This is a genomic window from Pseudomonas sp. Yb2C2 (genome assembly GCF_052112325.1).
GTDB lineage: Bacteria > Pseudomonadota > Gammaproteobacteria > Pseudomonadales > Pseudomonadaceae > Aquipseudomonas > Aquipseudomonas marginalis.
The window spans coordinates 57207-114354 of record NZ_JAVAJK010000021.1 but is presented as its reverse complement, the minus strand read 5'-3'; the positions used below and the strand labels follow the sequence as shown (position 1 = coordinate 114354).

Annotated in this window: 50 protein-coding genes and 6 pseudogenes (2 of these 56 only partly in view); 24 read left to right on the top strand and 32 right to left on the bottom strand. The window is 60.1% G+C overall.

Translation table 11 applies throughout. The features are described 5' to 3' along the window. Window positions 1-494 carry the final stretch of a hypothetical protein gene (locus Q8X51_RS25265; RefSeq protein WP_407694226.1) on the top strand. The gene continues 2077 nt to the left of window position 1, outside the view, so 494 of the gene's 2571 nt are visible here — the last part of the coding sequence; its start codon lies off the left edge, out of view; it ends in the stop codon at window positions 492-494. 231 nt (window positions 495-725) lie between these two features. Here Q8X51_RS25265 and Q8X51_RS25260 read toward each other — a convergent pair whose 3' ends face one another. Then, on the bottom strand, window positions 726-1676 hold the full coding sequence (locus Q8X51_RS25260; RefSeq protein WP_074846775.1) for an alpha-E domain-containing protein: 951 nt from the start codon (window positions 1674-1676) through the stop codon (window positions 726-728). Window positions 1677-1679: 3 nt separating this feature from the next. After that, window positions 1680-3089 carry a circularly permuted type 2 ATP-grasp protein gene (locus tag Q8X51_RS25255; protein WP_053130088.1) on the bottom strand — a complete coding sequence of 470 codons (1410 nt, stop codon included), beginning with the start codon at window positions 3087-3089 and terminating at the stop codon, window positions 1680-1682. Between the two features lie 611 nt (window positions 3090-3700). Here Q8X51_RS25255 and Q8X51_RS25250 point away from each other — a divergent pair. The 3 genes from Q8X51_RS25250 (at window position 3701) to Q8X51_RS25240 (ending at window position 4678) form a co-directional block, all read left to right on the top strand. After that, window positions 3701-4246 (top strand): hypothetical protein, encoded by a 546-nt coding sequence (locus tag Q8X51_RS25250; protein ID WP_027605795.1) that lies wholly within the window; start codon window positions 3701-3703, stop codon window positions 4244-4246. A 73-nt stretch (window positions 4247-4319) separates the two neighbouring features. Further along, window positions 4320-4532: a hypothetical protein gene (locus Q8X51_RS25245; protein ID WP_065927576.1), complete on the top strand. Its 213-nt coding sequence runs from the start codon at window positions 4320-4322 to the stop codon at window positions 4530-4532. A gap of 11 nt (window positions 4533-4543) precedes the next feature. After that, complete coding sequence (locus Q8X51_RS25240) at window positions 4544-4678, top strand: hypothetical protein (RefSeq protein ID WP_256097785.1); 135 nt, start codon at window positions 4544-4546, stop codon at window positions 4676-4678. On the opposite strand, the gene Q8X51_RS25235 is transcribed toward Q8X51_RS25240, so the two are convergent. The 5 genes and pseudogenes from Q8X51_RS25235 to Q8X51_RS25215 all read right to left on the bottom strand — a co-directional run bounded on the left by Q8X51_RS25235 (window position 4669) and on the right by Q8X51_RS25215 (window position 9844). Continuing rightward, complete coding sequence (locus tag Q8X51_RS25235) at window positions 4669-6021, bottom strand: cation:proton antiporter (RefSeq protein ID WP_407694225.1); 1353 nt, start codon at window positions 6019-6021, stop codon at window positions 4669-4671. The two genes, Q8X51_RS25240 and Q8X51_RS25235, sit on opposite strands and share 10 nt — an antisense overlap. 84 nt (window positions 6022-6105) lie before the next feature. Continuing rightward, window positions 6106-7350 carry an EAL domain-containing response regulator gene (locus tag Q8X51_RS25230; RefSeq protein WP_065927574.1) on the bottom strand — a complete coding sequence of 415 codons (1245 nt, stop codon included), beginning with the start codon at window positions 7348-7350 and terminating at the stop codon, window positions 6106-6108. A 9-nt stretch (window positions 7351-7359) separates the two neighbouring features. Further along, window positions 7360-7746, bottom strand: a complete 387-nt coding sequence (locus tag Q8X51_RS25225) for a response regulator (RefSeq protein WP_092358061.1) — start codon at window positions 7744-7746, stop codon at window positions 7360-7362. Next, a complete protein-coding gene (locus tag Q8X51_RS25220; RefSeq protein ID WP_407694326.1) occupies window positions 7731-9080 on the bottom strand; it encodes a sensor histidine kinase in 1350 nt (449 codons plus the stop codon). Before Q8X51_RS25220 ends, Q8X51_RS25225 begins: the two co-directional genes overlap by 16 nt. A 203-nt stretch (window positions 9081-9283) precedes the next feature. Beyond that, window positions 9284-9844 (bottom strand): annotated as a pseudogene (locus Q8X51_RS25215) (GNAT family N-acetyltransferase). Between the two features lie 238 nt (window positions 9845-10082). Here Q8X51_RS25215 and Q8X51_RS25210 point away from each other — a divergent pair. The 6 genes and pseudogenes from Q8X51_RS25210 to xylB form a co-directional block, all read left to right on the top strand. Further along, window positions 10083-10535: pseudogene (locus tag Q8X51_RS25210) on the top strand (zinc-binding dehydrogenase); the annotation flags it as partial. Window positions 10536-10746: 211 nt separating this feature from the next. Next, entirely contained in the window at window positions 10747-12279 is a 1533-nt protein-coding gene (locus Q8X51_RS25205; protein WP_137211932.1) for a sugar ABC transporter ATP-binding protein, read from the top strand. After that, on the top strand, window positions 12272-13249 hold the full coding sequence (locus Q8X51_RS25200) for an ABC transporter permease subunit (protein WP_027605811.1): 978 nt from the start codon (window positions 12272-12274) through the stop codon (window positions 13247-13249). Before Q8X51_RS25205 ends, Q8X51_RS25200 begins: the two co-directional genes overlap by 8 nt. A gap of 34 nt (window positions 13250-13283) precedes the next feature. Then, window positions 13284-14216, top strand: coding sequence for an ABC transporter substrate-binding protein (locus tag Q8X51_RS25195; protein WP_065947020.1), 933 nt, complete (start codon window positions 13284-13286; stop codon window positions 14214-14216). Window positions 14217-14237: 21 nt separating this feature from the next. Further along, window positions 14238-15230: a LacI family DNA-binding transcriptional regulator gene (locus tag Q8X51_RS25190; protein ID WP_065947019.1), complete on the top strand. Its 993-nt coding sequence runs from the start codon at window positions 14238-14240 to the stop codon at window positions 15228-15230. Between the two features lie 16 nt (window positions 15231-15246). Continuing rightward, complete coding sequence (gene xylB, locus Q8X51_RS25185) at window positions 15247-16707, top strand: xylulokinase (RefSeq protein WP_407694224.1); 1461 nt, start codon at window positions 15247-15249, stop codon at window positions 16705-16707. A gap of 330 nt (window positions 16708-17037) precedes the next feature. Here the strand turns inward: xylB and Q8X51_RS25180 are convergent, their stop codons facing one another. Continuing rightward, window positions 17038-17481 (bottom strand): Lrp/AsnC family transcriptional regulator, encoded by a 444-nt coding sequence (locus tag Q8X51_RS25180; RefSeq protein ID WP_407694223.1) that lies wholly within the window; start codon window positions 17479-17481, stop codon window positions 17038-17040. Between the two features lie 109 nt (window positions 17482-17590). On the opposite strand from Q8X51_RS25180, the gene Q8X51_RS25175 reads away from it, so the two are divergent. Next, window positions 17591-18493, top strand: a complete 903-nt coding sequence (locus Q8X51_RS25175; protein WP_407694222.1) for a DMT family transporter — start codon at window positions 17591-17593, stop codon at window positions 18491-18493. Here the strand turns inward: Q8X51_RS25175 and Q8X51_RS25170 are convergent. From Q8X51_RS25170 to fabF, 3 genes are all read right to left on the bottom strand, one after another. Further along, window positions 18471-20450: a peptidase U32 family protein gene (locus tag Q8X51_RS25170; RefSeq protein ID WP_065927565.1), complete on the bottom strand. Its 1980-nt coding sequence runs from the start codon at window positions 20448-20450 to the stop codon at window positions 18471-18473. The genes Q8X51_RS25175 and Q8X51_RS25170 overlap by 23 nt on opposite strands. 70 nt (window positions 20451-20520) lie before the next feature. Beyond that, entirely contained in the window at window positions 20521-20901 is a 381-nt protein-coding gene (locus Q8X51_RS25165; protein ID WP_027605818.1) for a RidA family protein, read from the bottom strand. Window positions 20902-20973: 72 nt separating this feature from the next. Beyond that, on the bottom strand, window positions 20974-22242 hold the full coding sequence (gene fabF, locus Q8X51_RS25160) for a beta-ketoacyl-ACP synthase II (protein WP_065927564.1): 1269 nt from the start codon (window positions 22240-22242) through the stop codon (window positions 20974-20976). Between the two features lie 107 nt (window positions 22243-22349). Between fabF and Q8X51_RS25155 the strand changes: the two genes are divergently transcribed. The 3 genes and pseudogenes from Q8X51_RS25155 to Q8X51_RS25145 all read left to right on the top strand — a co-directional run bounded on the left by Q8X51_RS25155 (window position 22350) and on the right by Q8X51_RS25145 (window position 24318). After that, window positions 22350-22838 carry a winged helix-turn-helix transcriptional regulator gene (locus tag Q8X51_RS25155; RefSeq protein WP_065927563.1) on the top strand — a complete coding sequence of 163 codons (489 nt, stop codon included), beginning with the start codon at window positions 22350-22352 and terminating at the stop codon, window positions 22836-22838. 124 nt (window positions 22839-22962) lie between these two features. Beyond that, window positions 22963-23730 (top strand): annotated as a pseudogene (locus Q8X51_RS25150) (PAS domain-containing protein); the annotation flags it as partial. Window positions 23731-23733: 3 nt separating this feature from the next. Further along, the gene (locus tag Q8X51_RS25145) at window positions 23734-24318 is read left to right on the top strand and encodes a methyl-accepting chemotaxis protein (protein WP_249226984.1); all 585 of its coding nucleotides are present in this window, start codon (window positions 23734-23736) and stop codon (window positions 24316-24318) included. Window positions 24319-24370: 52 nt separating this feature from the next. Here Q8X51_RS25145 and Q8X51_RS25140 read toward each other — a convergent pair whose 3' ends face one another. Beyond that, window positions 24371-25693 carry an OprD family porin gene (locus tag Q8X51_RS25140; RefSeq protein WP_315872418.1) on the bottom strand — a complete coding sequence of 441 codons (1323 nt, stop codon included), beginning with the start codon at window positions 25691-25693 and terminating at the stop codon, window positions 24371-24373. A 376-nt stretch (window positions 25694-26069) separates the two neighbouring features. After that, window positions 26070-26939 (bottom strand): isocitrate lyase/PEP mutase family protein, encoded by an 870-nt coding sequence (locus Q8X51_RS25135; RefSeq protein WP_065927560.1) that lies wholly within the window; start codon window positions 26937-26939, stop codon window positions 26070-26072. Between the two features lie 301 nt (window positions 26940-27240). On the opposite strand from Q8X51_RS25135, the gene Q8X51_RS25130 reads away from it, so the two are divergent. Both Q8X51_RS25130 and Q8X51_RS25125 read left to right on the top strand, forming a co-directional pair. Further along, window positions 27241-28197, top strand: coding sequence for an ABC transporter substrate-binding protein (locus tag Q8X51_RS25130; protein ID WP_065927559.1), 957 nt, complete (start codon window positions 27241-27243; stop codon window positions 28195-28197). 22 nt (window positions 28198-28219) lie between these two features. Continuing rightward, window positions 28220-29545 carry an LLM class flavin-dependent oxidoreductase gene (locus Q8X51_RS25125; RefSeq protein WP_065927558.1) on the top strand — a complete coding sequence of 442 codons (1326 nt, stop codon included), beginning with the start codon at window positions 28220-28222 and terminating at the stop codon, window positions 29543-29545. Window positions 29546-29579: 34 nt separating this feature from the next. Here Q8X51_RS25125 and Q8X51_RS25120 read toward each other — a convergent pair whose 3' ends face one another. From Q8X51_RS25120 to Q8X51_RS25095, 6 genes and pseudogenes are all read right to left on the bottom strand, one after another. Beyond that, the gene (locus Q8X51_RS25120) at window positions 29580-30335 is read right to left on the bottom strand and encodes a methyl-accepting chemotaxis protein (RefSeq protein WP_370671279.1); all 756 of its coding nucleotides are present in this window, start codon (window positions 30333-30335) and stop codon (window positions 29580-29582) included. A gap of 102 nt (window positions 30336-30437) precedes the next feature. Next, window positions 30438-31226: pseudogene (locus tag Q8X51_RS25115) on the bottom strand (cache domain-containing protein); the annotation flags it as partial. Between the two features lie 83 nt (window positions 31227-31309). Beyond that, window positions 31310-32554, bottom strand: coding sequence for an OprD family porin (locus Q8X51_RS25110; RefSeq protein WP_407694325.1), 1245 nt, complete (start codon window positions 32552-32554; stop codon window positions 31310-31312). 100 nt (window positions 32555-32654) lie between these two features. Further along, window positions 32655-33959: a CitMHS family transporter gene (locus Q8X51_RS25105; protein WP_065927555.1), complete on the bottom strand. Its 1305-nt coding sequence runs from the start codon at window positions 33957-33959 to the stop codon at window positions 32655-32657. Between the two features lie 135 nt (window positions 33960-34094). Further along, window positions 34095-35408 (bottom strand): dicarboxylate/amino acid:cation symporter, encoded by a 1314-nt coding sequence (locus Q8X51_RS25100; RefSeq protein WP_065927554.1) that lies wholly within the window; start codon window positions 35406-35408, stop codon window positions 34095-34097. Window positions 35409-35452: 44 nt separating this feature from the next. Beyond that, window positions 35453-36535 (bottom strand): 4-oxalomesaconate tautomerase, encoded by a 1083-nt coding sequence (locus tag Q8X51_RS25095; RefSeq protein WP_065927553.1) that lies wholly within the window; start codon window positions 36533-36535, stop codon window positions 35453-35455. A 165-nt stretch (window positions 36536-36700) separates the two neighbouring features. Between Q8X51_RS25095 and Q8X51_RS25090 the strand changes: the two genes are divergently transcribed. Next, a complete protein-coding gene (locus tag Q8X51_RS25090) occupies window positions 36701-37591 on the top strand; it encodes a LysR family transcriptional regulator (RefSeq protein ID WP_027605835.1) in 891 nt (296 codons plus the stop codon). A 21-nt stretch (window positions 37592-37612) separates the two neighbouring features. Here Q8X51_RS25090 and Q8X51_RS25085 read toward each other — a convergent pair whose 3' ends face one another. Next, the gene (locus Q8X51_RS25085) at window positions 37613-38518 is read right to left on the bottom strand and encodes a LysR family transcriptional regulator (protein ID WP_027605836.1); all 906 of its coding nucleotides are present in this window, start codon (window positions 38516-38518) and stop codon (window positions 37613-37615) included. Window positions 38519-38615: 97 nt separating this feature from the next. Between Q8X51_RS25085 and Q8X51_RS25080 the strand changes: the two genes are divergently transcribed. The 4 genes from Q8X51_RS25080 to Q8X51_RS25065 all read left to right on the top strand — a co-directional run bounded on the left by Q8X51_RS25080 (window position 38616) and on the right by Q8X51_RS25065 (window position 43296). Next, on the top strand, window positions 38616-39404 hold the full coding sequence (locus Q8X51_RS25080) for an SDR family NAD(P)-dependent oxidoreductase (RefSeq protein ID WP_407694221.1): 789 nt from the start codon (window positions 38616-38618) through the stop codon (window positions 39402-39404). 211 nt (window positions 39405-39615) lie between these two features. Continuing rightward, window positions 39616-41016 (top strand): aspartate aminotransferase family protein, encoded by a 1401-nt coding sequence (locus Q8X51_RS25075; protein ID WP_407694220.1) that lies wholly within the window; start codon window positions 39616-39618, stop codon window positions 41014-41016. 56 nt (window positions 41017-41072) lie between these two features. Further along, the gene (locus Q8X51_RS25070) at window positions 41073-42440 is read left to right on the top strand and encodes a glutamine synthetase family protein (protein WP_407694219.1); all 1368 of its coding nucleotides are present in this window, start codon (window positions 41073-41075) and stop codon (window positions 42438-42440) included. 178 nt (window positions 42441-42618) lie between these two features. Beyond that, on the top strand, window positions 42619-43296 hold the full coding sequence (locus Q8X51_RS25065) for a dTMP kinase (protein ID WP_315872422.1): 678 nt from the start codon (window positions 42619-42621) through the stop codon (window positions 43294-43296). Here the strand turns inward: Q8X51_RS25065 and Q8X51_RS25060 are convergent. Next, window positions 43249-45030, bottom strand: a complete 1782-nt coding sequence (locus Q8X51_RS25060) for a sensor domain-containing phosphodiesterase (RefSeq protein ID WP_315872423.1) — start codon at window positions 45028-45030, stop codon at window positions 43249-43251. The genes Q8X51_RS25065 and Q8X51_RS25060 overlap by 48 nt on opposite strands. A gap of 276 nt (window positions 45031-45306) precedes the next feature. Between Q8X51_RS25060 and solA the strand changes: the two genes are divergently transcribed. Then, on the top strand, window positions 45307-46491 hold the full coding sequence (solA, locus tag Q8X51_RS25055) for an N-methyl-L-tryptophan oxidase (protein WP_407694218.1): 1185 nt from the start codon (window positions 45307-45309) through the stop codon (window positions 46489-46491). A gap of 260 nt (window positions 46492-46751) precedes the next feature. Here the strand turns inward: solA and Q8X51_RS25050 are convergent, their stop codons facing one another. Continuing rightward, entirely contained in the window at window positions 46752-47501 is a 750-nt protein-coding gene (locus tag Q8X51_RS25050) for an SDR family NAD(P)-dependent oxidoreductase (RefSeq protein ID WP_065927547.1), read from the bottom strand. A gap of 99 nt (window positions 47502-47600) precedes the next feature. On the opposite strand from Q8X51_RS25050, the gene Q8X51_RS25045 reads away from it, so the two are divergent. After that, complete coding sequence (locus Q8X51_RS25045; RefSeq protein WP_027605843.1) at window positions 47601-47960, top strand: winged helix-turn-helix transcriptional regulator; 360 nt, start codon at window positions 47601-47603, stop codon at window positions 47958-47960. Window positions 47961-48057: 97 nt separating this feature from the next. Here Q8X51_RS25045 and Q8X51_RS25040 read toward each other — a convergent pair. From Q8X51_RS25040 to deoC, 5 genes and pseudogenes are all read right to left on the bottom strand, one after another. Further along, window positions 48058-48441: pseudogene (locus tag Q8X51_RS25040) on the bottom strand (response regulator); the annotation flags it as partial. A gap of 2 nt (window positions 48442-48443) precedes the next feature. Further along, entirely contained in the window at window positions 48444-49772 is a 1329-nt protein-coding gene (locus Q8X51_RS25035) for an ATP-binding protein (RefSeq protein WP_065927545.1), read from the bottom strand. 12 nt (window positions 49773-49784) lie between these two features. After that, complete coding sequence (locus Q8X51_RS25030; RefSeq protein WP_315872424.1) at window positions 49785-50396, bottom strand: chemotaxis protein CheC; 612 nt, start codon at window positions 50394-50396, stop codon at window positions 49785-49787. Continuing rightward, window positions 50396-50755 (bottom strand): response regulator, encoded by a 360-nt coding sequence (locus tag Q8X51_RS25025; RefSeq protein WP_065927544.1) that lies wholly within the window; start codon window positions 50753-50755, stop codon window positions 50396-50398. The genes Q8X51_RS25030 and Q8X51_RS25025 overlap by 1 nt, the downstream gene beginning before the upstream one ends. A 189-nt stretch (window positions 50756-50944) precedes the next feature. Further along, window positions 50945-51628 carry a deoxyribose-phosphate aldolase gene (deoC, locus tag Q8X51_RS25020; protein WP_407694217.1) on the bottom strand — a complete coding sequence of 228 codons (684 nt, stop codon included), beginning with the start codon at window positions 51626-51628 and terminating at the stop codon, window positions 50945-50947. A gap of 128 nt (window positions 51629-51756) precedes the next feature. On the opposite strand from deoC, the gene deoR reads away from it, so the two are divergent. Next, complete coding sequence (gene deoR, locus Q8X51_RS25015; protein ID WP_065927542.1) at window positions 51757-52515, top strand: DNA-binding transcriptional repressor DeoR; 759 nt, start codon at window positions 51757-51759, stop codon at window positions 52513-52515. On the opposite strand, the gene Q8X51_RS25010 is transcribed toward deoR, so the two are convergent. The 5 genes and pseudogenes from Q8X51_RS25010 to Q8X51_RS24990 form a co-directional block, all read right to left on the bottom strand. Continuing rightward, window positions 52512-53558 carry an aldose 1-epimerase family protein gene (locus tag Q8X51_RS25010; protein ID WP_407694216.1) on the bottom strand — a complete coding sequence of 349 codons (1047 nt, stop codon included), beginning with the start codon at window positions 53556-53558 and terminating at the stop codon, window positions 52512-52514. The two genes, deoR and Q8X51_RS25010, sit on opposite strands and share 4 nt — an antisense overlap. Then, a complete protein-coding gene (gene fucP, locus Q8X51_RS25005) occupies window positions 53555-54886 on the bottom strand; it encodes an L-fucose:H+ symporter permease (RefSeq protein WP_074846801.1) in 1332 nt (443 codons plus the stop codon). Before fucP ends, Q8X51_RS25010 begins: the two co-directional genes overlap by 4 nt. 26 nt (window positions 54887-54912) lie before the next feature. Further along, window positions 54913-55833, bottom strand: a complete 921-nt coding sequence (rbsK, locus tag Q8X51_RS25000) for a ribokinase (protein ID WP_065927539.1) — start codon at window positions 55831-55833, stop codon at window positions 54913-54915. Window positions 55834-56032: 199 nt separating this feature from the next. Next, window positions 56033-56758 carry a methyl-accepting chemotaxis protein gene (locus Q8X51_RS24995; RefSeq protein WP_407694324.1) on the bottom strand — a complete coding sequence of 242 codons (726 nt, stop codon included), beginning with the start codon at window positions 56756-56758 and terminating at the stop codon, window positions 56033-56035. Window positions 56759-56890: 132 nt separating this feature from the next. Next, window positions 56891-57148 (bottom strand): annotated as a pseudogene (locus tag Q8X51_RS24990) (MCP four helix bundle domain-containing protein) (its annotated part continues 498 nt past the right edge of the window); the annotation flags it as partial.

Here is a 57148-nt window from a genome sequence, read left to right as displayed (position 1 = left end):
AGTTGGGCGACAATACGAAACTGACATTGCATTTCAAAGCCGCTTTGGGCGCCGGCATAACTGAGGCTAATGCCATTACGTTCCCGGTAGTAGAGTATACCGTTAACGCAAAGCGAGTAGATACCGATGAGTTCGATGGTTACAGTGAGGACGGCTGGACGAACTGGAAGAACGGAACCAATTTAAGAGTGAAGCTTGAAAATGGCGAGTACTATTTAACGTCTTATGGCCCTGCTTTTCAGATAACCAAGTGGGTTACCCACTTAAAGTCTGGGGCTGTCAGGGTAACGATTAAATATCGGAGCCCAATTGATAATAACGGTACGAGTTTGCTTGCGGTAGGTGGTTATGTGCAGCATTTTTATCTTCAGAAGAATAGTGGCTGGGTTGAGTATAATTTGCCAGTAACATATGGAACCCACAATAATGAAGTTATATTGTCATTTAGCACCAATCTTGTTGAGATTGCCTTCATAAAAATTATTAACGTATAACCTATGGTTCGTGGGGACTGCATTTATTAAGAAAATAAGGCCATCCTGCCTTTTAAATATCGCGCCTAAAGAATGGGACTGATTGAGTCCCCCCCTCCCTGTGAGGCAGTGGCCTCACAGGGTTAATAGCAATATATTTCGAGGGTACGCACCGGAAAGCGATGCCCGACTTGCTACCTACGTAGAGTTACTTCGGACAATACTTGGGGCAACATCGTTTCAAGTGGTTTTTCACACCACCTCCAAATAAGAACTATGAACCGCCCCCGCCAACTCCCGCACGGTCTCAATAAACTCCGTCAACCGACTGTGCAACCCATCCTCCAATATCTCATCAATCCCCGTATACCTTAGCCGCGCCTCAAACTCCGCCGCCAGGCGCTGCGCCGTGCGCCCGTAACTGCCGGGCAGGTCCGCAAGGATATGACTCAACTCTTCAATACACGCATGCAACGAGCGCGGCACATCGCTGCGTAGCAACAGCAGCTCCGACACCGACCGTGCATTCAGCGCATTCGGGTACAGCTCCGTATACGCCTCGAACGACGACAGCGCGCGGAGCAGGGCGCTCCACTGGTAATACCCGCGTGCCGACAAGTCGCTGACTTCTTCCGACTCTTCGCCAAACATCTCGTAGCGCGCATCCAGCAGGCGCAAGGTGTTGTCGGCGCGCTCGACGAAGGTGCCCAGGCGGATAAACCGATAGGCGTCGTTACGCATGATGGTGCCGGATGTGGCCCCGCGAAACAGGTGCGAACGCTGCTTGACCCAGTCACAGAAGTGGCTGATGCCATGGCGTGCCAGGCCGCCGGCGGCGATGCTGCGCATTTCCAGCCAGGTGGCGTTGAGGTTTTCCCACATGTCGGCGGTGATGCGCCCGCGCACGGCGTGGGCGTTGCCACGGGCGGCGCGCAGGCAGTTGTAGATGCTGGCGGGGTTTTCTTCGTCGAGGGCGAAGAAGTGCAGCATGCGCTCGGCATCCAGGGTTTCATGGCGTTCCAGGTAGCTGTCCAGTGTGCCGCTGCTGAGCAGCGACATGGCCAGTTCGTCCAGGCCATCGCTGCGCCCGGCCTGGGGCATCAACGACAGCGAATAACTGACTTCCAGCATGCGCGCCAGGTTCTCGGCGCGCTCCAGGTAGCGGGACATCCAGTACAGATCTGCGGCGGTTCTACTCAACATGATTCAGCCCTCCACCACCCAGGTGTCCTTGGTTCCACCGCCTTGCGACGAGTTGACGATCAACGAGCCCTCACGCAATGCCACCCGCGTCAGGCCTCCCGGCACCAGGCGGGTTTCCTTGCCCGAGAGCACAAAGGGCCGCAGGTCGATATGCCGGGGCGCGATGCCGTTTTCGACAAAGGTCGGGCAGGTGGACAGGCTCAGGGTCGGTTGGGCGATATACGCATGGGGGCGGGCTTTGATGCGTTGGCGGAAATCTTCGATCTCGGCCGCCGTGGCCGCTGGGCCGACCAGCATGCCGTAGCCGCCGGAGCCCTGGGTTTCCTTGACCACCAGTTCGGCCAGGTTGGCCAGTACGTGGGACAGTTCATCGGGCTTGCGGCATTGGAAGGTCGGCACGTTTTGCAGGATCGGCTCTTCATCCAGGTAAAACTTGATCATCGCCGGCACATAGGGATAGATCGATTTATCGTCGGCCACGCCGGTGCCGATGGCATTGGCCAGCACCACATTGCCGGCGCAGTAGGCCGCGACCAGGCCTGGCACGCCGAGCATCGAGTCGGGGTTGAACGCCTGCGGGTCGAGGAATGCATCGTCGATGCGCCGGTAGATCACGTCCACGGCCTTGGGCCCGTCGGTGGTGCGCATGAACACCTTGAGGTCGTGCACGAACAGGTCGGCACCTTCCACCAGTTCCACGCCCATTTCCCGCGCCAAGAACGCATGTTCAAAGAACGCGCTGTTGAAGCGCCCAGGCGTCAGCACCACCACGTTGGGGTTGTCCAGGCGGCTGGAACTTTTGAGGGTCTTGAGCAGCAGGTTGGGGTAGTGGTCCACCGGGGCGATGCGCTGCTTGGCGAACACTTCCGGGAACAGGCGCATCATCATCTTGCGGTCTTCGAGCATGTAGCTCACGCCGCTGGGGGTGCGCAGGTTGTCTTCGAGGACGTAGTAGGTGCCATCGCCGTCGCGTACCAGGTCCACCCCCGAGATGTGGGAATAAATATCGCGGTGCAGGTCCAGGCCGACCATTGCCTTCTGGTAACCCTCATTGCCCAGCACCTGGTCGGCCGGAATGATCCCGGCCTTGATGATGCGCTGGTCGTGGTAGATGTCGGCGAGGAACATGTTCAGTGCATTGACCCGCTGGATACAGCCGCGTTCGATCACGCTCCATTCGCTGGCGGGGATGCTGCGGGGGATGATGTCGAAGGGGATCAGGCGCTCGGTGTCCTGCTCGTCGCCATAAAGGGTGAAGGTGATTCCCGCGCGATGGAACAGCAAATCGGCTTCGCGGCGACGCTGGGCCAGCAATTCCGGCGGCGTGTTGGCCAGCCAGCGGGAGAAGTCCTGATAGTGCGCACGGCACACGCCGTTTGCGTCATTCATTTCATCGAAGAAAGATCGAGCCATTCCAGTACCTTGTCAGTGCCGAGGGACGCATGGGGTGGCACTGCCGCTTTAAAAAACGCATTTTTTTATGAGCCCGTGGCTGATGGTGCCACCGGGCCTGGTCCTTACTTTCTTATGGGGTCGGCTCTGGGTCGGGGGGTAACGAATGTTCCTGTATTCGGGCAGATGAATGGATAAAGCAATGCGTGTGCCGGAATGGGCATCCCGCGCTGATTTCCCATTGTGGTGAGCGGGCCTTCTGTGGTTACCAGGCTTCTGGGGTGAGTGGGACTGTTGTGGTGAGCTGGACTGCTGGGGGGAGCCGGACCGCTGTGGTGAGCGGGCTTGCCCCGCGTTGGGCTGCGCAGCGGCCCCAAAAAACTTGGGAGCGCTTCGCACTCCAACGCGGGGCAAGCCCGCTCACCACAGTAAGCCCACTCACCACAGTAAGCCCACTCACCACAGTAAGCCCACTCACTACAACAAGCCCGCTCACCACAAAAAAAGCAGGCCATGACAAGGCTGCTCACCATAAGGGAGCGGTTTGCGCACCGCGATGGTGCAACAACAAACTTGAACTTCGCCATAGCCCGATTCTTCTAAGGGGTTTGAGCCCAGCAGGGAGCACGGATGTGCCCAGAATCATTTCACCCGACACCCCGGAAGCGAACCTGGCCGACCACAGCGAGCACAACGCCAAGATCTTTGGCTCGCCCAAGGACCGCCTGGACTTCTACCGTCGCGAAATCCAATACGAAACCACCATCCTCGCCAACCGCACCGATGCCTACCTGACGGCGCAGTCGTTTCTGGTGATTGCCTTTGTCTCCGGCATGGGCAACCTCAACCCCGAGTGGGGCAAGTTGTTCACCCTGGTGGTGCCGGTGTTCCTGACGCTGCTCGGCATACTCAGTTCCCTGAATGCCTGGCCGGGGATCCGCGCCGCGTACGAAATCATCGATCACTGGCACTACAAGCAGAGCGAACTGCTGCGCAGCGAGCCGGTGATGGGCATGGCCTACGATGAGTCGCCGCTGTTTTCCGAAATGGAGTCCTCCCATAAGGGCTATCGCAAGTCGCTGCTGTTCTCCATGCGTGCGCCGTGGCTGTTCATGGTGTTCTGGGTGTTGCTGGGGGCGTACGCGTTTTATATCCAGGTGGATAACCCGGGCTCTTAAGCAGTTGGAACTTCAGCGGCCGGCACGGGACCTTACCTTTACGCAGTCTGCGTTTTTTCCAAAGAGGTGACCCATGAGCACAGACAAAGACCCCCAGACCAGCAACCGTAACGACCCGGCAATCGACGGCGGCGAACCGGCCCCAGGCACGGCGGCCGATGCCCCGAAAGACCCGAAACCCGCCGCCGACCCCAAGGCCAGGGAAAACGACTACAGTCCAGACTTCAAGCCTGAGCGCGAGCCCAAGCCTGAAACCGATGCCGATATCGACACCCAAGGCGGTTAGAGGAGACGGTCATGTCCAAAGAACTGGAAGAAGAGCTCAACGATCCGGGCAATGAAGACCCGGGTTCCCTGATGGATGATGCAGAAGTACCGCTCAATGATCTGGATGACGCGGCGGATGTGGGCAATACCGAGCGTCAGGACTGAGCTTTCGCCTGGGCACGTCGTTCATACCACGCGAGCATCGGCTGGGTACTCAAGCCATGAACGACGATGCTCAAGGCGATCACTGACAACGTCAGGTTCACCGCCACCGCGCTGCTGGTGCCGACAAGGCCATGGTTGAGCGCGTAGAACAGGTAGTAGATGCTGCCGATTCCGCGAATCCCGAACCAGCCCATCAGCCCGCGCTGCTGGCGATCGACCAGGCGACCCCAGGGCATTGCAAACACACTGACCGGTCGAATCACGCAGAACAGCAACGCCGCCAACGGCAATGCCCGCCAATCCCAATGACTGGCCAGCACGATGCCGAGCACCGTGACCAGGAACACTTCCATCGAGCGCTCCACCAGGCTGCCGAACGAGAGCATGTCGCCCATCATTACGCCGGCGGCGATCTGGGTCTCGGCCAACTCGCTCACATCCCCTTGCAGAGCGTGCTCCGGTTCCACCTCAAGATGACCCACCACCGGCAGCGCCAAATGCTCCGAGGGCGTGTGGGAGTTGCCGGTTGACCTGAACTCTGCCTGACGCAGCCCGAGCCCGGCGGCGAATACGGACAGAAAGCCGTAACCCCCCACCGCTTCGGCCACCACGTAGGCCAGGGCGATCAGGGCGAGGGTCAGGTAGTCATTGGGGGAGAGCGTACTATCACTGTTGTTGACGCGTAGCCACAGGGTCGTGCGGCCAATGCCCCGGCCCATCCAGTAGCCGACCAACAGCCCTGCCGGCACCGCCCATAACAGGTTCTTCAACGCCCAACCGCCTAGCCAGTCACCGTCAAAGCCGCCGTGCTGCATGAAGACCAAGGCAAAAATCACAAAGGGAAAGGCCGTGCCATCGTTCAACCCGGCTTCTCCGGACAAACCGAAGCGCAGCGCATCGTAATCCTGTGCATTATTGACCTGCACCAGCCCCGCCAGCACCGGGTCGGTCGGCGCGAGAATGGCACCCACCAGCAGCGACACCCCCCACGACAGTTCAAACACGTAATGCAGCGCCAGGCAGCTGCCGAGGATGGTCAATAGCATGACCGGCCCGGCCATGCCGAACGCGATGCGCCAGGTGCGATGGCCCAGGGGCAGGCGCAGTTTGAGCCCGCTGACGAACAGTGAAAACAGCACCGCGACTTCCGTGAGGTGTTCCATCCAGCGCGCAGATTGCTTGATGTCCAGGTGCAGCAGGTCCACGCCGAGGGGGCCGATGCCCACGCCCAGCAACAGGCACACCGCCGAGGTGGTCACCGGCATCCAGCGCAGGTAAGAGGAGGTGAGGGCAAGGGTCAGCAGCACTGCACCGAGGACGGCCATCCATAGAATAAAAGTCATCGGGAGGGTGTCCAGGGCCGTGGTCTATTCACGTTCGAGGCGTGTCGCTGACTGCAGGTTCAATGTGATTGCGTCGCCTTGAATTCATTGGCGATTGATCAGCAGGCGCTCCAGGTCTTCAGTAGGCAGCGGCCGGCTGAACAGGTAGCCCTGGATCTGATCGCAGCCGGCCTCCTTGAGGAACGCCAATTGCGCCTGGGTTTCCACACCTTCGGCCACCACCCGCAGGTTCAGGCTATGGGCCAACTCGATAATGGTACGGGTGATCGCGGCATCCTGGGGGTTGCTGGTGACCTCGCGGATAAACGCAATGTCGATCTTCAGCGTGTCGATGGGGAAGCGTCGCAGGTAGGCCAGGCTCGAATAGCCGGTGCCGAAGTCGTCAATGGAGATCTTCACGCCCATGGCGTGCAGGCGTTGCAGGCTGGCGATGGTGTGCTGGGTATTCTCCATCAGCGAGCCTTCGGTCAGTTCCACTTCCAGCCAATGGGGTTCGACGCCGGTCTCAGTGAGAATACGCGCGATATCGGCAATCAGGTCGCCCTCGATCAACTGATGGCCGGAGACGTTCACCGACACCTCGACGGCGCCAATCGCGCTGCGCTGCCACGTCGCAATCTGCTGGCACACGCTGCGGATCACCCAGCGCCCTACCTCCACGATCAAACCCAGGCTTTCCAGGACGGGCACGAACACCGCCGGCGATACCGCACCGTAGCCTGGGCGCTCCCAACGCAGCAGTGCCTCCAGGGCGCAGATCTGCCCGTCGGCCAAAGCGACTTTTGGCTGGTAGTGCAGGGTGAACTCATCGTGCTCCACGGCCTGGCGCAGGGCGTTTTCCAGGTCCTGGCGGGCCAGGTCGTGCACGTTCATGCGCGTGCTGTCACCGGCATGTTGGCGCAGTTGCTGCTCAAGCAACTGACTATGGCGCTTGAGTTGATCGCCATGGCTCTTGAGCCGCAGCAGGTTGCGCACCCGCAGCCACAGTTCGACCCGTTCCACCGGCTTGCTGATGAACTCTTCGGCACCGGTTTCCAGGCCACTGACCCGTGCACTTGACTCGCTGAGGGCCGACAGCATGATGATCGGAATACTCGCCGTGGCTGCGTCGCCCTTGAGCTGGCTGGCCACTTCGTAGCCGTCCATGCCTGGCATCATGATGTCCAGCAGGATCAGGTCAGGCGGCTGTTTGGCCACCAGTTGCAAGGCTTCTTCGCCGCTGGCCGCCGTGAGGGTCTGGTAGCCCTCGTGTTGCAACAGGGTTTCCAGCAGCTTGCGAACCTGGGGTTCGTCATCAACGATCAACAGCGTTGCGGGTTGGCTGGCCATGGAGAGGACTCATCTGAGGGGGGCGAGGGTGGTGTGTTGCAACAGCGTGTCGATCACCTGGTACAGCTCTTTGTAGCGCAGCGGCTTGCTGATGTAGGCATCGCAACCGGCCAACCGGGTCTTTTCACGGTCTTCCTTCATGGCCATGGCGGTGAGGGCAATCACCGGGATATGGGCGGTGTGCGGGTCCTGCTTGAGCAGCGCGGTAGCGGCCAGGCCATCCATGCCCGGCAGCTGGATGTCCATCAGGATCAACGCCGGTTGGGCTTCGCGGGCCAGGGTCAGGCCGCTCTCGGCGTCGGCGGCCCACACCACCGTGTGGCCGGCGTTGACCAGCAGCAGCCGGGCCAGGCGCATATTGGCCTCGTTGTCTTCGACGATCAGGATATGGGCCATTCAGCCTCCGTGCCCCGGTGGAGTGGCAGCCACACCACAAACCGAGCGCCCTGGCCTTCACGGCTGGCCACCGCGACACTGCCACCGTGCAGGTCGACCAGTTGCTTGACCATCGCCAAGCCCAGGCCAGTGCCTTCGAATTTGCGCGCCAGGCTGCTGTCGATCTGGCTGAAGGCCTTGAACAGCTTGCCCATGTCGTCCTCGGCAATACCGATGCCGGTGTCGCTGACGCTCAATTCGAGGAACTGCTGGTGGGCGCTGGGTTGCAGGGCAAACCCGTGCATCGGCCAATCGCCGGGCACTCGCCCGACCTGTGCGCGGGCCACTTGGCGCACCGCCAGGGTCACGGTACTGCCGTGGGCGCTGAATTTCACCGCATTGGCCAGCAGGTTGTAGATGATCTGCTTGGTCTTGCGCAGGTCCAGGGCCAGTGTGCCGAAGTCGCCCTGGCTTTCGAGCTTCAACTGGATGCGTTGCAGGGCGGCTTTTTCGCGCACGATCAACAGGCTGTTGGACAGCAGGCCCTCCAGCTCCACGGCTTCCAGCTCCAGGTCCATCATCCCGGCTTCGACCTTGGACAGGTCGAGAATGTCGTTGATCAGCGACAACAGGTGCTGGCCGCTGGTGAAGATGTCGCCGATGTATTCGCGCTGGGTCTCACTCATGTCGCCCACCAGCCCGTCCTTCAACGCCTCGGAAAAACCGATCACCGCATTCAATGGTGTGCGCAATTCGTGGGACATGGTGGCGAGGAACTCGGACTTCATATGGCTGGCATGTTCCAGCTCCAGGTTCTTTTCCTCCAGCGCGCGCTCAAAGCCTTTACGCTCGGCTTCTTCCTGTTTGCGTGCGGTGTTGTCGGTGCCGATCAGCAGATAGCCGATGATGGTGTCATGCCGGTTGCGCAGCGCCGTCACCGAGACCATGGCCGACAGGCGGCTGCCGTCCTTGCGAATATAGGTCAGCTCGTAAATATCCTCGATGCCGCGGGACGCCTTGAACACCAGCGCTTCGAAGCCCGGCGTGATCGGCGTGTCCAGCTCCAGGCTGAGGGCGGCGGCGCGGGTGATCAGTTCGGCGGGGTCGGAGATGTCGGCGGGGGTAATGCGGTTGAGGACATCGTCGGCGGCATAGCCGAGCATGCGTTCGGCGCCGACATTGAAGATCTGGATCACGCCCTTTTCATCGGTGGCGATGCTGGAGAAGTAGGCGCTGTTGAAGATTGCGTCTTGCAGGGCACCGGTTTTCAGCAGGTTTTTCTGGCGTTTGAATTCGACGATTTTTTCAGCCCGTGATTGGGCTTCAAGCGGTGGTCCAGTGACGGGTTTGTCCATGGCGGTGTTTTCCAGGCAGATCGGCCCGGCCGTGTCGATGACAGGGCCGCAGAGCATGCTCACAGAAAATCGCGTGGACGCGATGAGGAGGAGATGAGGTCCCCGGACAATAGCAGATACCGCCCGCACTACGGTATGGATGCACTCAAACGAGTGTACGCCGACACAGGGCGGCGGGCCGCCCTGTTACCGGGCGGCGCGGCTTAGAGCATCACGCTGCTGATGACCTGGGTGCTGTCATCCGGGTCGATGACGCTGTGGAATCCCAAGGCCTGGTTCAACTCGCGCTACGGCGCATTGGTTGCCGCGTCGACCGTGTACATGCGTTTGAAGCCATTGGCGCGGGCCGCCGTCATCAGGTGCTGCATCAAAAGGCGCCCCAGGCCCAGGTGCTGCCAGGCATCGGCCACGGTGACCGCGCATTCGCATTCATCCGTCCTGGCCTCTGCATAGCGGGCCACGCCGATTTCGATCAACTGGCCGTTGTCGTGCACCAGGGCGATAAAGGCCAGGCGTTGCTGGTTATCGACATCCATCAATTGGTCCATCAGGGTCTTGCCGGGCTCGTTGATTTCGCCCAGGAAGCGCGCGTGCCGCGATTCACGGGACAGGCCCTTGATGAAGTTGTATTCCCGTTCACGGTCGTCGGCGCCGAGGGGGCGCACCAGTACATGGCGGCCATCGTCGAGCTGATCGATCCAGTACGGTTTCGGCAGTGCTGCGTAGGCGAGGGCGGCCTGCTGGTTACGTGCTTCGATAGGCATGGTGTGGGCTCCTGGCGGTCAGCATCGGGCAGCGGTGCCTTGTTCGATCATGCCCCTGGGAGCAGGGGCGCCATTGATCTGCATCAAGATGCCTGGCTGCCGGGCAGGGCAGGCGACGTTCGGTCATGCGCAGCGGCAAAGGGTTGACCATGATCAACGTTCGGCCCGCCGTCGCGGCGCAGTCTGGTCCCACCCCACATGCCCAGCAGGAGGTCACATCATGGCAACCATGAGAGCCGGCGTCAGCGAACGGATGGGCGTCGCCCGTGGACTGGGCGCGACCCATATCGTCGACTTCAAGCAAGGCAACGTGGTCGAGCAGATCATGGCCCTGACCGACGGGCGTGGCGTGGATGTGGCGATCGAGGCGTTGGGCACCCAAGGCACCTTCGAATCGGCCTTGCGCGTGCTGCGTCCCGGTGGCCGCTTGTCCAGCCTTGGGGTGTACTCCAGCGACCTGCGCATCCCCTATGACGCGTTTGGCGCAGGCCTGGGGGATTACAGCATCGTCTCGACCCTGTGCCCCGGCGGCAAGGAACGCATGCGTCGCTTGATGGCGGTGGTCGCCAGCGGCGGGGTGGACCTGTCGCCGCTGGTGACCCACCGCTTCAAGCTCGACGACATCGAGGCGGCCTACGAACTGTTTGCCCATCAGCGCGATGGGGTGATGAAAGTCGCGATTACGCCTTGAAAGCCTGCGCGCAGAACACCCTGGTGCGCAGGCTGCCAAAACGTTAGAAATGCCAAAATTGCACTTTATGCGCTTGGTGAAACGTTTCTTCTAGCGACAAACGGGCTGCGCAAGCGCTTGCGTAAGTAAATGTATCTGATTAGAGTCGGTGGCAATCGGCTCTGATCAAAGAGGGCTGAACGACAAAAATAATAAAACCAGGAGCTCATTGATGAGCCTTGAACCCTTGCTCGAGATGCAGGGCATCAGCAAAACCTTCAACGGTTTGCGCGTGCTCAAGAATGTCGGCCTGAAGGTCTACCCCGGCGAAATCCACGCCTTGATGGGGGAGAACGGCGCCGGCAAATCGACCCTGATGAAAATCCTCTCCGGCGCTTACCAGGCCGATCCCGGCGGTGAAATCCGCATGGCCGGCCAGGCCGTCGCCACCTTTACCCCCGCCACCGCCAAAGCCCTCGGCATCGCCGTGATCTACCAGGAATTGAGCCTGTGCCCGAACCTGAGCGTGGCCGAGAACATCTACCTGGGCCGCGAACTGCGCCGTGGCTGGACCATCGACCGCAAGGGCATGCAAGCCGGTTGCGTCGAAGTGCTGCAGCGTCTGGGCGCCGAATTCACCCCGGCCACTAAGGTCAGCAGCCTGTCGATTGCCGAGCGTCAGCTGGTGGAAATCGCCCGGGCCTTGCACGCCCATGCCAGGATCCTGGTGATGGACGAACCGACCACGCCGCTGTCGTCGCGCGAGACCGACCGCCTGTTTGCGCTGATCAAGCAATTGCGCAGCCAGGGCCTGGCGATCATCTACATCAGTCATCGCATGGCCGAGATCTATGAACTGTCGGACCGTGTCTCGGTGCTGCGCGACGGCCAATACATCGGCGAACTGAGCCGCGACGCGCTGTCGGCCGAAGTCCTCGTGAAGATGATGGTGGGCCGCGATCTGTCCGGTTTCTACAAGAAGGAACACGCCGCCTACGACCCCGGTGCGGTGGTGATGCGCGTGCGTGACATGGCCGATGGCAAGCGCGTGCGTAATTGCAGTTTCGACCTGCATGCCGGTGAAGTGCTGGGTATCGCGGGGCTGGTCGGGGCAGGGCGCACCGAGTTGGCGCGGCTGATCTTCGCCGCCGATCCGCGCACCAGCGGCACCCTGGAAGTGGTGGGCAAGACCGTGACCCAACTGCGCAACCCGGCGGATGCGATTCGTGCCGGCGTGGTGTACCTCACCGAAGACCGCAAGGCCCAGGGCCTGTTCCTGGACATGAGCGTGGCCGACAACATCAACGTCTGCGCCTGTGTGCCGGATGCCCGTGCCGGTGGCGTGCTTGACCGGGCTCACGCCGCGCAACGCTCGAATGACGCGATCAAGTCGCTGTCGATTCGCGTGGCGTCGGGCAAGGTCAATGTCGGCACGCTGTCCGGCGGCAACCAGCAGAAGGTCTTGCTGGCGCGGCTGCTGGAGGTCAAGCCCCACGTGCTGATCCTCGACGAACCCACACGCGGCGTGGACATCGGCTCCAAATCCGAGATCTACCGCATCATCAATCAACTGGCGCAGGCCGGCGTGGGCATCGTGGTGATCTCCAGCGAGCTGCCGGAAATCATCGGCACCTGCGACCGGGTGCTGATCATGCGCGAAGGCCAGTTGGTGGCCGAAGTCGGCGGGGCCTCCGGTCACGTCATCTCCCAGGAACGTATTATTGACCTCGCCACTGGTGGCGATCAGGTGGTTGCCCATGGCTGATTCGATGATTGCAACAACAGGCAAGGCCGAACGTGCCCGCGAACTGATGCGCACGGTCGGTATGTTGCCGGTGCTGATTTTGTTGCTGGTGGGCTTCGCCCTGGCCAGCGAGAACTTCCTGACCATGCAAAACCTGTCGATCATCACCCAGCAGGCCTCGGTCAACGTGGTGCTGGCGGCGGGCATGACCTTTGTGATCCTCACGGCGGGGATCGACCTGTCGGTGGGCGCGATCCTGGCGGCGTCGGCCGTGGTGGCGCTGCAGGCGTCGATGTCGCCGCAGTTCGGCATGTTCGGGATTGCGGCCGGTATCGGCTTCGGCCTGCTGCTGGGCCTGGTCAACGGTGGGTTGATTGCCTTCATGCGCCTGCCGCCGTTTATCGTCACCCTTGGCGCACTCACCGCCATGCGCGGCCTGGCGCGTCTGCTGGCGGATGACAAGACCGTGTTCAACCCCGACCTGCCGTTTGCCTTTATCGGCAACGACTCGATCCTCGGCGTGCCCTGGCTGGTGGTGATCGCCGTGGCGGTGGTGGCGCTGTCGTGGTTCATCCTGCGCCGCACGGTGATGGGCGTACAGATCTATTCGGTGGGCGGCAACCCCGAAGCGGCGCGACTCTCCGGGATCAAGGTGTGGAAGGTGCTGCTGTTCGTCTACGCCATGTCCGGCGCCTTGGCCGGTCTGGGTGCGGTGATGAGCGCCTCGCGCCTGTTCGCCGCCAACGGCCTGCAACTGGGGCAATCCTACGAGCTGGATGCGATTGCCGCGGTGATCCTCGGCGGCACCAGCTTTACCGGCGGCGTCGGCACCATCGGCGGCACGCTGATCGGCGCGCTGATTATCGCGGTGCTCACCAACGGCCTGGTGCTGCTGGGGGTGTCGGACATCTGGCAATACATCATCAAGGGCATTGTGATCATCGGCGCGGTCGCGCTGGATCGCTACCGCCAGTCCGGTGCACGGACCTGATTTCACTCATACAACAATCACAAGAGAGACCCGCATGAACCTTAAACGCATCTTTCCCGTCATTGCCTTGGCTGCCCTGATGTCCCAAGCCGCAGAGGCCCGCGAACTCAAGGCCCTGGGCATCAGCATGGGCTCGCTCGGCAACCCGTATTTCGTGACCCTGGCCGATGGCGCCACGGCCCGGGCCAAGGAGCTGAACCCCAACGTCAAGGTCACCTCGGTGTCCGCCGACTACGACCTGAGCAAGCAGTTCTCGCAGATCGATAACTTTATTTCGTCCAAGGTCGACCTGATTCTGATCAACGCCGTCGACCCTTCGGCCATGGCCTCGGCGATCAAGAAAGCCCGGGATGCCGGCATCGTCGTGGTGGCGGTGGATGTGGACGCCAAGGGCGTGAATGCCACCGTGCAGACCGACAACGTCGAAGCCGGCAAGCTGGCCTGCCAATACCTGGTGGACAAGCTTGCCGGCAAGGGCAACGTGATTATCCAGAACGGCCCGCAAGTCACCGCCGTGACCGACCGCGTCAAAGGCTGTAAAGCCGCATTGGCCGGCGCGCCGGACATCAAGGTGCTGTCCGACGACCAGGACGGTAAAGGCTCCCGCGAAGGCGGCCTGAACGTGATGCAAGGCTACCTCACGCGCTTCCCGAAAATCGACGGCCTGTTTGCGATCAACGACCCGCAAGCCATCGGCAGCGACCTGGCGGCCAAGCAGCTCAAACGCAGCGGCATCATCATCACCTCGGTGGACGGCGCGCCGGATATCGAGAACGCGCTGAAGACCGACACCCAGATCCAGGCATCTGCCAGCCAGGACCCATGGGCCATGGCGCAGACGGCGGTGAATGTCGGCAATGACCTGCTCAATGACAAAGCCCCGGCCGAAGCGGTGACCCTGCTCACGCCAAAACTGATCACCCGCGACAACGTCGGTACGTACAGCGGCTGGTCGAGTAAACACTGATAGCCTGAGAGGAACAGCGTCGTGGTGACCATGGATGACGTGGCAAGCAGGGCGGGGGTGTCGACGTCGACCGTGTCACACGTGTTGAACGGCACCCGCAAGGTCAGCCCGGCCACGGTGCTGGCGGTGCAGCGGGCGATCCAGGCGCTGGGGTATATCCCCAACACCCTGGCACGCTCGCTGGCGCGGTCGAGTACCAACACGATTGGCGTAGCGATTTCGGCGCTGTCCAACCATTACTTCAGCGAGACGGTGCACGCGATTGAAACCGAGTGCGCCAAGCACGGCTACATGATGCTGTTTGTCGACACCCACGACGACCCGGAGCAGGAGCTGCGGGTCGTCACGGCGCTGCATCACCGGCGGGTCGACGGTATTGTGCTGGCGCCTTCGAACGGTTCGATGGCCCTGGAGTACATGCGCGCCAACGAGATTCCGGCGGTGTTGGTGGACCGCATGATGAGCGAGCAGTTTGACCAGGTCGGGGTGGAGAATGCCCAGGCCACCCAGGCCCTGATTGAGCACCTGATCGGGCACGGGCACCGCCGCATCGGTTTTATCGCCGGGCGCACGGGGTTCAGCACCACAGATGAGCGGGTGGCGGGTTACTGCGCGGCGTTGCACGCGGCGGGGCTGGCCTTCGATCCGCAGTTGCTGGTCAACGGTGGCTCCAACACCGAACCGGCGCGCCAGGCCACGGCGCAGTTGCTGGGCCTGGCTTCGCCACCCACGGCGATCATGGCCGGCAATAACCTGATGACCCTCGGCGCGATGCACGCCTTGCGTGACGCGCAGCTTGAAGTGCCGAGACAAATGGCCCTGGTGGGGTTTGATGATTTTGACTGGGCGGATTTTTTCGTGCCGCGCTTGAGCCTGATCGCACAGCCGGTCAAGGCCCTTGGCGCCCGCGCGGTCGACCTGTTGCTGCAACGCATGGCGTCGCCTGACGCAGCGCCCCAGAGCGTGCGCCTGGCACCGACCCTGCAGTTACGTAACTCCTGTGGCTGTCATTGATGGGAATAACACACGCATGAACAGTCCTGTTTCCCTGGGCATTGACCTGGGCACGTCGGAACTCAAAGCCATCCTCATGGACGCCACGGGCGCGGTGCTGGCCCATGCCGGCGTGCGCTTGAGCGTGTCGCGCCGGCACAGCGGCTGGTCTGAACAGGCGCCGGAAGACTGGTGGCAAGCCTGCTTGCAGGCGTTGGCGCAACTGCGCGGACACGAGGCGTTTACCCGCGTGGCCTGTATCGGCCTGTCGGGGCAGATGCACGGCGCGGTGTTGCTGGGGGCGGACAACCGCGTATTGTACCCGGCGATCCTGTGGGACGACTCCCGTGCAATGGCCGAAGCCGAACAGCTGGGGCCCGGCTTCGCCGACGTCACCGGCAGCCTGCCGATGGCCGGGCTGACCGCGCCGAAACTGCTGTGGCTGCAACGGCATGAGCCCGAGGTGTTCCAGGCGATTGATTGCGTGCTGTCGCCGAAGGATTACCTGCGCTTGCGTTTGAGTGGCGAGCGCATCAGCGAGATGTCCGACGCGGCGGGTACGTTGTGGCTGGATGTGGCGCGGCGGGCATGGTTTACCCCGATGGTTCGCGCTACAGGCCTTACGCCCGGGCAATTGCCCAGGCTGGTGGAGGGTGGTGCGGCGAGCGCTTTGTTGACGGCCACGGGACTGGGCCTGTCAGCAGAGGTGGTGATTGCCGGCGGTGGCGGTGACAACCCTGTGGCGGCGGTCGGCATCGGCGCGGTCAACGCCGGTGATGGCTTTATTACCCTTGGCACCAGCGCGGCCATTGTTGCGATCACCGATCACGCTGCAGGCAACCCGGCCAGTGCAGTGCACAGCTTCTGCCACGCGCTGCCCAACCGCTGGTACACCATGGGCGCCATGCTCGCCGGCGCCAGTTGCCTGCGCTGGGTCACACGGCTGACGGGTATGGCCGATGAGCAAACGTTGCTGGAGCAGGTGCAGGCACAATTGCCGATTGAGCAGCACGTGCCTTTGGAGACGCCGTTGTTCCTGCCGTACCTGGCCGGCGAACGCACACCCCACAACGATCCTTTGCTGCGCGGCGGCTTCATGAACCTGGGCCACGACTGCACACCGGCGATGCTCGGTTACGCGGTGATGGAAGGGGTGGGTTTCGGTTTGCTCGATGCGTTGCGCGCGGTGCAATCGACCGGCGCCGACGTGGGAGCCTGCGCCCTGGTGGGTGGCGGTGCGCGCAGTGAGTACTGGGCGCAGCTGCTGGCGAATATCCTGCAGCGGGAAATCTTCACCTTGCAGGGCAGTGAATTGAGCGCGTGTATTGGCGCGGCAAAGCTCGGGTTTGTGGCGATGGGGCAGGGGGCGGAGCTGCTCGCGGCGGGGATGCCGGTTAAAGCCCGGTACACACCTGACCTGACGCAGCAGCCGGTGTTGGCGGCGCGTTATCGCAAGTTTCAAAGTTTGCTGCCCGCCGCCAAGGCCCTTCACGACTAGGCTCCTGTGGCGAGCGGGCCCGTTATGGTGAGCGGGCCTGTTGTGTGGGGAACGGGCTTGCTGTGGTGAGTGAGCTTGTTGTGGTGAGCGGGCTTGCCCCGCGCGGGGCTGCGAAGCAGCCCCAATAAAGGCACCGCGTTTATCCAGGCATAGTGAGTAGTCAGGTTTAGGGGCCGCTTCGCGCCCCAGCGCGGGGCAAGCCCGCTCACCACAACAAGCCACCTCACCACAACAAGCCTGCTTGCCACCTCACCACAACAAGCCCGCCTGCCACAGGAAGCCTGCTCGCCACATCAGGCCCACTCTCCACAGGAATCGGTGTGTTACGGTTCAGTCGTTGGTCAGCGGCGGCAAACGTCGCTTCACCGGGGTTTTCTTGACGATGGCGGTGTTGGTTTCGGCATAGGCATTGATCCGATCCAGCAGGCTGTCGAGATGGTCCATGGTGCGCACGTGCAGGCGTGCGATAAAGCAGTCTTCGCCGGTGACCTTGTCGCATTCGGTGAACTCCGGGATCGCCTGGATCTGGCGCTCCACCTCCTGCAATTTGCCGGGCAGGGGGCGGATGCGCACGATGGCTTGCAGCAGGTAGCCGAAGTGCCTGGGGTCGACGTCGACGGTGTAGTGGGTCAGCACGCCGCGTTCTTCCAGGCGGCGCAGGCGTTCGCCCACACTGGGCGAGGACAGCCCGGTGATGCCCGCCAGGGCCTTGAGGGATAACCGCGAGTCATCCATCAAAGCGGCGATCAGTTGCTGGTCGATCGTGTCAATCATGGTGTTCGCCTAATAAGAAAAGGTGATTGCGGGATTTTGCCTTTTTTAGTCACTGGAGCCGCGCACAAGCAGATTGCCATAATTGAGCCTCACTTGAGGAGCATCAATCATGGATTCATCCATCCGTCGCGGTTCGTGGGAAATGATCGCCGCCATGCTGATCTCGGGCACCATCGGCTGGTTTGTGCTGGTGTCCGGCGTGTCGGTGCTCGAAGTGGTGTTCTGGCGCTGCGTGATCGGCGGCCTGACCCTGTTGCTGGTGTGCGCGCTGCTCGGCTACCTGCGCCTGGACCTGCTCAGTTGGGCCACGTTCGGCCTGGCGATGCTCAGTGGGGTGGCGATTGTCGGCAACTGGTTGCTGCTGTTCGAATCCTATTCCCGCGCCTCGATCGCCATCAGTACGGCGGTGTACAACGTGCAGCCGTTCATGTTGGTGATGCTGGCGGCGCTGTTCCTCGGGGAAAAGATCACCGTGCAGAAACTGGCGTGGCTGAGCCTGGCGTTCCTGGGAATGCTGGCGATTGTCACGGCCCATGGCGATCAGCCAACCGGCGACGATTACCTTGCAGGCATTGCCCTGGCACTGGGCGCGGCATTGCTGTACGCGATTGCCGCACTGATCATCAAGCGTTTGAAGGACGTACCACCGCATTTGATGGCGTTGATCCAGGTGACCACCGGCGCAGTGTTACTGGCGCCCTTGGTGCCTTGGAACAGCTTGCCTGCCACCACCAACGCCTGGGCGGCATTGGTCACGCTCGGCGTGGTGCACACCGGCTTGATGTACGTGTTGCTGTATGGCGCGATCCAGAAACTGCCCACCGCCATCACCGGTGCACTGTCGTTTATCTACCCGATTGCGGCGATCTTCGTCGATTGGATTGCCTTCGGGCATCGCCTGGGTTGGCTGCAATGGCTGGGTGTGGCGGCGATCCTGCTGGCGGCGGCGGGGTTGCAGCGGGGCTGGTGGTGGCCCCGCTCCCACAGGGTCAGTGCGTGCCCTGAAAGATGATATTTTCCGGGTTGAAATGCTCCACCACACTGCCCGGCTGTGGCAACCCAAGGATATGCCCCTTGATCTTGCCCACCACGTGCATTTCGCAGGGTTTGCAGTCGAACTTCAACGTCAGCACTTCATCGCCGTGAATCAACTGCATCGGCGCGACCTTGGTCTTCACCCCTGTCACACCCTTGGCTTGTTTAGGGCACAGGTTGAAGGAGAAACGCAGGCAGTGCTTGGTGATCATCACCGGCACTTCGCCTTTCTCTTCATGGGCTTCAAAGGCTGCGTCGATCAGCTTCACCCCGTGACGGTGGTAGAAGTCGCGGGCTTTCTGGTTGTAGACATTGGCCAGGAACGACAGGTGCGCTTCCGGGTACACCGGCGGCGGCGTGGTCTCGGCCTTGCGCCCGCCACGGGGGTGTGCGGCAACACGGGCGGCGGTCAACGCTTCGATCACTTCGCGGCGCAATGCCTTGAGCTGCGAGTTGGGAATGAAGAACGCCTGCGGTGCATCCAGTTCGATACGGGTGGCGTGATACTCGGTGGTACCGAGTTGGCCAAGCAGGTCGCGCAGGGTGTCCAGCGCCTGTTCCGGCTTGTTGGCCACGCCGAACGGGCCGGGCAGGGTGACGCTGGCGCAGATGCCTTCTTCGCTGGTCGCGGTGACGTCCAACTGCTCTTCACGCAAACGCGCGACCCATGACAGGCCGATACGGCGTTCGGCCGAAGTCTTGAGCAACGCCTGCTGCCAGTTGTGGTCGAGGTTGCGGTTCAGCGGGTGGTTCGGGCGCAACTGATGCAGGCCGGCCGGCATTTCATTCGGCTCGACGCGGTAGCGGTAACGCTTCTCGCCGTCCTCCTCGAACTCGCCCTTGGGCTCGGCGATGTTGGCGCGGAAACCCACCACTTCGCGCTTGACCAGCACATTGAGGCCGTCGCCGTTGGACAGCGGCTCATGGGTAATCACTTGCAGGTCACGCTTGCCGGCTTTTTCCACCACGCCCACCGGCAAACCGGTGAAGGTCGGGGTGTCGAAGGCGCCGATGTCGATCTTGCGATCGCTGACAAAGTAGTCGGTGCTGCCACGGTGGAAGGTTTTTTCCGGGTCGGGCAGGAAGAAATGCGCGGTACGGCCGCTGGACGCGCGGGCCAGGTCCGGACGGTCTTCGAGGATTTCGTCGAGGCGCTGGCGGTAATAGGCGGTGATGTTCTTCACATAGCCCATGTCCTTGTAGCGGCCTTCGATCTTGAACGAACGCACGCCGGCTTCCACCAGCGCACGCAGGTTGGCGCTCTGGTTGTTGTCTTTCATCGACAGCAGGTGCTTTTCAAAGGCCACGACGCGGCCCTGGTCGTCTTTCAAGGTATACGGCAGGCGGCACGCCTGGGAGCAGTCGCCACGGTTGGCGCTGCGGCCATTTTGCGCGTGGGAGATATTGCACTGCCCGGAGAACGCCACGCACAGGGCGCCGTGGATAAAGAACTCGATGGCGGCATCGGTCTCGTCGGCGATGGCGCGGATTTCCTGCAGGTTCAGCTCGCGGGCCAACACCAACTGCGAGAACCCGGCCTGGTCGAGGAACTTGGCGCGGCCCAGGGTGCGGATGTCGGTCTGGGTACTGGCGTGCAGCTCGATGGGCGGGATATCCAGCTCCATCACGCCCAGGTCCTGCACGATCAGCGCGTCGACACCGGCGTCGTAGAGCTGATGGATCAGCTTGCGCGCGGCTTCGAGTTCGTTGTCATGCAGGATGGTGTTGATAGTCGTGAACACGCGGGCGTGGTAACGACGGGCGAATTCCACCAGTTGGGCGATATCGCTCACCTCGTTGCACGCGTTATGGCGCGCGCCGAAGCTCGGGCCGCCAATGTAGATGGCGTCGGCGCCATGCAGGATGGCCTCGCGCGCGATGGCGACATCGCGGGCAGGGCTGAGCAATTCCAGGTGATGCTTGGGCAAGGACATAGTTTTTTTAGTCAGGCTTGTCACGGTTGAGGCGCGCATTGTAGCTGTGAAATGCCTGACCGGCATTACTTCAGGCTTGAGCGGCCATCGCGGTGACTTCCACGCGCATGCCGTCTACGGCGAGTGCAGCCACGCCAACCGCCGCGCGCACGGGCCATGGCTTGGCAAAAAAGCGTTTGTAGACCTCATTGAAGGCGGCGCGGTCGGCCATATCGGTCAGATAAATGGTCAGGTGCATGACCCGGTCCATGGAGCTGCCGGCCTTTTCCAGGGCCACTTTCAGCGCTTGCAGGGTGCATTCGCTTTGCAGGGTGATATCGCCCAGTTCCAGGCTGCCGTCGGCGCGGGTCGGGATCTGGGTGGAGACCAGGATGCCGTTGAAACCGACAACGTCGGAAGAAATCGAGTCGGCATCCGGATCGGGGGTGTAGGACAGGTCGTGGTTGGCCATGGGCGCCTCTGGTTGGCAGTAACGGAAAGGCGCCATGGTCCCCGAAAACAATCCCAGGGGCAAACCGCTGGCTTATACCCAGCGGCGGAACAACACGCTGGCATTCACGCCACCAAACCCGAAGCCGTTGGACAGCGCGTATTCAATCGCCATCGGCCGCGCGTCACCGCGTACCATGTCCAGCCCCTCGGCCAGGTCATCCGGGTGTTCCAGGTTGAGGGTCACCGGTGCGACCTGATCGCGCAGGGCAAGTACGGTGAAGATCGCCTCAATGCCGCCCGCGGCGCCCAGCAAATGGCCGGTGGCGGACTTGGTCGAGCTGATCGCCAGGTGGCCACCCACACCGAATACGGTCCTGATGGCTGCCAATTCGCCTTTGTCGCCCACCGGCGTCGAGGTGGCGTGGGCATTCAGGTACTGCACCGCGGACGCCTCGATCCCCGCCTGACGCAACGCCTGCGTCATCGCCCGGCGCGCACCGTCGCCGTCTTCCGGGCCGGCGGTCATGTGGTAGGCATCGGCACTGGTGCCATAGCCCACCAGCTCGGCAATCGGCTGGGCACCGCGTGCAAGGGCGTGTTGCAGTTCCTCGATGACCAGGATGCCGGCGCCTTCGCCCATGACAAAGCCGTCACGCGCCTGATCGAACGGGCGCGAGGCGCGCTCGGGGGCGTCGTTGAAGTCGCTGGACAACGCCCGCGCCGCCGCAAAGCCGCCCAGGCTGACGCGGTGGATCGCCGCTTCGGCGCCACCGCACACCGCCACGTCCACTTCACCGGCACGGATCATCCGCGCAGCGTCGCCAATCGCCTGCACCCCCGCCGCACAGGCCGTGACCGGCGCTCCCAGCGGGCCTTTCAAGCCATAGTTGATCGACACATGCCCGGCGGCCATGTTGCTCAGGAACGATGGAATGGTGAACGGCGACAAGCGTCGCGGCCCCTTGCTGTCGGTGGTACGTACCGCCTCGGCGATGGCCGGAAAACCGCCGACGCCCGAGGCGATGATGGTGGCGGTGCGTTCCTGCTGCTGCACGGTGTTCGGGGCCCAGCCGGCCTGCTTCAGGGCTTCGTCGGCCGCCGCCAGGGCGAACAGGATAAAACGGTCCATCTTGCGCTGCTCTTTTGCGGCCAGCAGGCGATCAGGATCGAACCCGGCTTCAGGGTCCTGCAGCACGCTCTGCACTTGGCCGCCGATGCTGATAGCCAGGTCGCCGATCAGTTCTTCAGGCAGGCGACGAATGCCCGACTGCCCGTTCAACAGGCGTTTCCAGGTTGACTCCACGTCAGCGCCCAACGGTGTCAGCGCACCCATGCCTGTCACAACGATACGTTTACTCATGATCAATCGACTCCGGTTGCATTGAGGGTTCAGACTCTATGGACGTCACTATCATGATGAAAGTAACATGGCGTCACACAACTTTGCACCGGCCCCTAGGAACCTTTATGCAACGCAAGTCCCTGACCCGCGACGAATGCCCCATCGCCCGCAGCCTCGAACGGGTAGGGGAGTGGTGGAGCATCCTGATCATGCGCGACGCGTTGCAGGGGTTGCGCCGCTTCGATGAGTTTTCGCGCAGCCTGGGCATTGCGCCAAACATGCTCACGCGCCGCCTGACAGCGTTGGTGGAGGCGGGGATGCTGGAGCGCAGGGCCTACAGTGAGCGGCCGCCGCGCTATGAATATGTGCCGACCGCCAAGGGCGAGGATTTCCGCATGGTGCTGATGTCGCTGGTGGCGTGGGGCAACCGGCATTACGCCGAAGAAGGCACCAGTGTCGAGTTGGTCGAGCGGGACACGGGGCGGCCGGTGCAGCCGATGTTGGCGAGTGCAGAGGGACACATCGTGCCGTTGGAGGACTGTGTGTTGCAGGCCGGCCCGGCGGCCAGTACCGGTATGCGGGAGCGCTTGGCTTCGCTTGCCGCAAAGCCTTGAATCCTGCGGGCTCAAGCAATAATTTGACGCCAGAAAATAATCCTGCTGCGCCCCTTAAAGTCGCGTATTTCCCAGCCGATAGCGAATCAAGACACAGGTTTTTCCGCACGGCTGAGGGCTCGTCATGTTCAATACAACACTCAAAACCGAACTGGCGGCCAGGACGGCCGAAGTCACCGAGTACAAAGGACTGATCAGCGCCCTGGAACGCTCCATGGCGGTAGTCGAATTCGACCTCAACGGCAAGGTCCTGCGTGCCAATGATAATTTCCTGAAAACCCTGGGCTACAGCCGCGACCAGTTGGCGAGCAAATCCCACCGGGACTTTTGCTTGCCGGCGCTGACCAACAGCCCGGCCTACAGCCAGTTCTGGGGGGAACTCAAGGCCGGTAAGTTCGTGTCGGGCACCTTCAAGCGCGTGGATGCCCACGGCAAGACGGTCTGGTTGGAAGCCAGCTACAACCCGGTGCTGGATGAGCGTGGCCAAGTGCTGAAAGTGGTCAAGTACGCCCTGGATGTCACCGCCAAAGTCGAACAGGAGGCGGCGACCCGCAGCAAACTGGCCGCAGTGGATCGGGCCATGGCAGTGATCGAGTTCGACTTGAACGGTCAGGTGCTGGACGCCAACGAGAACTTTCTGCACGTCATGGGCTATACGCTGGCCGAAATCAAAGGCAAGCACCACCGCCTGTTTTGCGAACCCAGCCTGATCAACAGCAGCGAGTACACCGACTTCTGGCGACGCTTGAACAACGGTGAATTTTTCACCGGGCAATTCAAACGTCTCGGCAAGCATGGCCGTGTCGCGTGGCTGGAGGCCAGTTACAACCCGGTCTACGACGGCGACGGCACGCTGATCAAGATCGTCAAGTTTGCCAGTGACATCACTGAACGCGTGGAAAAGTTCGAGGAAGACTCACGCGGCGCCTCCCGGGCCTACCATATTTCCTCCGAGACCGAGCGGTTTGCCGAGCACGGTACCCAGGTGATCCAGGATACGGCGACAGAGATGCGCCGGATCGCCGAGAACATCGGCGCATCGGCGCGTCTGGTCGGGCAATTGGGCGAGCGCTCCGAGCAAATTACCGCCATCGTCAATACCATTCGAGGCATCGCCGACCAAACCAACCTGTTGGCCCTCAACGCGGCCATCGAGGCTGCCCGTGCGGGCGACCAAGGGCGTGGTTTTGCCGTGGTGGCCGATGAGGTCAGGCAGTTGGCGGGGCGTACCAGCCGCTCTACCGCGGAAATCGCCGAGATGATTGGCATGATCCTGTCGGAAACCCGCGACGCGGTGGCCAGCATGAGCTCCACCCAAGAGGGCGCGCAACGCGGTGTGAACCTGGCGGACCAGGCGGGTTCGGTGATTTTGCAGATTCGCACCAGCACCAGTGATGCGGTGCAGGCTGTGAGTATGTTTGCGTCGAAACTGGATGAGTCGGAAGTGATTCCGAAAACTGCCGTCGGCTGGGTAGGCTGATCGCGTCTTAGGCGTGGAGAGGGAGCCATTCCCTCTCCTGACAAGGCTCCCTTTACAGCAAGGTGAACGGGTAGTCGACGATCACCCGTAGCTCATTCAAGTCGCCATCGCGCTGGTCGGCGTTGGACGTCACGATGGCATCACGCACGCGCAACGACAGGTTTTTCGCCGGGCCACTCTGGATCACGTATTTGGCCTCCACGTCCGTCTCGTGATGGGCGCCGTCGGCACCGTAATCGCCGGCATAGGCGCTGTTGACCGGGGTGTGGGTGCCGTTGATGTCCGAACCGTTGATATAACGGCTCATGAAACTCAACCCCGGCACGCCATAACTGGCCATGTTCAAGTCATAACGAATCCCCCACGACTGCTCGCCCGGCCCGTTGAAGTCGCCCCACTGCACCGAGTTGGCCAGGAACACCGAATCGCCACCTTCACCCGCGCCGTTGTTACCGGTGCCGATGTAGTCAAAGGGCGTGTCGCCGTGCACCTTCTGGAACGACAGCGTCAGCGTGTGCGCCTGCAGGAACGAATAGGCCGCCGCCACCGAGTAGGTGGTGTTGTTGATCGCGCCGGCCTTGGCGGCGCCGGTGTCGAGGGTGCGGTACAGGTTGCCGTCCAGGGCCAGGGATTGGTCATGGGGAAGGGCGATGACGTAGTTGAGGTTGGTGTAGTACTGGCGCCAGATGTCTTCCAGTTCGCCGGCATACAGTGTCGCGCTCAGTGACGGGGTGAAGGTGTATTTGCCGCCGACAAAGCTCGCGCTGTTGGCCGCCACGTTGGCGTAGGTGGCGTAAATATCGTGGTCATGGTTGCTGGTCATGCCGCTGTTGGTGCTGGTGAAGTGCCCGGCTTCCAGGTCCAGTCCGCTGATTTCGCTGCTGGTGAGATCAAAGCCGGTGGCGGTCTGCGGCAGCAGGCGGGTGCCGCCGGTGGCGAAGACCGGCGCGGTGGGCTGCATGTCACCGAACTTCAACTGGGTCTTGGAAATTTTGAGTTTCACCGCAGCACCGACGGAACCGTAGGCATTCTCGGGATCGCCGTGCCGATCGGTCGGCAGGTCGCCGGTGCCGGCGTCCGCGTGGGTAGCGTCGAGTTTCAGCGCGCCGTAGGCGTAGGCATCCACGCCAAAGCCGAGGGTGCCCTGGGTGAAGCCCGAGGCGTAGTTGAGCATGGCGCCCTGGGCCCAGTCGCGGTTGTCGGCCTTGCCGCTCGCACGGTCGCGGTCGAAGTAATAGTTGCGCAACAAGCCGGTGACGCTGCTGCCGTCGATAAAACCCTTGGCATCGGCCTGGTCCGTGACGGACTCGGCAAACGCCACGGGGCTGATACTGGCGCACACCGCCAGCGCCAACAGGCTCCACTGTTTAATCATGTTATTAACTTCCCCGGAATAATGAACGCGCACAGAAACGCCGCACTGTCTGGCAGGCGTACACGCTTGTATGGGCAGAATTTTAAAGTGAGGCGTTACGGTTTCTTATTGTCTTCGACGGGTTTGCCGAAGCTGACTCCAGGCAGATTTTGCGCGGCCTGCAGGTGTGCCGGGGATGAAACTCGATTAATTAAACTTCACTATTTTTAATCGGCGGGAGGTGTAGCGTGGGGACTGTCTTAGCCGCTCTGCTTCGACAATACCCTTTGGTTGCCGCCGTAGTTGCTACGGCGGATTTTTTTCCATGGGGAGTTTTTAAGTTGAACTAACAAGGGCGAGGGCGCTGGAGTAATTGGCCCCTTACTCCACGCAGTTATTACTCTTCCACGTCCATGAACTCCTTGGCCCACGCCACGTAACTTTCAGGCAGCGTGTAGGTATGGGTCAGTTCCGTCGCACTGAGGTTCGAGGTGCTGTGGGTCAGCTGGCGCTGGGCACGGAGGCTGTCGTAAGTAGCCTTGATCGCCGCAAAGTACGCGCCATGGCCGGCAACCACCACGCGCACGCCCAAATCCGCCAAACGCTGGGCGTCGTTGAGCTTGGGATTGCCGTAGGTCACCAGCATCAGCGGGACGGTGAGGTTTTCCGCGATCTTCTCCAGGTGCTCGAAGTCGCTGACACCCACCATGCAGATGCCGTCGGCACCGGCTTTCTGATAAGCCCGGGTGCGCTCGATCACCGCTTCGGTGGACAACACGCCGGCGTTGGTCCGGGCGATGATCGACAGTTCAGGATCGACACGGGCTTCCAGGGCGGCGCGGACCTTGCCGATGCCTTCCTGGATGGAAATCAGGTCGGTGGATTTACGCCCGAATTGTGCAGGCAGCAGCGTGTCTTCAATCGTCAATGCCGCGACGCCGGCGCGCTCAAGCTCTTCGACGGTGCGCATCACGTTGAGTGCATTGCCGTAACCGTGGTCGGCATCGGCAATAAAAGGCAACTGGGCGACGCGGCCGATACGGGTGGCCTGCTCGACGAACTCACTCAGCGTGATCAAGGCAAAATCGGGCGCCGCCAATACCTGCAACGACGCGACTGACCCTCCCAGGATACCCACCTCAAACCCCAGGTCTGCCGCGATACGGGCGGACATGGGGTCGAATACGGAAGCGGTTTCAACGCAGCTCGGCTTGGCCAGCAATTCGCGGAAGTTGCGGCGCAGCGTCGAATGAGATTTTTTGGGCATGTTCTTTCCTGGCTCTGGTCATCGTCACGTGACGATCTATGTCTATTCGTGGTCGCGCGAGATTACCATGCAGGCGGGTCGGGGATTATGACGTTTGAGCATGGGGTATGCTGGAAACAGATGGTGCATGCTGGCCTTAAAATGCTTATTTCGCATTATTATAGAATTACGTTATGCATTATAAGAAGTTTACAGCGGCCGATCCGGTCCTTATGGTGTGGGCAGATTATTCCTGTGAACACTATCGAGACCGTACGCGCGGATCGACTTGAACGGCCTGACAAGGCATCTGGAGACGAACGTGCGTTACCTGACGAGACTGGCGGCCGGGTTGGCGGCCGTATTGCTGTGCCTGACCGCGAATGCGCAAACGCTGGTGGTGGGCGACCAAAGCTACAACGCCCAGGCCGCGATGGAAGCGGCGGGGGTGCTTGAAAACCTACCCTATACCCTTGAATGGAAGCAGTTCACTGCCGGGTCGCCGGTTGCCGAAGCACTCAACGTCGGCAGCCTGGACATTGGCTTGCTGGGTGATGCGCCCGTGCTGTTCCTGGGCGCATTAGGCGCGCCCATCAAAGTGATTGCGGTCAGTCGGCAAAATCTCGACGGCGTGGCCATTCTGGTGAAAAAGGATTCGCCGATCAGGAGCCTTGCGGATCTCGCGGGCAAACGTGCGGCCATCTGGAAAGGCTCCTGGAGCCAGCAACTGCTGTTGACTGCGCTGGATAAAGCCGGCGTGCCACGAGACTCACTGGAGTTGCGCTACCTCAGCGCGCTGGACGCCTCCCATGCGTTGGAAGGCGGTTCGGTGGACGTTATCGCCACCTGGGAACCTTACGTTACGCAGCAGGAACGCCAAGGTGCGCGGGTGCTCGCGACGGCTGACGGATTGATTCCGGCCCAGAGCTTCATTGCAGCCAACGCCCGTGCCGTCGAAGCCAAGCGTGTGCAGATCAGCGATTTTCTCCTGCGCCTGAAAAAGGCGCGTGACTGGGCTCGCCAAACCCCGGCCAACACCGACGCCTATGCCGATGCGTGGGCCAGGCGTACGCGTGCGGACGCCGGTATAGCGCGCGCCTGGTTTGCCCGCGCGCGCACCACCGTCGAGCCGGTGACTGCCCAGTCGCCAGCAGAGGCGCAAAAAACCGTGGACTTTTTTGCCGGCCAAGGGCTGGTCAAACCGTACCCGGCAGCCAATCTGTTCGATCAGTCATTCGCGGCGTCCTTGCAGCCAGCCGTCGCTGATAACCAGCCGTGAGGCGTCAAGGAATACTCTGGACATGACCAACAGACAGCTCAAACTGGGTGCCTTGACGATGGGCAGTGGCGGGCCGGGTCGCCATAACCTGTGGCTCGATCCTCAATTACCGGCCGACGCCAGCGTCAACGTCGATTGGTACATCGATATTGCGCGTCAGGCCGAGGCGGCGTTGTTCGACTTGATGTTTATCGTCGACAGCCAGTTCATCACACCGGGGTCGCCCTCCCATTATCTGAATCGGCTGGAACCGCTGACGCTGCTCTCGGCACTGGCTGTGAGCACACGCCATATAGGCTTGGTCGGTACGCTGACCACCTCTTACAACTCGCCCTACAACGTTGCGCGGCGCCTGGCTTCACTGGACCTGATCAGCAAAGGTCGTGCGGGATGGAACGTGGTGACCAGCGGCGATGCCGGCACGGCAGGCAACTACAGCCGGGACGAACACTACGATTACGACACGCGCTACGGCCGAGCGGCTGAACACGTCCAGGTTGTGCAGGGCTTGTGGAACTCCTACGAGGAAGATGCCTTCGTGCGCGACCGGGCGACCGGGCAGTTTCTCGACCCGAGCAAACTGCATCGCCTGAATCACCAGGGCGAGCACTTTTCGGTGGTCGGCCCGCTGAACATCCAACGCTCACCCCAAGGCCAGCCGGTGATATTCCAGGCCGGTGATTCGCCGCAGGGGCGCGAGCTGGGTGCCGCCACCGCCGATGTGATCTTTACCCATGCCGCCAGTATCGAGCAGGGCCAGGCTTTCTACCGCGATATAAAGGGCAGGGCAGCACAAAGGGGGCGCGACCCGGAGCAGATACTGGTCATGCCTGGCGCTGAAATTTACGTCGGCGACACGGATGAGCACGCCCGTGAAATCGAGCAGCACTACCATCAGGTCGACCACAGCTTTGAACTCGCACTGAAGGAATTTGGACGTAACTTTGGCTGGCATGATTTCAGCCAGTACGACCTCGATGCGCCGTTTCCCCAGGCAAGCCTCGAGTCTGCGCGCAGCAGCTTTTTTACTGCGGCCAAACGGATTGCCGATCAGGCGCGCGAGAAAGGTTTCACGCTGCGCCAGGCCGTAGAGTTTGGTCGACAACTGCGTCCCGGCGCATTCGTCGGCACAGCTGACACGGTCGCGCAGAAAATGGCCGACTGGTTCGAGGCCCGCGCCGTGGATGGCTTCAACATCTACATCGGGCACCCCGAGCAATTCAAGCGTTTTACCCAAGACGTCATACCGTTATTGCAGGCGCGTGGCGTCTATCGCAAAGCGTATGAAGGGACGACCTTGCGCGAAAGCCTGGGGTTGCCGATTCCGCGCTTTGAGCGCCGCAGTTAGTGCCTCAACGCCCGGCGCACAGAAAACACAGTGGTTAAATCTTGAATTGCCTCAACAGGCCTTCCAGGCGATGACCGATGGCGTACAGCTCATCGACCGTGTGTACGCCGCTTTGGGTCTGGTCTGCGACGTTTTCAATCGCGCGGGCTATCTGGTGGACGCTGCGATTGATGGCTTCGGCAACCGACGTCTGCTCTTGCGCGGCGCTGGCGATGTGCGCGTTCATGGTGTTGATGGTAACGATCAACTCGACCGCCTTGCCCAGCGACTGCCCGGCTTGTCCCGCGTGCAGGCTGGCGCCATGACCTGCTGCGCCGGAGTGACTCATTGCAGTGACGACCTTGGTGGTGGCCTGGTCAAGGCGCTCGATCATCGCTTGAATTTCCTGGGTGCTGAGTTGCGTCCGGCTTGCCAGCGCGCGTACTTCGTCGGCAACCACGGCAAATCCGCGACCTGCATCCCCGGCCCGGGCGGCTTCGATCGCGGCGTTGAGTGCGAGAAGGTTGGTTTGCTCGGCGATCGAGCGGATTACATCCAGCACCGTGACAATGCCTGCTACATCGCCTTGCAGGCTTTTCAGCGAGGCGCCTCCCGCGGACAGGTCCTCGGTCAGGCTTCCCAACCGGGTGATGCTTTCATTGACGACCTGCCTGGCGTGCTGGGCCTGCACATCGGTTTCGCCCGCTGCCTCTGAAGCGCTCTGGGCACTGTTGGCGACCTCTTGCGCCGCAGATGACATCTGATTGATTGCTGCAGCGACTTGATCGGTTTCCTGGCGTTGCTGTTCCATGACCTGATCGATGCATTTGCTCTGTTCGGCCACCTGGGTCACGGATGTATTCAATTCTCTGGCAATGCCGACGATCTGGCCGACCAGCCCATGAATCTTATCGGCGAAGGCATTGAACGACACGGCCACCTGGCCGAACTCGTCGCGGCTGATGGGTAAGCGCCGTGTCAGATCGCCTTCGCCCGCGGCGATCTCATCGAGGTGCTCGCGAATCCGCGAGAGGGGACGCAGGCTGCTTTTAACCATTAACACTGCGAGCACACCGGTGATCCCGAGCGCAATCAAGGCAATGACGGTTATCCCGTAGACCAGGCTGCGCACACGCTGATGGATTTCCCCTCGTACTTGGGCAACCTGGCTTTCGATTCGGTCGAGATTGATCGCGGTGACCACGACCATGTCCCAAGCTGGCAGGTAAAAGCTGTAAGCCAGCTTGGGAGCGACTTTATCCGTATTGATCAGGGCCCCCGAATAGTTGACGAAGTGGCTGTCGTTCTTCGCTGCGGCAACCATTTCCCGATTCAGGTAAATCCCGTTCTTGTCTTTGCGGTCACTCATGTTGGTGCCGACGCCTTCACTGCTGTCACCACGAAACAGGCGCACGACCTGACTGTCGTAACCGATAAAATAGCCGTCGTCCCCATACTTCATTTTCGACAGTCGCGCGATCGCCAGCGCACGCGTTGCGGTGTCCCCCGTCTCGGCCTGCGCATACAGCTCCGCTACCGAGGTTCGGGCAAGGTTGGCGTAGTCTTTCAAGCGTTCCCGGCTTTCATCCAGCAGGCGTTTCCGGGTCGCCGTGACTTCCTGCTCGGCGCTCGACAGCAAGGTGGTGCTCGTTGTCAGCGCCAGCACCGTGGACAACAGCACCACCGGAGTCAGCACCAGCATCAGTACTTTGTTTTTAAACAGCATGCGTGGGGTTCCTCACCTGAATCTGTAGGAAAGCGGCCGCAAGGGCCGCGATCGTCGACTTACCAAAGGGCAATGTCATAGGTGAGGTAGAGGCGATTACTGTCGCGGCCGCGGGAGAACTCAGAGCGGTAGACATAGTTGCGCATGCGTACGCCCAGGCCCTTGAACGTGCCGGCTTGCACAACGTAAGCCAGCTCGGTATCCCGCTCCCATTCCTTGACTGCGGTGGTGGACTTGCCGTCATTGCCGCTCAGGTAGCGCGTTGAGAAGGTCAGGCCGGGCACGCCGACGGCGGCGAAGTTGTAGCCATAGTTGAGCATCCAGGTCTTCTCGTCCTCCTCAATGAATTTGCCGATGCCGGCATTACTGAACGAGTAGACGGTCGCGCCGCTGATGTAGGGTAATCCGGCATCACCGCGAAGGGCCTGGTAGCCGCCACCGAGGGTATGGCCTGAGATCACGTAGGACAACTGGCCGCTGAACATGTCATTGTCGATTTTGCCTGCGTAGGCCGAGCCGCTATCAACGCTGTTGAAGTAGCGCAGGTCGCTGGTCAGCACGCCGCCGGCCAGCGGCAGGTCGTGCTGGATGCCGGCGAAGTTTTGCCGGTAGAAGTGCTCGAGTTCCCCGTAGAAATAACTCAAGCGCAGGTTTTTGCCCCATTTGTACTCAGCCCCGGCGTAGTTGAAATCTCCGGATTTTTCCCCGCTGTAGCCATCAGGCACGATCGGCACGCTGTTGGTGGAGTCGCGCAGTTTGAAACGGTCCAGATGCCCGCCGGTCACGGTCAGGTTCTCGATGTCGCTGCTGCTGACCTGGGTGCCCTGGTAGGTCTGGGGCAACAAGCGCGCATCGTTGTAAATCAACACCGGCGTCTTGGGCAGCAAGGTGCCGTACTTGACAGTGGTTTTGGCGAACCTGGCTTTTGCCGTAGCGCCGGCGCTGGCAAACTCGCCGGCCGCCCGCCCGTCATCATGCACCGGCATGAGCCCGGTGCCACTGCGCCCGCGCCCTGAATCGAGCTTTACCCCATAGAGCCCCAGGGCGTCCACGCCGAAGCCGAGGGGGCCCGCAGTAAATCCGGACTGATAGTCCAGCAGAAATCCCTGGGCCCACTCGGTGCGTTCGCTTTTTGCCGTTCTGGCGGCCCGCGCACTCAAGCCGTGCTCGTCGCGAAAGTTCTCGTTGAAATACACATTGCGCAGTTGCAGCTTGAGCTTGCTGTCATCAATAAAACCTTCGGCGTTGGCCGCCGCGACGGGTACCAGGCCTAACGCGCAAAACAAAGCTCGACGGGTATACATAGGGTTCATGGCAAATGACTCGTTGTTGTTATTTGGGGTACAGGTCGGCACGCGCCTCGTGAGTGACGCGCGCTGGAAGGCAGCAGGGGTTATGGGTGGATCAGGTGAACAGGCTGATGGCCCCGGTCAACAAGGCCAGGGCGGTAACGACCAGGGAAGTCAGCACGGCCCATTTGACGGTGGCCTTCTGGAAGTCGCCGATATCGCGATCGACCATGCCCACCAGCAACAGGGTCGAGGCCACCAGCGGACTCATGAGGTGAACAGGCTGGCCCAGGATCGAGGCGCGGGCGATTTCGACCGGGTCGATGCCATAAGCGGCGGCGGCATTGGCCAGGATCGGCACCACGCCAAAATAGTAGGCGTCATTGGACAGTACAAAGGTCAGCGGCATGCTGGTGATCGCAACCACCAACGGAAACAGGTGGCCCCAGGATGGCGGGATCCAGTCGACAAGAGTCTGTGCCAGGGCATCCACCATCTTTGTACCGGAAAAGATCCCGGCAAAGATCCCGGCGGCAAATACCAGCAACACCACGGTCATGGCGTTGCCCGAGTGCGCCAGGATGCGTTCTTTCTGAATGTCCAATTGCGGGTAGTTGATCATCAGCGCGAGCACGAAGCCGATCAGGAACAGGATCGCGGAATGCATCAGCCCCATCACCAGTGCCACCATCACCGCGATCACCAGCACCAGATTGACATAGGCCAGCTTCGGACGTTTGTGGGGCGTGTCCTCGAGAATCGCATCGATGTAGCAATCGCCGCCGCCGCTTTGCAGTTGCACGTTGCCGATACGCTTGCGCTCTGCGCGACCCAGTATGAAGGCCGTGAAGATCACCCACAGGGCACCGCCGATCATGGTCGGCAGCAACGGCACGAAGTACTCGCCGGCATCCAGGCCCAGCGCGGCAATAGCCCGTGTCGCGGGGCCGCCCCAGGGCGTCATGCCACTCATGATGCTCAGCGACAGCATGGAGAGGGTCGCCAGGATCATCGGGTTCATGCCGATGCGTTTATACAGCGGCAGCATTGCGGCGCAGGTGATCATGTAGGTCGTTGTGCCGTCGCCGTCGAGCGCTACCAGCAACGACAGCAGGGCCGTGCCTACGGCGATCTTCATCGGGTCGCCATTGACCCTCTTCAGGATTTTGCGGATCAGCGGGTCGAACAGGCCTGCGTCGATCATCAGGCCGAAGAACAGGATCGCAAACAGCAGCAACGCGGCAGACGGGGCGACCATTTTCAGGCCGTCGAGCATCATCTTGCCGGTGGTGCCGCCAAAGCCGCCGATCACCGCGAAGACGATGGGAACCACGGTGAGCGCGACGATGGGCGACAAACGCTTTGTCATGATGAGATAGGTGAATACGACCACCATGGCCAAGCCAAGGAAAGCGAGCATAGGACGATTCTCTTGTTGTTATCGTAAAAATGGCTGACGCCGAGGCGCACGCGCCCTGACCCGCCGGGCGGCACAACGCGCCTGGCGGGGAGGGGGGGGCAGTCAAGTCAGGGGGGAAGCGTTATCCAGTTGTCTCTAGACGCGTTTGGCGTCCTTCAGGTCGTCCCAGGCTTTTCCCGGTGCGGCAGAAGATTTTGCGTCGAGCATCCGGTTCAGCGTTTCGCGGTGGCAGGCATTTTCAGACATCGAAATCACCACCGTCGCTACCGCGTTACTGGCCAGGCTGGTCAGGGCGCGGGCTTCAGACATGAAGCGGTCAACACCGATCAGCAATGCCAGGCCGGCCAATGGGATGTCGTGAATGACCGTCAGGGTCGAGGCCAGTGCCACGAACCCGCTGCCGGTAACCCCGGCGGCGCCTTTGGAGGACAGCAGCATGATCGCCAGCATGGTGATGATCTGCGTCAGGCTCAGATCAATGTTGCAGGCCTGGGCAATGAAAATCGCCGCCAACGACAGGTAGATGGCCGTGCCGTCCAGGTTGAACGAGTAGCCGGTGGGCAGCACCAGGCCGACGACGCCTTTTTTGCAGCCCAGTGCCTCGAGTTTCTCCAGCATGCGCGGCATCACCGGTTCCGTGGAGGAGGTGCCGAGTACCACCAGGAACTCTTCCCGAAAGTAGCGCAGCAGCTTCCACAGGCTGAAACCGTTGGCGCGGCAAATGCTGCCCAGTACCACGAAGACGAAAAAGCCGCAGGCGATGTACAAGGTCATGATCAACTTCGCCAGCGAACCCAGCGAGGTGATGCCGTACTGGCCGACAGTGAACGCCAAGGCCCCGAAAGCGCCGACCGGTGCAAAACGCATCAGGTAGGAAAAGATCTTGAAGACCATTTGCGAGGCGGATTCGAGCACGTCGAGTACCGGTTTGCCACGCTCGCCCAGCGACGACAAGGCAAAGCCGGACAACACCGCGATAAACAGCACCGGCAACACTTCACCTTTACTGAAGGCGCCGATAAACGTCTCGGGAATGATGTGCATGAAAAACTCCACCACCCCAAGCTTTGCGGCCGACTCCGTGTACTGGGCCAATCCTTTGGTGCTCAGCTGGCTGGGATCGATGTTCATGCCGGCGCCCGGCTGGAACACGTACACCGCGACCAGGCCAATCACCAGGCTGATCACCGTGAGGACGAAGAACAACAGCATGGTTTTGCCCAGCAGGCGCCCGAGGGAGCGCTTGTCGCTCATCCCTGCGATGCCGGTGACGATGGTGCAGAACACCACGGGCGCAATCATCATCTTGATCAGTTTGATGAACGCGTCACCCAGGGGCTTGAGTGCAATGGCCTGCTGGGCCCAGAAATGCCCGACCACGATGCCGAGCGCCACGGCGCAGAGGATCTGGAAGTAGAGCGATTTAACAACTTTCATGGCATCACCCATTTTTAGAATTGTGCGGATGCAAAAATGCCAACGACTATCGGAATTTATCCGGCAAGGCGCTGCGAGTCAGTGGCGTAGACGTAGCCGGAGAAAAGCCTGCGGGCGGTGCGTACGACTGAAGCCTGAATTGTCTCACCGTTGACGCCGGTGTAGGACAATACGACATCAATCCCGCCGCTCGGGTGTTCGATACGCACCGCTTCTAGGCGCGGCGTACTGATCCCGCCGAGCATCTGCGCGACGATGCTGCCTTCGATCACACACGCAGTGGCCAAACCAATCGAGCCCGTAATGGCGAGCGCGCGGTGGCAGTTGTGCGGCATGAAGTAACGAACCTGGAGCGTGCCCCCCGCTTTCGCGGGCGAAACCAGTACCGGCTTGGGAATCACTTTGTCGCTGACATCGCCCAGGCCCATGGCCAGGCCGGCCTGAAGCCGCAGCGTCTCAAGGCGTCGCAGGAATTCCTTATCGGCGTCCAGTTCCGCCGGGCTCTCATCGCCACGCTTGCCCAGTTGGCTGGCTTCGACAAGCACCATGGGCATTGCCATGTCGATACAGGTCACCGCAATGCCATCGATCACGTCCTGCGTGTTACCGGTGGGAAAGAGCTTGCCTGTCTTGCTGCCGGCTGCGTCGAGGAACGTCAGTTGCACCGGTGCCGCCGTACCGGGCACGCCATCAATGGCGGTATCGCCCTCGTAACTGACTTTGCCATCCGGCGTGTACACGTCGGAGTGAATAAAGGTGCCGGTGTTTAGGTTGCGAATGCGCACACGGGTGCGCTCCGGGGTGCCTTTGACCAGACCCTGCTCGACGGCGAACGGGCCCACCGCGCACAGCATGTTGCCGCAGTTGGGTGCGCTGTCGACCCTGCGTTGTGAAACCATCACTTGAACGAACAGGTAATCAACGTCCGCATCCGGGTGCAGCGAAGGGCTGACAATCGCAACCTTGCTGGTTTGCGGGCTGCCACCGCCGATGCCGTCGATCTCCAGTTCATGACCGGAGCCCATCAGGTTGAGCAGCAGTTCGTCACGGGCCTCAACGGCGGCGGGCAAATCCCAGTCGAGAAAAACCGGACCTTTCGAGGTGCCGCCGCGCATCAGCACACAGGGAATTCTTTGCATGATACTGACTCTTGTTGATCAATCGGTGTAATTGATGTTCTTGGAGCAAGAGTCTCAAGCTTTAAAAAATGTTTCAAATGCAAAGATTGAAGAGATTATTGCGTTTTGCGAATGATAAATTTACGCTGAGTTTCCTTTTGACGCCTTGTGCGGGTGAGATAAGACATGGAATATGAGCTGAATGACATTCGATCCTTCGTGAAAATCGCTGAACTTGGCAGTTTTCACGAAGCAGCCGATGCCTTGCACCTGTCTCAACCGGCACTCAGTCGCCGAATTAAAAAACTGGAAGAGGGGTTGGGCACCTCGTTGCTGGATCGCACCACGCGTAAGGTCAGCCTCACGAGTGTCGGTCGTGACTTTCTTCCAAAGGCACGTCGGTTGCTGGATGACTTCGATGAGTCGATTCTCAATATCCGTGAGCTGGCCGAACGCCAGATTGGCCGGGTAACCCTGGCGTGTATCCCTACTGCGGCTTTCTATTTCTTGCCGTCAGTCATTCGTCTGTATAACGAGCGCTACCCAAAAATCCGCATCCGCCTGCTGGATTTGAGTGCCAATGAGGGGCTTGAAGCGGTGCTGCGGGGGGAGGCCGACTTCGGGATCAACATGATGAGTGGGCAGCATCCAGACATTGAGTTCGTGCCCCTGGTCAGCGAGCCTTTCGTATTGGCGTGCAGGCGTGATCATGAGTTGGCTGGACGCAGTTCGGTCACCTGGTCCGAATTGAGCGATTACCGCCTGATCGGGGTAGGGCGCCTGAGCGGCAACCGCATGTTGCTCGATCACGCGCTGTCTGGCCTGAGTTGGCGGCCGCAATGGTTCTACGAGGTCCAGCACCTCTCGACTTCGCTGGGCCTGGTGGAGGCCGGCCTGGGGGTTTCGGCGATGCCGAGCCTGGCCATGCCGGCTGAAGATCATCCAACCTTGGTCAGCGTCCCGTTGATCGAGCCGGTTGTGAACCGCTCCTTGGGCTTGGTTTACCGCCGGGGAGCATCGCTTTCGCCGGCGGCGGAAAAATTCGTCTCGATACTGCTTGAGCAGTGGCCTCAATGAGCCATACGGCTGGTTTTTTTCTCAAACACGCCGCGGCTCGTCCTCGACAATCTTGCGCATCAGGCTCAGGTAGCGACTCGCTGCCAGCCCCAGGGGACGGTTCTTTACCCAGATGATATCGACCCATAGCCGCATCTGACTCGGCATGTTGTCAAACACCACCTCCGTCAATGCGCCCGAACTGATCAGAGGTTGTACCAACGGCTGTGGAAGATAAGCCCAGCCCAATCCTTGCTGGACCAGATCCAGCGTTGCCAGGTAATTGTCGCTGTGCCAAATCCGCCGTGACAGCACAACACGTGGATCAGAGTCTGTAGGCCCTCCAGTAGCCACGATGATCTGCCGGACGTTGACCAGTTGCTCTTCACTCAAGGGGCTTTTCTTGCCGGCGGCCGCAGGATGATCCGGAGAGGCAACGGCTACCAACAATTGGCTCCCCGCTTCAAGAAACGTCTCCCGCTCGTCAAGCCCTGGTCGTTCAAATCCAAGGGCCAATTGCACACGCCCTTCATGGAGCATGCGCATCGCCTCCGGATGGGACGCGGAGCGAATCTCGATTTCAAGCGTGGGAAACTCCCTGGCGATAATGGACAGCGGACGATTCCATACGCCTGTCTGCAACTCCGGCGCCATCGCAAGGACCAAGCGCTCCTCCAACCCCTGATGAAGCTGGAGCGCATGGGCGTCCAGCAAGTTTAACTGGCTGGCGACCTGTCGAGCCTGGGGCTCCAGCGCTTTGGCGGCTGCCGTAGGAATGGCTTTGCGGGTTGATCGGTCAAAAAGCAATAAATCCAGCTCGGCTTCAAGCTGCGACACCGCCATGTTGATGGCCGAGGGTACCCGCCCCAATTTGCGTGCGGCGGCAGAGAAGGAGCCGCTGTCGACAACCGCAAGGAAAACTTTCAGTGACTCACTGGTGAACGCCATGGCAGTTGTCAGATTTTCTGATGATGATCGTCTTTATTTATCAGGTTTATTAGCCTAATTTCCACTTCTATTCCAAATTAAGTACGTGGGGAACACCATGTTAAATACTGATTTGAGGGAGCATGTGGCACTTGTCAGTGGTGCCGGCAGTGAAGCGGGTATTGGCATGGCGATCGCTCGCAGGCTAGGTGCAGCGGGTGCGAGATTGATCATCACCGCCAGTAGCCGCCGCATCGAGGAACGCGTTAAAGAGCTGCTCGCAGAAGGGTTTGAAGTTGAGGGCAGGGCAGTTGACCTCACCGATGAACGTCAGGTGCGTGAATTCGGCCTCTGGGCGGTGTCGGTCTGGGGACGGGTCGATATTCTGGTGAATAATGCCGGCATGGCCATGCAAGGCAGCCCTGAGGTTTTCTCGGAATTGGCGAGCATGGAACTGCATGAGTGGAATCTTTCACTGGCCAGAAACTTAACCACCGCTTTTCTTCTGACGCGGGCTGTTTTGCCCGGTATGAGGGCGCGAAATTACGGGCGCATTGTCAATATCAGTTCCACCACGGGCACCCGCGGGAGCAATCCGGGCGAAGCCGCTTATAGCGCTGCCAAAGCCGCGATGGTGGGCATGAACATGGGACTGGCACTTGAAGTCGCCAAGCACGGGATTACCGTCAACAGCGTGGCGCCCGGATGGATCACCACGGGCTCAACCACACCGGTTGAAGCAGAGGCGGGGCGCTTTACCCCGATCGGGCGGGCGGGCAGTCCCCACGAGGTGGCGGCGGCGGTTGCATTTCTGGCGTCTCCAGAATCCAGTTACATCACCGGTGAAGTTATCGTGGTCGATGGCGGTAATTGCCTGGTCGAGAATAAAGCCCCTCACTCCGGTTAATGACGTTTGAATGAATATCTGCGCGGTATATCAAGGCTATATGTCAGCCGGCAATGTAAATAGTTAAAGCCAACGCCCACGTTATAAGTTTGCGGAGCGATCTTCACCCAATATTCGGGAGCTGATGCTGCACCTGGAGAATGATGGAGTGTGGCTTATCTATACGGCGATGAAGTTTAACTAATGTGATACTTAATAAAGGGTTCTAATCATGTCGAACAGTGGAGTTTGTGAATCAGCGATTGCTGCCTTTACCGCAGCCGAGCGTGCCCGGTTTATAGAAAACAACCCAACGTCGATGGCGCTGGCCAAGCGTGCCAAGGCGGCGCTGTTCAACGGTGTGCCCATGCACTGGATGAGCGATTGGTCGATGCCTTCGCCGCTCTTTGTCCAGCGTGCCAAAGGTGCCCGCTTCACCGACGTCGACGGTCATGACTACATAGACTTTTGCCTCGGCGACACCGGCACGATGTTTGGCCATTCACCTGATCCTATCGCCCGCGCCATAGCCGAGCAGGCGAACAATGGCTTGACCACGATGCTGCCCGGCGAAGATGCGGTGGTCTGCGCAGAGTTGCTGGCCCAGCGGTTTGAGCTGCCTTATTGGCAAGTTACCGCCAACGCTACCGACGCCAATCGTTATGTGCTGCGCTGGGCGCGCGCTATCACCCAGCGCAATGTTCTACTGGTGTTCGACGGCTGTTATCACGGCACCGTGGATGACGTGATGGTCCGGTACCGAGAGGGCAAGACCGTGCACCGTTCGGGCCTGGTGGGGCAAGCCTACGACTTGACCCAATACAGTCGATCCATTCCCTTCAACGATGTTGCTGCACTGGAGGCTGCTTTAGCTCAGGGCGACGTGTGCGCGCTGATGTGCGAGCCGGCGATGACCAATATAGGCATGGTCCTGCCCGATCCGGGGTTCATGCAACAGTGCCGCGAGCTGACGCGAAAATACGGCAGCCTGTTGGTCATTGATGAGACCCACACTATTTCTACCGGCATCGGTGGATGCACGCGCCAATGGGATTTGAAGCCCGACTTTTTCGTAGTGGGGAAACCCATCGCCGGTGGCGTGCCTTGCGCAGTCTTTGGCATGACCGAGCACGTTGCGTTGGCCATGCACGATGCGCAGAAAAGCATCAGCGAAGAGAGCGGCGGGCATGGCCACAGTGGCATGGGAACGACCTTGTCCGCCAACGCACTGGCGATGCGCTGCATGCGCGTCAGTCTCGAAGAGGTCATGACCGAGTCTGCGTACCAGCACATGTTGCCCCTGGCCTCAAGACTGGCCCAGGGATTTCGAGCGTTGTTCAAGCGGCACCAATTGAACTGGTCGGTAACCGAGTTGGGGGCTCGTTGTGAATTTCAATTCTGTGCCACACCGCCAAGAACAGGTGCGCAAGCCGAGGCGGCTTTTCATGACAGCCTTCAAATGGCGCTGCACCTCTATCTGATCAATCGCGGGATCCTGATCACGCCTTTTCACAACATGACCCTGTGCTGTCCGCAAACAAGTGAAGGGGATGTCGACAGGCTGATCGGTGAGTTGGATAACGCGCTGACCACGCTGCTTGCCCTACCTGGAGCGCGGGTTATCTCTTCATAAGTTCCATTGTTCTTGAATACTGTCCAGTCGCTTAAATAAGCGCCGAGAGGTTTGATATGCAATTTGCTGATAAAAAAGAGGCCGAAGATTATCTGGCCGCCCACCCTGAAGTGCTGAGCATCGAGTTGTTCCTTATTGACGCGAATGGTGTTCCGCGAGGAAAGTTGCTGCATCGCGACGAACTGTTGGCGATCTACGCAAACGGTCGGCCGCTGCCAAGCTCCATTCTCGCCTTGACCGTGCAGGGTGAAGACGTCGAAGACACAGGCCTGGTCTGGGATGTCGCCGATGCCGATTGTTGGACATACCCCTTGGCGGGAAGCCTGACCTTGCAACCCTGGCGCACCAACCCCACCGGTCAGGTGCAGGTGAGCATGCACCCGACCCAAGGTATTCCCGCCGCACCGGCCGACCCGCGACACGTACTGGTGCATGTCATTGACCGACTCAAAGCCGATGGTTTCCACCCGGTAATGGCCGTTGAACTGGAGTTTTACTTGCTGGACCAGCAACGCGATGCCAACGGTCGGCCGCAGCCAGCGCTGCAGACCAACGGCGTCCGTCCCCAGGCACCGCAGGTGTATGGCCTATACGAGTTAGAACAGCTGCAACCTTTTCTTGATGACCTCTACGCTGCGTGCGCGCTACAAGGCCTGCCCGTACGCACAGCCATCTCCGAGTACGCTCCAGGCCAAGTCGAGTTGACCCTGGAACATCGTTTCGACGCACTCCAGGCTATTGATGAAGGCGTACGCTACAAACGCCTGGTCAAAGGTGTCGCCAACAAACATGGGCTACAAGCGTGCTTCATGGCCAAGCCGTTCAGTGACCAGGCCGGGAGTGGCATGCATTTGCACGTCAGCCTGGCCGACGAGGAGGGTAACAACCTGTATGCGAGCGAAGACCCACAGGGTACGCCACTGTTGCGTCACTCAATTGGCGGGATGATGGCGACCTTGTTTGACTCACTGGCGATATTTTGCCCCCATGCCAATTCATATCGCCGGTTCCAGACCGGCAGTTACGCGCCGTTGGCCAAAAGTTGGGGCGTCAACAATCGTACGGTGTCGTTCCGCGTGCCCGGCGGCCCTGCACTAAGTCGACATATCGAACACCGCATTTGCGGGGCCGACGCCAACCCGTATCTTGCCGCCGCCGCATTACTGGCGGGGATTCACCTCGGTATCACCCATCAAAGCGATCCTGGTGCCGCGATCGAGGGAAATGGGTATGAACAGGCAGCGGATTTCCTGCCCACCGACTGGCTGACCGCGTTGCAGGCCTTGCAGGATTCAACGTGGGCACGCGAGGCGCTGGGCGCCGAATTCCTAAAGGTGTATCTGGCGATCAAATGGCGCGAGTTCCGTCACTTCAACGCTGAGGTCGGGGAGCAGGACTGGCGCTGGTACCTCACTCACGCATGACTGATGGGCGATAACCGATGCTCATCAGCGGTTGTCAGCGTGGATTTGGGACCCGTGAGGCGAAACAAGGGTAGAGTGTTCATCACTTTCTGTTCATAAGGGCCTTCGCGTAGTCGCACTAAGCGGTTCCAGCGTCCGGACAGGGCAAAAAAACGTTATATCAATTGTTAAGTGAAGAATGAATCGTCCGCTGTTTGTTTCTCTGGATGGGCCCAAGGGCACCGGCAAAACCACGCTGTTGGAGGCCGTTACGAAAGCACTGAGGGCAGACAACAAAAAGGTGATCCGGCTTTGCGAGAGAAAAAGTGATCCCTACCGGGAGGGAACAATGGCGCTTGTTAACCAGCTCGTCAGAAGTCCCTCCCGGGAGCTGGAGTTGCGGGTGTGTGAACGCTTTGCTGACAGCCGTGCCTGGATTTCCCGGCAGGTGCTGGCTAAACAGCCACCAGGCAGCATCATCCTGATCGATCGCTGGTACCCGTCGGATGCCGCGTTTCGCCGGATAATTCCGTTTGCAGAGATCCTGCAATTGAACATTGATCGAAACGTGCGAGTGCCAGACCTGCATGTCGGGATTGTCACCGCCCCTGAGATTTCATGGGCGAGGGCAGCTGCGCGACGGCGTGGGCTGAGCAGCACGGTGATCCATAAGCTGGAAGAACATAGCGCGTGTACCCAGGCATTCGAGCGAGCGATTGCAGATCAGGGTTGGGTTGTATGCCGTAATGAAGGCACGATCGAAGACGCAACGATGCAGGTGGTGTCCGCGATCTATAGAGTCCTTGCTTGCGCGTCCCCGGCAGTCATTCTACCGGCCCCGACCTCCATCGACTCCTTGTGCTATCCAGGCTTCTAATGCCTCGGCGCTCATAGGCTTGGCTATCAAATAACCCTGTGCTTCGGAACATCCCCACTGTATTAACAGGTCCAGGATTTCTTGATTTTCTACGCCTTCTGCAACCACCTGGTAGCCGAGCCCCTTAGCCAGTCCGATCAGGGTTTTAACCAGTTGCTTGTCATTTTGATTGCTGCCCAGCCCGCTGATCAGAGATTGGTCAAGCTTGACGGTATTAGCCGGGAGCTCCTTCAAATAAGCCCAGTTGCTGTAGCCGGTGCCAAAGTCATCAACAGCAACCTCTACGCCAAACTTACGGACACGCTCCAGTTGCCGGATGACTTCTTCAGGGTTGGTCATGAGCATGCTTTCGGTAAACTCAAGTTCAAAGCCAGCGGGGTCCAGGCCGTGCTGTTGAATCTCATGGATCATCGCGTCGACGAATTCGGCGCTTTCAAGATCGCTGACGGTAATGTTCATCGCTATCCGCAGGCGCACACCTTGCGCTTTCCAAATAACCGCTTGCCGGATGATTGCGTTGAGCACCCACAATCCAACAGAGGGTATGAGTGCGGTTTTTTCAGCCAAGGGTATGAATTCAGCAGGGCTGATGGGCCCCAGTAAAGGATGTGTCCAACGTAATAGTGCTTCTACTGAATGACACCATCCTGAGGGCAGTTTGATTTTTGGCTGGTACACCAGGCTGAACTGTTTGTCGGCGCTGACCGCCTCCGGCAACGAACTCAACAACATGAACGCGCGTTGTTGAGCCGCATCAAAATGGGGTTCATAGCGCGACCATCCCAGCCTGCGGTCACGCGCCTCATCCGCAGCGCTGACCACCAGGCGAAGCCAGTCTTGCTGGAGCCCTGAGCTATGAATAGGCAGGACGCCAATCCCGACTTGCATGAGTATGGGGATGGCGTGGCATTCGACAGGCTTTTTGAAGTCCTTGAGGATGTTTTCACAAATGTGCTCGGCCGTTTGATCCTCCTCAAGGAGAAAACCAAACCGCGTCGGGCTAATTTTATAAAGTAGACACTGTGGCGGTAATAGCTTTTGTAGGCGCGCTTTGATTGCCAGGACCAAGTCCGTGGCAAAGCTGTAACCCAGCGCCTTCACGATATCGTTGAGGAACTTTGGCGAGATGATGTCAACCGCATACGCTTGGCACGCGCTGTGGGTCTTGAGCGCTTGGCGTATATCCTCCTCAAACCGGAGTCGATTAAATAACCCTGTGGGTTGGTCGACGAAGTTTCGAGCGCGCATGCTGTGGATGCGCATCATCACCAGTTCAGCAAAACCGCTGAGCATCGCACTATCACGCTCACTCATAGCGGCGCGTGAGACTGTATCAATGATGCACAGGCTTCCCAGCGTAAAACCCTCTTCGGTAATCAGTGGGGTGCCCGTGTAATAACGAATATACGGAGGCCCCGTTACCAGGGAATTGTCTTTAAAACGGGGATCAAGCGTCGCGTCCAATACCTCCAGCGGGGCGTTATCCAGCGTCGAGTAAGCGCAGAAGGACACTTCTCGTGGTGTCTGCGTCTCTTTAAGCCCTACGCGCGCCTTGAACCATTGCTGATGCTCATCGACGATCGAGATCAGCGCTATGGGTGCGTTGAAGTAAGCAGAAGCCATCTCGACGATTTTATCGAAGACAGTATCGTACTCGCTGTCAGCTGGACAAAATTTCGCGACCTCTTTAAGCCGTTCAATTTCATTCGGCGGAATAGGAGCGCCTGCGCCCATGACAATCCTCGGAGTGGCTGTGTTTATGTGCACGGTATCAGACAGTGCCATCATTATGATGTTGTTTTTTCTATTCCTCTGATAGCTCAGCGGTATGCAGGCAGGCGGCCTCTCCTGTGTTGCCGGGAGAGGCGCGTGTTTGGACTCAGCACTGCCTAGTATTGCAGCAACAGAGCGGCCGGTGATGCTCGGTTGATAATATGCATATGCTCTTTTAGTCGTTGATTCTTAACCGGTTTCACTTTCAACTGGCTTCTTTTTGACAGGTGAGCGTTGATGTCCGAGCGGTGTGATGTAGTGGTATTGGGGTTGGGGGCCATGGGGGCCGCTACGGTGTATCAGTTGGCGAAGGCGGGTGCGAATGTTGTGGGTATCGACCGCCATCACCCACCTCACAACCTGGGCTCCAGCCATGGCGATACGCGTATTACCCGGCTTTCGGTGGGTGAGGGCGCGCAGTACGTTCCCATTGTGCGCAATTCCCACCGCATCTGGCGTGAGCTTGAGCAATTGTCAGGGGAGTCGCTGTTCGAACAGTCGGGTCTATTGGTTCTGACTTCGAGTCCCGAGTTTGACCCCAACGATAAAACCGACTTCACATTGCGCACCATCGGCCTAGCACAGGCCTATGGCATCGAGCACGACGTTTTATCCGCCGAACAGATTCGCCAGCGCTTTCCACAATTTGCCAACGTCCACGACACTGCCATCGGCTATTTCGAGCCAGGTGGAGGTTTTGTACGTCCTGAACGTTGCATTGATGTGCAGCTCAAGTTGGCCGAGCAACACGGAGCAATCCTCTACAAAGGCGAAACCGTCACAGGGATTAGCTCGAATGAGCAGGGAGTCCATGTCACTACGAATCTGCGCACGCTCTTTGCAAACAAGCTTGTGATTAGCGCCGGCAACTGGAGCGGCGGTTTGCTGGGCGAGCCGTTTGACAGCCTGCTCAGCGTCTACCGGCAGAAGCTGTTCTGGTTCGGGCTGGAGGAGGGCGCCGAGTGGGTGGATCACTCACCGACGTTTATCCTCACTCACGGCCGTGGCGACGACAAAATCAACTACGGCTTTCCCGCATTACACGGCGAGGGCAGCCTGAAAATCGCCACCGCGCAATACCACACTACTTCGTTGCCGCAAACAATGGATCGTACGGTCTCGTCGGCGGAAGAGCGGGACATGTATGAGCACCAGGTGCGCGGCCGCATCGTCGGTGTGACCTCGAACGTGGTCAAGTCTGCTGTCTGCGCCTACACCGTGACGCCGGATCGCCATTTCATTATCGATGAGCATCCGTCGTGGCAGCACACCTTGGTGGTGTCCGCCTGTTCCGGTCACGGCTTCAAACATTCCGCCGCGTTGGGCGAGGCGTTTGCACAGTGGTGCATACGCGGTTCGACCGACTTGGATCTCTCGTCTTTCTCCCTTAAACGCTTCGAGCGCTATCATGGCGATACCTGAGTTACATCCAGTGGCTGCATGAAATTAAGGGTGAAGTCCGCGACGTGAAGCCGGATTCACGGTGCCGAGTACGTAAGCGTTCCGGGAACACACCCCATGAATCTTGATTCACTGAGAAGTATGTTCATAAGTAGGCGACGAGAGCTGGAAGTGGCTGAGCCTGACACATGATTTAACATAATATACATTATGCGTAATACAATGTTACGTAATGAGGGGCAGTGCCCGTCAGATTCCAACAGGCAAAACCCCTCTCTGGTTCAAACCTGAGCGAACCCTCCATCCACGAACATTTCGCTGCCGGTCATGAAACTGCTGTCGTCCGACGCCAGGAACAATGCCGCCGCCGCAACTTCTTCCGGTTGGCCGATACGGCCCAGTGGCAACTGCGCCGTCATGTCGTCAATGATTGCATCCTTCTGGCCGGTACTTGAAAGCGCCAGGTCAAGGCCCGGTGTCGAGATTGGTCCCGGTGAAAGTACATTGACGCGAATACCGCTGCCTTTCAAATCCAGCGCCCAGCTCCTGGCGAAATTACGCAATGCGGCTTTCGTGGCGCTGTACACGCTGAATGCCGGTGTGCCCATGGTGCCGGTGGTCGAACCTGTGAGGATCACCGAACCGCCGGCGTGCATCAGTGGCAGCGCTGTTTGCACGGTGAACAGTGTGCCTTTGACGTTGATGCCGAACGTGCGATCGAACGACTCTTCGGTGATCGACCCGAGCGGCTGGAAATCCCCCAGGCCTGCATTGGCGAACAGCACGTCAACGCGACCTTTGACGCTTTTGATGTGGGTGAAAATGCGCTCCAGGTCGTCCAGCCTCGAGATATCCCCTTGAATGGCGATCGCTGTAGGCCCGATCAGGCCCAGCGCCTTGTCCAGTTCTTCCTGCCTGCGTCCCACAATCACCACCTGTGCACCTTCCGCTGCAAAGCGAATGGCGGTTGCCAGGCCAATACCACTGTTGCCACCGGTGATCACTGCAATTTTCCCGTCGAGCCTGCTCATGGTTAACTCCGAAGAATGTTGAGGCCCAACTCTAGATCCAGACTATTCTTTTGAATAGTATGCACCTTTTAGTAAGTACCCCTTTGGAGCACCCATCACATGGCGAACAACACCTTCAATTGCGGGCTCGAGGCTGCCCTGGCGGTGATTGGCGGCAAATGGAAACCGCTGGTCCTGTATAACCTGGCGCGACATGTTCATCGGTATGGCGAGTTAAGGCGTGCGATTGGCGGCGTGACCGACAAGGTGTTGATCCAGCAACTCAAGGAATTGGAACGCGACGAAATCATCGCGCGGATCGACTTCCAGGAGATCCCGCCCAAGGTCGAGTATTCCCTGACACCCTTCGGGCAGTCACTGGCCACTGCGCTGGGCGCGTTGTGCGTGTGGGGCACCGAACATATGGACACCGTCGAACGCATCAGCGAACGGCGTATCAGCGCCCTCGCCCAGGCCTGAGCCCTGCCCCGATAGCCAACTCAACTAAATGACTATTTAGTTGAGTTATAGGCTTGGCGACGAATTCGCCGGGTTACGCTCAACGAGCACTCTTCATTTCCAGAGCCTGATCGAGAGTGAGCTTGAGCTCTTCATCATTCCAGGGCTTGCTGATGTAACGGAACACATACCCATCGTTGATTGCCTGCGTGATCATGCTCATATCGGCGTAGCCGGTCAGCAGGATATTCACGCAGTGCGGATCGCGCCTATGCACCTCGCGCAGCAAGGTCGGCCCGTCCATGAACGGCATGCGCGCGTCGCAGACGATCAGGTCGACCGCGTGTTGTTCGAAAAGGCTCAGCGCCTGGGCCCCGCTCGTGGCCAGCAGCAAGTCGTAAGGCTTTGCGCGCAGCAGGCGCCGAAGGCTGTTGAGGATACTTTCCTCATCATCCACCAGCATGACGGTGTGTCGTTTTTCGCAGGAAGGCAACGTATCCATGATCAGCGTCCTTCAACGGCGCAGGTAGAGACAGCCTCAATTACCGGCTGGCGTAAGGGTAACCAGACGCGGAAGCGACTCCCCCTGCCCGGCTCACTGTCGACGGTGAGGCGTCCATGGTGCTTGACCATGATGCTGTACGACAACGACAGGCCAAGGCCCGACCCCATGCCCACCGGCTTGGTTGTGAAGAACGGTTCGAATATCCGGTTCTGGATTTCAAGGGGAATGCCATGGCCGTTGTCGGCGATTTCGACGAAGACTCCACCGTCCTCCCTGCCGCTGCTGATGGTGATTTCGCCGTCGGCGCCCACGGCATGGCTTGCATTGATGAGCAAGTTCAGGAAGACCTGGTTGATCTGTGAACCCATGCATTCGATGGGCTCGACATCGCCGTAGCACTTGATCACCTGAGCCTTGAACTTGATCTCGTTCCAGATAACGTTGAGGGTACTGTCGAGCCCCTTGTGCAGGTCGGCCAACTGCCATTCGTAACTGTCGACGTGGGAGAACTCGCGCAGGTCCTTGACGATGCGAGTGACCCGGTCAAGGCCGTCGACCGACTCGGCCAGCAGGTCGTCGATGTCCTGGCGCATGAAGGTGTAATCCATCTTGTCCCGCATCACCGCAAGCTCGGGATGAGCGCTGGCATGCCTGTCGTCGGTCGCCTGCTCATGGGCTTCGAGCAGCGCGAAGATGTCCACCAGGTAACGACGCAGGCTGTTGACGTTGGAGCCGACAAACCCGATCGGGTTATTGATCTCGTGGGCCACGCCTGCAGCAAGTTGCCCTATCGCCGCCATTTTCTCGGACTGCAGCAACTGCGCCTGTGCGTCTTCGAGCCGCGCGATCAGCAGCGCCTGGGCGCCCTTCTCTTCTTCCAGCAACTTGTTAAGGTGCGTCAGCTCAAGTTGACGGGCAGCGGTATCGGTCGTGTCACTGATGGCCAGGCCCACGCCAAGATTGCTGCCATCGGCGTCTTGCACCGGGAAAAAGGTGCAGTTCTGATACATGTGCCGGACCATGCCACTGATGGGCCGGGTACTCTCGAAATTGAACAGGTGCGGCCGCTGCTGCCATGACGTGAACGCAAAGTTTTGCAGGGTGATGACGCTGTTGATCTTCTGCCGGGTCCAGGCCTCCGGCAGCTCCGGAAAGGCTTCGAACAACGTACGGCCGACCAGTTCTTCCGCGCTGCGGCCACTGTTGATGGACATGAAATGGTTAGAGAACAGCACCTTGCAGTCCTGGTCGACCAGCAATACGCCCATGTTGATGGCCTTGAGCATCGACTCAAGGGTTTCCCGGGAAATTGCCTTGATGTCTGTCATGAAGAGATCCCTTCAAAGTTCGTCCAGCAAACGATCGATGGCCCGAACGACAACCCCAGCCGTACGTTCAGTGATGCAGATCAACAAGTCGCAGGAGAACTGATGAGCCTGAACCTCGAAACGGATTTCCAGCACCATCGCCAGGTGTTCATTCAGGTTCAATTCCTCCAGTGCATTCGCCGCATGTTCGGTGTGGACGAGAATGGACGGTGCGTCATAACTCACCTGAGTCGCCACCTGCCGTGCCAGGCCACTGATGCAGGCGCCGGTCAGGATGTTGGTGACATCAAGCATCAACTCGTGCTGCTGCTCCAGGCCGCTGCCCTTGTAGCCCAGCAGTTCGGCCAGTTCATCGGCCCCCTTGGAGCCAAAGCACACGAACACTTCGCCGCGTAGCTCACCCAGAAAAGACTGGCGGGTGACGATCATGAAGCTCCGACGCAGATGCTCCGGAATCAACAGGTGATTCTGTTCCCGGATCAGCGGGTGAATAAAGGGAACCGAAAGCGTCACCATGGTATCGGTCAGCAGCGCCAGTCGCTCGGCCGCCTGTCCCATGGCGATGTTCATCAGTTCCTGCAGGGCATCACGTTGGTCTTCGGTGAGTGCGGCCAAGGTTTCCATCAAAGCACTCCTATGACGTGCAAGGCATTGACTACAGCTTCAGCCGTAACCGGCTTGGCTACAAAGGCAGCAGCGCCCAGGTCGAATACCCGTTGCCTGGCCAGGGGTTGGATGTCTGCACTGATCACCACGACGACCACGTTGGCGTCTTCGCGCTTGAGTGCCTCCAGGGTCTGGAAGCCATCCATGACGGGCATGGTGAGGTCGAGAAAAAGCAGGTCGACCAAACCGGCGTGGTAAGCCTCCATCACCTCGGCACCGTTGCAGGCCTGGCGAACATCTTCGGTCAGTGATTCCGGCAGGGAACGCAAGACCATCTTGCGGGACATGGATGAATCATCGGCGATTAGAACTTTCATGGTGCACTCCACAGGTATGAAGTGTCCTGCGGCCTCGGCCGAGGCCGGAGAAATCAAGACTTCATTGAATCTTCCAATCACTCTAGCGTGACATATAGCAAAGAGCCATGAAGAAATCCGGATAGTGCTCTAATGATTTGCGCAGCCTGTAGGGATTTCCCTACAGGCTGCCAGGCGCCGGCCCGAAACTCAGTAACCACTGGCCGCCGTCATCGCCCCGCCGACAATCGCAATCCCCGAACTGCTGCCCAAGCGCGTCGCCCCGGCTTCAATCATTTTCAGTGCCGTCGGATAATCGCGCACACCACCGGACGCCTTGACCCCAACCGCGGCGCCCACGGTTTTACGCATCAGGGCCACGTCTTCGGCGGTGGCACCGCTTCGGCTGAACCCCGTGGAGGTCTTGACGAACGCCACACCCAGGTCCCGGCAGATTTCGCAGGCCTGGGCTTTCTCTTCGTCCTCCAGCAGGCAGGTTTCCAGGATGACCTTCAACGGCACGGCGCCGCAGGCCTTGTGGACCAAGGCAATGTCTTCGCGCACTGCGTCCAGCAAACCGTCCTTCAACCAGCCGATATTGAGCACCATGTCGATCTCCCCTGCCCCGGCGGCAATCGCCCGTTCGGCTTCGAAGGCCTTGGTGTCACTCAGGCCGGCGCCCAGGGGAAAGCCCACCACGGCACAAATCACCACGCTGTCGTCGGCCAGGCAGGAAGCGGCGTAAGGCACCTGCCCTGAGTTCAGGCACACCGAATAAAAACCGTGCTCCCGGGCTTCCTCGCACAAAGTGCGAATCTGCTCGCGGGAGGCGTCGGGCGCCAGCAAGGTGTGATCGATGTACTTGGCCAATGCTGCGGGTTGAAGAGTGTTCATTTAACGTGCCCTTGCCTGTATGTTGCGAATGGTCGTGTGCCGCTTGTCACAGCACCCACACTAATGCGTTATAATAATAACATTAAATGTTACTTATCTAACGCAAACAATCAAGCCCTGGAATACTCGTGGACAGTAGAAAAGCCGAGCGACTCAAGCTTATCCAACAAGCCTTGCAGGACCAGAACGCCATTCACCTGAGGGAAATGGCGGCGCTGCTGGAGGTTTCGGAGATGACCCTGCGCCGCGATCTCAACCACTTCAGTGATCACCTGCGCCTGCTGGGTGGCTACATCACCCGGGTCGGCAGCGAGGTCAGCGATTACCGGGTTGCCGAGCAGGACACCCGCCACGTCGAGGAAAAGCGCCGCATCGGCAAACTCGCCGCGCGCCTGATCCAGCCCGGTGACACGGTGTTTTTCGACTGCGGTACCACCTCGCCGTTTGTGATCGACTTCATCCCCGACGACTTGGAGTTCACGGCGGTGTGCAGCTCGTTGAACGTGCTGCTCAAGCTGCATAACAAGCCCAACTGCCACATCGTGTTGTGCGGCGGCACCTTCCATCGCAAGAACCAGGTGTTTGAAAACAGTGCCGAAAGCAGCATCCTCGACAGCGTGCGCCTGACATGGGCCTTCGTGACTGCCGCCGGCGTCAGCCAGGCATTCGGCGTGACGTGCTTCAACTTCAATGAAGTCGAGGTCAAGCAAAAGGTCATGCGCCAGGCCCAGCAACGTGTGTTGCTCGCCGACTTCAGCAAGTTCGACACGGTGCGCACCGCTCACTTCGCTGCCCTGCAAGACTTTCAGTACGTGGTCAGCGACAAGAAAATCCCCCGCAGCTACAAGGACGCCATCCAGGCCCACGGCGCGCAATTGCTGGTTTAACCCAGCAACCGCTGGCGTTCCTGCGCGCTCAGGTAGCCGGTGGTGACACTGAACGAAGCGCTGGCTCCCGCCGCCAGCAAACGCACGTGGCCTTTGGCTTTCTCGGCGTTATAGCCCTCGGGTTCGCACGTCGATGGCAGCACGAACGCCGCCACTTGCTGATCCGGCGTGTGCAGGATCCAGCGTGCGGCGTGGGCGAATTGTTCGGGGCGATAGCGGGTGTAGAACGCCGCGCCATCGGGATGATCCAGCAGGAAGTGGGCCTGGCCGGTTGCGTCTGTGCCGACGCCGTCGAAGAAAAACACGATTTCAGGGGCGTACAACCCCGGCTGATCGAGACAGGCCAATTGCCCGGGTTGTTGGGCCAGTTGCGCCATGTAGGCACTCCAGTCCGGCGTCGGCTTGACGTGGTCCGGAATACTGGTGCGCAGGCGCAGGCGCTGCATGCCCCATGGCTCTACAAACCGCGCGCCGGCCACAAAGGCGTAGTTCATGTGGGCCATGTACATCAGTTCCATAGGCTTGCCGGCCAGGTTGGTCACGTCCATGTCGATATCGAACACCGCCGAATCGGCGCGCAGGGTCACGCTGGGGCACGCCCGGTAGCGATCGCCGAAGCCCTTGGCGTATTGATAGCAACCGCCCAGGCGCACAAAGCCCTCGCCGATTTCCAGCCAGGCCGAGTCCATCGGGGCGCAAGGCATTTCGCCGTGCAAGGCGTGGGTGTCATCCGGCGCCGGGCAACCGTTGCGCAGCAGGCCACTGTGAAACATGAAGCAGCCGTAGGTATCAATAACCGTCGGGCTGGGCCGGGGTTGCTCGAAAAGATTGCTCATGGTCAGGTCACAGCCGTCGAACACCGCCGACCAGATCATCTGCCCTTGATAAGGCAGCAGCACCAGGCGTCCACGGCTGTTCTCCAGGCTCAGCGCCTGCACGCCGGACGCGTAGGTCCACCCACAGACCTTGAAGTCCTCAGACTGCAACAGGATCTTTTCCTGCTCGGCAAACAGCGCAGGATACAGCGCAATCCGCGTATTCATGAGGCCACCGCCGCAACAGCGCTCGACGGTAACGTGCCGGGTTGGCGCATGCACTTGACCGCGTACATCACGATCACGATAAAGCACAGCAACGGCACGCTGTAGGCCAGCTGCATATTGCCGCCGCTGGCATCGGACAACAGGCCCTGGAAGATCGGAATCACCCCGCCGCCGACGATGCTCATCACCAGCAATGAACCGCCGACGCCGGTGTCTTCACCCAGGCCATCGATGGTCAGGCCGTAAATGGTCGGCCAGCACGGGCCGAGGAAAATACTCACGCCGACCGCTGCGTACACCGCCGAAATATTCGGCACCAGAATGGTGTAGGCCAGCAGCACAATGCACAGCACACCGTAGATCGCCAGGACCTTGGCCGGATGCAGGCGGCGCATCAACAGGTTGGCGATCATCTTGCCGACAAAGTAGGCGGCAAAGGTGGTCAGCAAAAACCATGAGGCGCTGCGTTCATTCATTCCGCCCATTTGCATCGCCAGGCGAATGGTAAAACTCCACACGCCGACCTGGGCGCCCACGTAGAGAAACTGCGCCAATACGCCAAAGGTAAAGCGCGGGTTACGCCACAGCCGGCCCAGGCTGTGGCGCAGGCTGCCAGGCCTGCTGTCAGCCGGCTTATTGCCCTTGCAGGCAGGGAACCGAGTGATCGCGACCAGGATAAACATCAGCACCAGCACGGCGATCATCCACTTGTAGGGCAACAGCGTGGACTGGATCATCTGCAACTGCTGCACGGCAGCCTCGGAGGCGCTCATCCGGGCCAGTTGTTCCGTGGTGGCGTCGGTGTCCTTGAACATCACGAAACTGCCGACGTACACCCCGGCCATCGCACCGAAGGGGTGGAACGTCTGCGAGATGTTCAAGCGCCGCGTCCCCGTTTCCCGTGGCCCCATCAGGGTCGAGTAGGTGTTGCAGGCGGTTTCCAGGAACGACAGGCCGGCCGCAATCACAAACAGCGCCAGCAGGAACATGCCGTACTTGGCCGTCGACGCCGCCGGGAAAAACAGCAGGCAGCCGAACATGTACAGCAGCAACCCGATCAGGATCGTGCTCTTGTAGCTGAAGCGGCGCACCACCATTGCCGCCGGAATCGCCACGAAAAAATAGCCCAGGTAAAACGCCGACTGCACAAAGGCGGTTTGGAAATCACTGAGCAAAAACGCTTTCTTGAAGTGTGCGATCAGCACGTCATTCATGCTTGCCGCCGCCGCCCACAGCGCAAAGATGCTGCACAGCAGGATAAAGGCGAACCAGGGCGTGCGGTTCAGGTAGAAACCATCGGGTGTCTGTTGCAGCGCAGGTTTGTTCATTATTGTTCTCCGGGCTGGTTTGGGGATTACGGCTGTTGCTGGAAACGAGCGAACGCCTCGCTGTCGGGGTATGACGTCTGGGTGCCCAGGGCCATGACCGAGCAGGCGGAATACGCCACGGCCTGTTCCATGGCCTGCCGGATACCGCCGTCGCGGCTCCAGTGCTGGATGAAGCAACCGATAAAGGCATCGCCGGCGCCCGTGGTGTCCCGTGCCACGACCTTTCGGCCCGGCACCCGGAATTCGCCCTCCTCTCCCACGTACAACGCACCGTGTTCACCGAGGGTGACGATCACGTGGCGAATGCCGCTGGCCACCAGCGTGCGCGCGGCGCGTTGGGCGGCGTCCGGCGAGTCCACGACCTGGCCGCTGATCAACGCCAGTTCCGATTCATTGGGGATCAGGAAATCCAGCTGTGCCAGGTGCTCCCCGCTCAGGCCGGCCAGGGCCGGTGCCGGGTTGAGCAGCACCGCGATGCCGTGCCGGTGCGCAAATTCGATGGCGTAGTAGACCGTCTCCAGATTGATCTCCAACTGCAGCACGATCAGGGTGCACTCGCGCAGGTCGGCGGCCGCCGCGTCGATGTCCGCCGGCAACAAATGCGCATTGGCGCCTTTGACGATCAGAATGCTGTTGTGGGAGTCGGCCCGCACAAAAATCGGCGCGACACCGCTGGAAACCCCAGGCACCCGCTGCACATGACGGGTGTCGATACCAAAACGCTGGAAGTTGGCCAGGGTGTTGTCGGCAAACATGTCGTCGCCGACCTTGCTCAACATCAGCACCTGCGCCCCAAGCTTGGCGGCCGCCACCGCCTGGTTCGCCCCCTTGCCGCCACACCCGAGGGCAAAACCAGGCGCTTCCAGGGTTTCGCCCTGGGCCGGCATGCGGTCGATGTAGGTGATCAAATCCACCATATTGCTGCCGATGACTGCGATCTTGCTCATTGCTATTCCACCCTGTTGCAACACGACCAGGCAGGTCGTGGCGCTCTTGTTTTGTTATTTAAATAACATTAGGTGTGAATATTCAATCTTTTTTTGCGGTGCCCGGTCAACGAGCCCTGCGGGTGGGCCGGTGGACCGGGCAAAAAAAACCGACCCACAGGGGGCCGGTCCATAAAGCGTGTATCAGGTCTGTGCGGTGTTACAGGCTGAAGCGATCCACGGATCGCGACAACTTGCCGGCCAACCCGGCCAGTTCATCGGTGGTCGAGGCGGTTTCGCCGATGATGCGGCTGTTGTTTTCCGACATCCCCGCAATCATCTCCACCTGGTGGGAGATTTCGTTGCTGGCCAAACTCTGTTCACCGATGGTGCGCGAGATGTCGTTCACCAACTCGGTGGTATTGAGGGTGGCCTGCAGAATATCGCGGATCGCTCGCTCCACCTCGGCAGTCACCGCCATGCCTTTATCCACTTGGGTGACGCCCTCCTCCATGCTGGTCACCGCTTCCCGGGTGTTCTGCTGGATACGCCCGACCATGCTGGCAATTTCCTGGGTCGAGGCGCTGGTGCGGCCCGCCAGGCTGCGCACTTCATCGGCGACCACCGCAAAGCCGCGTCCCTGTTCGCCGGCGCGGGCGGCTTCAATCGCGGCGTTAAGGGCCAACAGGTTGGTTTGGTCCGCGATGCCCTTGATCACTTGGATAATGCTGAAGATCGCCTCGGACTCCTTGTCCAGCGTACGAATGACCTGGGCCGATTGCTGCGCTGAGCGGGCAATGCCATCCATGTCCTTCACCACCTGGTGGATCACCCGGCCGCCGTCCTTGGCCAGGGCTTCGGCCTGGTTGGCCATATCCAGGGCGCGCCCGGCATGCCGGGTGATCTCTTCGATACTGGCGGTCATTTCACTGGCCGCCGCCGCCATGGTGCTGGCGGCCGCGCTTTGCTGCTGGCTGCTGCCGGCGACGTCATGGCAGCCCTGGCTCAAGCGTTCGCTCATACCATTGACGCCATGGGCATTGCTGCGCACCACCTCGATCATGCCGCGTAGATCTCGCTGCATGGTGGCAAGGCTGCGGATCAACGAGCTGGCTTCGTCCTTGCGCTTGGGTTCGACAATCGGCTCGCTCAAGTTGCCCCGGGCGATACTGTCGGCAATACGGCTGGCGGCCTGCAGCGGCGCCATGATGCTCGACAACACCCAGCGCCCCTGGGCCAGCAGCAGCAACAGGCTGGCGAGCAATACGGCGCCCAAGGTCAAATTGGCGTGGCTGATGGTCTGCCGCGTGCTGGCGCTGGTCTCCTGGGTATTGCT

Coding starts and splice junctions, on each gene's coding strand:
- Q8X51_RS25260 (WP_074846775.1), bottom strand. CDS start 1,676: ATGTTGAGTAGAACCGCCGCAGATCTGTACTGGATGTCCCGCTACCTG.
- Q8X51_RS25255 (WP_053130088.1), bottom strand. CDS start 3,089: ATGGCTCGATCTTTCTTCGATGAAATGAATGACGCAAACGGCGTGTGC.
- Q8X51_RS25245 (WP_065927576.1), top strand. CDS start 4,320: ATGAGCACAGACAAAGACCCCCAGACCAGCAACCGTAACGACCCGGCA.
- Q8X51_RS25240 (WP_256097785.1), top strand. CDS start 4,544: ATGTCCAAAGAACTGGAAGAAGAGCTCAACGATCCGGGCAATGAAGAC.
- Q8X51_RS25235 (WP_407694225.1), bottom strand. CDS start 6,021: ATGACTTTTATTCTATGGATGGCCGTCCTCGGTGCAGTGCTGCTGACC.
- Q8X51_RS25230 (WP_065927574.1), bottom strand. CDS start 7,350: ATGGCCAGCCAACCCGCAACGCTGTTGATCGTTGATGACGAACCCCAG.
- Q8X51_RS25225 (WP_092358061.1), bottom strand. CDS start 7,746: ATGGCCCATATCCTGATCGTCGAAGACAACGAGGCCAATATGCGCCTG.
- Q8X51_RS25220 (WP_407694326.1), bottom strand. CDS start 9,080: ATGGACAAACCCGTCACTGGACCACCGCTTGAAGCCCAATCACGGGCT.
- Q8X51_RS25205 (WP_137211932.1), top strand. CDS start 10,747: ATGAGCCTTGAACCCTTGCTCGAGATGCAGGGCATCAGCAAAACCTTC.
- Q8X51_RS25200 (WP_027605811.1), top strand. CDS start 12,272: ATGGCTGATTCGATGATTGCAACAACAGGCAAGGCCGAACGTGCCCGC.
- Q8X51_RS25195 (WP_065947020.1), top strand. CDS start 13,284: ATGAACCTTAAACGCATCTTTCCCGTCATTGCCTTGGCTGCCCTGATG.
- xylB (WP_407694224.1), top strand. CDS start 15,247: ATGAACAGTCCTGTTTCCCTGGGCATTGACCTGGGCACGTCGGAACTC.
- Q8X51_RS25180 (WP_407694223.1), bottom strand. CDS start 17,481: ATGATTGACACGATCGACCAGCAACTGATCGCCGCTTTGATGGATGAC.
- Q8X51_RS25175 (WP_407694222.1), top strand. CDS start 17,591: ATGGATTCATCCATCCGTCGCGGTTCGTGGGAAATGATCGCCGCCATG.
- Q8X51_RS25170 (WP_065927565.1), bottom strand. CDS start 20,450: ATGTCCTTGCCCAAGCATCACCTGGAATTGCTCAGCCCTGCCCGCGAT.
- Q8X51_RS25165 (WP_027605818.1), bottom strand. CDS start 20,901: ATGGCCAACCACGACCTGTCCTACACCCCCGATCCGGATGCCGACTCG.
- fabF (WP_065927564.1), bottom strand. CDS start 22,242: ATGAGTAAACGTATCGTTGTGACAGGCATGGGTGCGCTGACACCGTTG.
- Q8X51_RS25155 (WP_065927563.1), top strand. CDS start 22,350: ATGCAACGCAAGTCCCTGACCCGCGACGAATGCCCCATCGCCCGCAGC.
- Q8X51_RS25140 (WP_315872418.1), bottom strand. CDS start 25,693: ATGATTAAACAGTGGAGCCTGTTGGCGCTGGCGGTGTGCGCCAGTATC.
- Q8X51_RS25135 (WP_065927560.1), bottom strand. CDS start 26,939: ATGCCCAAAAAATCTCATTCGACGCTGCGCCGCAACTTCCGCGAATTG.
- Q8X51_RS25125 (WP_065927558.1), top strand. CDS start 28,220: ATGACCAACAGACAGCTCAAACTGGGTGCCTTGACGATGGGCAGTGGC.
- Q8X51_RS25120 (WP_370671279.1), bottom strand. CDS start 30,335: ATGGAACAGCAACGCCAGGAAACCGATCAAGTCGCTGCAGCAATCAAT.
- Q8X51_RS25110 (WP_407694325.1), bottom strand. CDS start 32,554: ATGTATACCCGTCGAGCTTTGTTTTGCGCGTTAGGCCTGGTACCCGTC.
- Q8X51_RS25105 (WP_065927555.1), bottom strand. CDS start 33,959: ATGCTCGCTTTCCTTGGCTTGGCCATGGTGGTCGTATTCACCTATCTC.
- Q8X51_RS25100 (WP_065927554.1), bottom strand. CDS start 35,408: ATGGGTGATGCCATGAAAGTTGTTAAATCGCTCTACTTCCAGATCCTC.
- Q8X51_RS25095 (WP_065927553.1), bottom strand. CDS start 36,535: ATGCAAAGAATTCCCTGTGTGCTGATGCGCGGCGGCACCTCGAAAGGT.
- Q8X51_RS25090 (WP_027605835.1), top strand. CDS start 36,701: ATGGAATATGAGCTGAATGACATTCGATCCTTCGTGAAAATCGCTGAA.
- Q8X51_RS25085 (WP_027605836.1), bottom strand. CDS start 38,518: ATGGCGTTCACCAGTGAGTCACTGAAAGTTTTCCTTGCGGTTGTCGAC.
- Q8X51_RS25080 (WP_407694221.1), top strand. CDS start 38,616: ATGTTAAATACTGATTTGAGGGAGCATGTGGCACTTGTCAGTGGTGCC.
- Q8X51_RS25075 (WP_407694220.1), top strand. CDS start 39,616: ATGTCGAACAGTGGAGTTTGTGAATCAGCGATTGCTGCCTTTACCGCA.
- Q8X51_RS25070 (WP_407694219.1), top strand. CDS start 41,073: ATGCAATTTGCTGATAAAAAAGAGGCCGAAGATTATCTGGCCGCCCAC.
- Q8X51_RS25065 (WP_315872422.1), top strand. CDS start 42,619: ATGAATCGTCCGCTGTTTGTTTCTCTGGATGGGCCCAAGGGCACCGGC.
- Q8X51_RS25060 (WP_315872423.1), bottom strand. CDS start 45,030: ATGGGCGCAGGCGCTCCTATTCCGCCGAATGAAATTGAACGGCTTAAA.
- solA (WP_407694218.1), top strand. CDS start 45,307: ATGTCCGAGCGGTGTGATGTAGTGGTATTGGGGTTGGGGGCCATGGGG.
- Q8X51_RS25050 (WP_065927547.1), bottom strand. CDS start 47,501: ATGAGCAGGCTCGACGGGAAAATTGCAGTGATCACCGGTGGCAACAGT.
- Q8X51_RS25045 (WP_027605843.1), top strand. CDS start 47,601: ATGGCGAACAACACCTTCAATTGCGGGCTCGAGGCTGCCCTGGCGGTG.
- Q8X51_RS25035 (WP_065927545.1), bottom strand. CDS start 49,772: ATGACAGACATCAAGGCAATTTCCCGGGAAACCCTTGAGTCGATGCTC.
- Q8X51_RS25030 (WP_315872424.1), bottom strand. CDS start 50,396: ATGGAAACCTTGGCCGCACTCACCGAAGACCAACGTGATGCCCTGCAG.
- Q8X51_RS25025 (WP_065927544.1), bottom strand. CDS start 50,755: ATGAAAGTTCTAATCGCCGATGATTCATCCATGTCCCGCAAGATGGTC.
- deoC (WP_407694217.1), bottom strand. CDS start 51,628: ATGAACACTCTTCAACCCGCAGCATTGGCCAAGTACATCGATCACACC.
- Q8X51_RS25010 (WP_407694216.1), bottom strand. CDS start 53,558: ATGAATACGCGGATTGCGCTGTATCCTGCGCTGTTTGCCGAGCAGGAA.
- fucP (WP_074846801.1), bottom strand. CDS start 54,886: ATGAACAAACCTGCGCTGCAACAGACACCCGATGGTTTCTACCTGAAC.
- rbsK (WP_065927539.1), bottom strand. CDS start 55,833: ATGAGCAAGATCGCAGTCATCGGCAGCAATATGGTGGATTTGATCACC.
- Q8X51_RS24995 (WP_407694324.1), bottom strand. CDS start 56,758: ATGGCGGCGGCGGCCAGTGAAATGACCGCCAGTATCGAAGAGATCACC.